The sequence below is a fragment of the Rhizobium sp. CF142 genome, from assembly GCF_000281145.1.
Taxonomy (GTDB): Bacteria; Pseudomonadota; Alphaproteobacteria; order Rhizobiales; family Rhizobiaceae; genus Rhizobium.
This window is the reverse complement of the sequence record NZ_AJWE01000047.1, coordinates 1-49483: the sequence shown is the minus strand read 5'-3', so window position 1 is coordinate 49483 and position 49483 is coordinate 1. Positions and strand designations below refer to the sequence as shown.

Genomic DNA, 49483 nt, shown 5'->3' with positions numbered 1-49483 from the left:
GGCAGCCGCCACATCGTGGGGCTCGCCATAGCGGCCGAGCGGTATCAGGGCGCGCTGGAAGTCGGCAAATTCCCCGTCGGCCGGGTTCATGTCCGTGTTGGTTGATCCCGGCTGGATCAGGTTGACGGTCACATCCCGAGGTCCGAGTTCGCGGGCGAGACCGCGCGTGAAGGACTGCAGCGCGGATTTCGTCATGAAATACACCGTGCCGGTGTCTCCAACGATGCGTTCGGCGCCGGCCGAGCCGATATTGATGACGCGGCCTCCCGCTTGCAGATGCGGAATGGCGGCCTGCGCGGCAAGCACCGGCGAGCGCACGTTGACGTCAAGCAGCGCATCGATCTGCGCGACGCTGAAGCCGGCGATCGTATCGTAAAGCGCGATGGCAGCATTGTTGACGAGAATGTCGAGACCGCCAAGCGCGCGAGCCGCCTCCTCCACCGAGCGCTTCACGGCCGCCGGATCGGCACTGTCGGCCTGGATTGCAAATCCCCGCCTGCCCTTGCCCTCGATAGCGCGAACGACCTCGGCGGCGCGATCGGCCGAACGCTCATAGGTGATGGCAACGTCGGCGCCCTTTTCGGCAAGCGCCACCGCAATGGCGGCGCCGATACCGCGCGATGCGCCCGTTACGAGAGCACGTTTTCCAGCAAGTTCAGTCATCAATCGTCCCTTTCTGTATTGATCGACACAGAATTAGCTAGGGGCGCCGAACGCGCACGTCAAGAATATTGTATCGATCGACACAAAATATCCAGAACCGTTGTCGAGACGCACCGGCGGGTTTATATAGTGACCGATGCAGAAATCGGACCAGACGCCGCAAGCCCAGGATACGACGGCTAACGAGACGACAGCCACCCGCACCCGCGGGCGGCCGCGCGCCTTCGATCGGGAAGCTGCGCTCGCCAAGGCGACCCGCCTGTTCTGGGAAAAGGGTTTCGAGGCGACGTCGATCAGCGACCTTACCGAGGCGATGGGCATCGGATCGCCGAGCCTCTACGCGGCCTTCGGCTCGAAGGAGGCGCTTTATGCCGAGGCATTGAACTACTACCACGAGACCAACGAGGCGCTTATCTGGGCAGGCTTTCGTGCCGCCCGCACGGCGCGCGAAGCCGTCAAGGCGCTTCTCATGGACTCGGCGGCGGTCCTGACCGGCTCCGTCGTCGATATTCCCCTCGGCTGCATGGTGTCCCTCTCCTCGGTCGGCAGCGAAGGCCATGCCGAACTCGGCGAACTGGTGCGAACCGCCCGCGCCGTCACGCTCGACCTTCTGAAACGGCGCCTGAGCCAGGCGGTATCGGCAGGCGAAATTCCAGCCTCGACCGACATCCACGGCCTCGCCCGTTTCGTGCAGACCGTCCAGAACGGCATGTCGATCCTCGCCCGCGATGGAGCAAGCCGCAGCGAACTGGAATCCGTGGCCGAGGTCTCGATGCTCGGATGGGACGCCCGCACGGGAGGACGATCATAGCGCGACGACCGGCATGAGCCGGAAGTGATCATGAGTCGGCAGACATGGCGATCTCTGCGCTCGCACGCGTGTGGTGGGAATTCCGATCTGGCTTTTCCCGACAATGGCCGGGCGCCAACGCACCGTAAGCCGGCGCCGGATGACCGCCCTTCCCGGCCTAATCCGCCTCGCCGATATCGAAGCGAACGATACTGTCGCCTTCCATGCGGAAGACATGCGTCACGGTCTTGTCCTTCAGCCCATGACTTTGCCCCTCCAGCGGCCGCCCGTCGAGATCAAAAACCCTCTGGATCACCTCGACCTCGATGCCCCCATCGTCCGCCTGCCGAAATATGACCGGCTCCACATGCGGGCTGACGATCGCCCATTGGCGTGTCCAGTAATCCCGAACCGCCTCACGCCCATGAACATGGCCGCCCTCCATGCCGTTCGCCCAGGCGACATCATCGGCCAGCACGGCAAGCACCGCGTCGATATCGCGCGCATTGAAGCGCTCATAGATGTGTTTGATAAGCTGCGTCTGTTTTTCCGACATGCTGTTTCCTCTCTATCGCTTAGCGGGGGTCGGGCCGACATTGACCAGCACGGCCCGCGCAGTTACATATGTACATATATAGTTTATGATCAACGGCCGACAAGGAGCAAATGAAATGAGTGAAGACGTGCTTTCCACGCCGGGGCATCTCATCAGCCTCGCGGCGCGCGGCTTCGCACGCCTTAGCGAGTCACGTCTGAAACCGCTCGGCTTCGGCGTCGGGCAATTGCCGGTTCTGGTGGCACTGAAAAGCGGCAAGGCAAGCACGCAACGCGACCTCGCCCGTTTCGCCAAAGTGGAACAGCCGCCGATGGCGCAAATGCTCGCGCGCATGGAGCGGGATGGCCTGATCGAACGCACACGCGACCCGACGGACGGCCGAAGCAGCCGCATCATGTTGACGGAGGCCGCACAGGAACGCATGCCCGATGCAATCGCAACCTTGTTTCAGGGGAATCGTGAGGCGCTGGATGGCTTCACACGCGCGGAGACGGAACAACTCGTCGCCTTGCTGACGCGATTGATCGCAAATCTGGATAAAATTGCGAGCGCTGACTTGCCATGACACGACCGGTGATTTTTCACCCCATCACCCCGCCGTCGCCGCCACCTTCCTCGCAAACGGCACCCACAACAGCGCACAAGCCGTCAGCACCGCAACCACCATCCATGCCTCGTTGAGCGCCTGAACGGTCGCAGCCGTCTGCACCAGTGGATCGAGCATGGATGTCGTATCGGCATCGAACTCTCCCTGATGCCCCGCAATCGCCTGCAGCGGTGCACCCACGAATGCCGCGACATCCATATCCCCCACCTTCAGCCGGTCCCACAGGCCGTCGCCGAGCGGTTCCGAGCGGGTGTAGACAACGGTATCGATCAGCGCGATACCGATTGCGCCGCCGAGATTGCGCATCAGGTTGAACAAGCCGCTGGCATCGGGAATGCGCTCCGGCGGCAGGGTGCCGAGCGCCAGCCGCGTCGGCGGCAGCAGGCAGAACATGATGGCGATGCCGCGGATGATCTGCGGCCAGAACATCGCGTCATAATCGGTCTGCGGGTCCTGAAAGGCGCTCATGCCGATGCCGATGGCAAAGAGCGTAAAGCCGGCCGCAGACAGCAACCGGGCATCCATCCGCTTTTCCAGGGCCACCGCGATCGGCGCGGTGACGAGTTGGGCAATGCCCGTCACCAGCATCGTCATGCCGATCTCAAGAGCATTGTGGCCGCGCACGAAGGCAAGAAACACAGGCATGAGGTAGACCGAGCCGAAGAGGCCGATGCCGAGAATGAAGCTCATTGCCGAGCCCGCCAGAAAGTTCCGATCACCGAAATTCCGGAGTTCGACCAGGGGTATGCGTCGGCGCAGCGACCGCCATGCGAACACGAATCCCGAGACCGCCGACAGGCCGATGAGGCCGGCGACGTAAAGCGAGGTCCAGCCGCTCGTCGGCGCTTCCTTGAGGCCGAGCTCCAGTGCGGCAAGGCTCGCCGCCATCAGCAGCAGTGACAGGGCATCGAGATGCCACAGCTCGGAGAGGTTGACATCCTCGCGCGGAAGCGAGCGCATGGCGACGAGCGCGGCAACAATGCCGGGGATGATATTGATGAGGAACAGCCAGTGCCATGAATAGGTCTCCGTCAGCCAGCCGCCGACGATGGGGCCGACGGTCGGCGCGAGCACGGCGAGAACACCGGCGATCGTCGTAGCAAGCGCCTGCCGCTCATCCGGAAACAGAATGAACACAGCTGAAAACACCGAGGGGATCAGCGTGCCGCCGGAAAATCCCTGAACGACCCGCCAGGCGACGAGCCCGCCAAAACTGTCGCTCGCCGCACAGCCCGCCGAGGCGATCACAAACAGTGACAGCGACACCACGAAGAGCCAGCGCATCGTCAGCAGGCGGGTCAGAAACCCCGTCAGCGGTATCGCCACCACCTCGGCGATGAGATAGGCGGTCTGCACCCAGCTCATCTGATCCGGATGGATATCAAGCGCGGACTGGATGGTCGGAAGCGATGTGGCGACGACCTGAACGTCGAGGATCGCCATGAACATGCCCAAGCACATGGCCAGAAAACCGATCCATCGGTGCAGTGGCGGAGCGGCGGACAAAACGAGTTCAGACCGGTCGGGCATGGAATGGTCCTGGAAGCAGTTCCGGCAAATGCGTGTGGCGGCGGACAATAGCAGTGCACAGAACGGCATGCCAAAAACATAATGGGAAAAGTGCGAAAGTGCCGATCACAAAGAGGTGGTGCCCGGCTGATGCCACTACCGGATGGCGCAATGCCGAAGGCAAGAACGAAGAGAGCGAGTGCGGAAAGTTGCTGACGCGCCGAAGGCGTTTCTCAAACTGCGTTCGGATATGGGGCTATGTCTCGGCACGACCGAGAGCGTGATGCGATCGGCCAAGCAATTGCGCCAGCCGGCCAATCGCGATGAACGCGAGGACGGCAACGGCACCAACGATGGCCGCAACCGTGAGCGACCACGAGACCCCGATGTTCTCCATCAGGAACGCCAGGATAAACGGAGCAGTCGACGAGATGACCAACCGGATCGCCAACACCTGTCCCTGTCGTCTGCCGTAACCCTCACTGCCGAAGAGCGCCAGCGGAAGCGTTCCCTGCACGATGCTGCTCAGGCCGGAGCCGAGACCAAAGACCACCGCGAACACCAGTGCACCAGGCACGGACGGGGCCGTGACGATTAGTACTGCCAGCGCCGCCGGCAGTAGCACCGCGGAGATGAGCGCCAGCGTCAACTGCGAGAGGCCGCCCCCAAAGAGCATGTTCGTGAAGCGGCTCAACACCTGCGAGGGGCCAAACAGCGTGCCGACCATCACCGCCATGGCTCCAAGACCAAGTCCTGACAGGACGGGAACCATATGGACGAGAAGTGCAGCGTTGACGAAGCTTTCCAGCGCAAAGCCCGTCACCATCAGCACGAAGGCCTGTGTGCGGATCGATGGCGCAAGACTGGGCTCGACATGCTTTGCCGGCCCACCGGAAGCTTCCTTGCGGCTCTTGCTGACGCTGAACGACAGCCAGGCATGGATCGGCAGGCAGACCGCGATGTTGAGAGCCGCAAAGACCAGATAGACCGCCTGCCACGACAGATGCGCGTGCAGCGCCGTCGTGATCGGCCAGAAGATCGTCGAAGCAAAGCCGGCGATCAGCGTTAGATAGGTAATGCTGCGCTGCGCAACTTTCGGCCTGATCTGCACCAGCAGTGCGAAGGCCGCGCCATATTGCACCAGATTGGATGCCGCCTCGATTGCGATCAGCGCGGCGACGAAGGCGACCTTGCCGGAAGAGAGGGCGCAACCCACAAGGGCCGCGGCGGCGATGGCCGAGCCACCTGTCATGACCCGGCCGGCGCCGAAGCGGTCGATCCATTTTCCCATCGTCGGTGCGGCAAGACCGCCAATCAAGAGCGCGGCCGACAGCGCGCCAAATATCCATTCCGAAGACCAGTTCAAATCCCGCGCCATGCTCGGCGCCAAGATGCTGAAGCTGTAATAGAGCGACCCGTAACCGATGATCTGTGTCAGACCGAGGGCGAGGATTGCGGCGACCGGCGGTCGTTCGGCAATGGTCGTCGTCATATTGATTTGAGGCTCACGCGCTTTTCGAGTTTGTCGGCTTCTTCCTTCCGCTCGCTGTAGCGGTCGGTGAGGTAATGAGAAGCATCGCGCGTCAGCCAGGTGAACTTCACCAGCTCCTCGCAGACATCGACGACGCGGTCGTAATAGGATGAGGGCCTCATACGGCCATCGGCATCGAATTCCTGGAAGGCCTTCGCCACCGACGACTGGTTGGGAATGGTGATCATTCGCATCCAGCGTCCGAGGATACGTAATTGACCGATGGCGTTGAAGGATTGCGAACCGCCTGAGACCTGCATGACGGCGAGCGTCTTGCCCTGCGTCGGCCGAACCGATCCCACCGACAGCGGAATCCAGTCGATCTGCGCCTTCATGATGCCGGTCATCGCGCCGTGGCGCTCAGGGCTGACCCATAGCTGGCCTTCGGACCATTGCGACAGTTCCCGCAGCTCCTGCACCTTGGGATGCGTCACCGGCGCGTCGTCCGGCAGCGGCAAGCCCTCAGGATTGTATATACGCACCTCGCAGCCGAAATGTTCGAGCAGTCGCGCCGCCTCATGTGCAAGGAAACGGCTGTAGGAAACTGTTCTCAGCGAGCCATAGAGAATGAGGATACGCGGCTTATGCGTCGAGAATGGCGGACGCAGCAGCGCCAGATCAAGCTGGCGCAGATGCTCCGGCGAAGCGGCTGGCAAATCAGACAATGCGCTTGCCCTCGGCATCGAGCACCTTCTCGCCGTCTTCCTTGGTGAAGGCACCCTTATGCGTATCCGGCAGGATATCGAGCACGACTTCCGAGGGACGGGCGAGGCGCGTGCCTACAGGCGTGATGACGAAGGGGCGATTGATCAGGATCGGGTCTTTCAGCATCGCATCGAGCAACTGCTCGTCGGTCAGATCAGGATTGTCGAGGCCAAGCTCGGCATAGGGTGTGCCCTTTTCGCGGATAGCCTCGCGAACGCTCAAACCCGCATCCGCAATCATCTTGATCAGCTGTTCGCGCGACGGCGGGTTTTTCAGATATTCGATAACGTCGGGCTCAATGCCGGCGTTCTGGATCATCGCCAGCGTGTTGCGCGAGGTGCCGCATTCCGGGTTGTGATAGATCGTAACGTCCATGGTCATGAGGCGGATTCCGTCTTGGTGAGGGGTTCAGGATTGCGGGCTTCCATCAGCAGCCATCCGGCGAGCATCAGCGCCAGCAATGCGCCGAGGACTTCAGCAACGATAAAGCCCGGCAGATCGATCGGGCGGATGCCGGAAAACGTGTGGGTCAGCGATCGGGCGATTGCGACTGCCGGATTGGCAAAGGAGGTGGAAGCGGTGAACCAATAAGCAGCGGTGATATAGAGGCCGACCAGCCACGCCACCGCATCGGCGCGAAACCTGATGCCCGCAAGGATGGTGAAGACGAGGCCGAAGGTCGCCGTCGCTTCGGAGAGCCATTGCGCTTCGCCTGATCGTACGGTTTCCGAGGCCTGCAGCAAGGGCAGTGCGAACATGCCATGCGCAAGCATCGTGCCGGCAATGCCGCCGACGATCTGCGCGATGATGTAGGCCGGAAGCGACGAGGCTCGCAGTTCACGCCGGAGCGCGAAGACCATCGAAACAACCGGGTTGAAATGCGCGCCGGAGATCGGGCCGAGGATGGTGATCAGCACGACAAGCATGGCCCCCGTTGCCAGCGTATTGCCGAGCAGCGCAAGCGCCGTATCGTCCGTCAGGTTATCGGCCATGATGCCGGAACCGACGACGGCTGCCACGAGCAACAGCGTGCCGAGCGCTTCGGCGACCAACCGCCGCGACAGAGGAAATACCGCACTCATGCCGGCAGGCTCCGGACCATCAGGGCGGCGGAGGCCGGACACAGGCTTGCGGCCTGGCGCGTCGTCAGGATGGCGGCGGGCGCTTCATCGCGAGCAATCGGACGAAAGCCGAGCGATTGAAAGAAAGCGGCGGCCGATTCCGTCAGCAGATAGGCAGCATCTGCGCCCTTCCTGTGGGCCTCATTGAGCAGGCCGAGCGCAATGGCATGGCCGAAGCCGAAACCCCGCCGATCGGGCAGCACGACAATGGAGCGCAGGAGTGCCGCCTCACCATAGAGTTCCAGCCCGCCGAAGCCGATCGTCTCACCATCACGCGAAAACCGATAGAAGCTGCGGCCGGCATCTGTGAGATCATCGACCGGAAGCCCGGCGCCGGAAAGTGCGGCACGCAGGCTTTCGTCATGGCCTTCCAAGGGCTGCTGATTAAGATCAAGACCCATCAGCTTGCCCTGGGCTGCTTGATGCTGGCGCCTTCCATGGAACCGATCTGGCGCAGGTGCGATTCCAGCGCGAGCTTGTCGATCGAGGCAAGCGGCAGGCTGATGAAGGACATGATGCGGTTCTTGAGGAAACGGGCTGCCTGGGCGAAGGCGCGGCCTATTTCCACCTCGCTGCCATCGACCGCGGCGGGGTCTTCGACGCCCCAATGGGCGGTCATCGGATGGCCGATCCACACCGGGCAGGCCTCGCCGGCGGCACTGTCGCAAACCGTGAAAATGAAATCCATCTCCGGCGCACCCGCTTCGGCGAATTCGTCCCAGCTTTTCGAGCGGAAGCCGGTTGCGGGATAACCCAGCGCTTCAAGCTCCTTCAGCGCATGCGGATTGACCTCGCCCCTCGGCTGACTGCCGGCCGAATAAGCCCTGAAGTGGCCTTTGCCTTCCGTATTCAGGATGGATTCCGCCAGGATCGAACGGGCCGAATTGCCCGTACAGAGAAAGAGCACATTGTAAACGCGGTCTGTGGTCATTGCAGTTTCTCTTCCATTTTAGGGGTGCAGCAGGCCGCAACCTCAGCGGCAGGCGCACAGATTTCCGGATGACCTGAGCAGCAATCTTCCATCAGGAAGCGGACAAGGCCGCCGAGCGCATCGTAATTCGCCGTGTAGATGATCGAGCGGGATTCGCGCTGCTGCGCAATCAGGCCGGAGCGTTCCAGTTCCTTCAGATGGAAGGATACATTCGACGGCGACACTTCGAGCTTCTCCGCAATCGCGCCGGCCGCCATGCCATCGGGGCCAGCGACGACAAGCATGCGGATGATGTGCAGTCGCGTTTCCTGCGACAATGCGCCGAACGCGATGAGGGCTTGACGTTGGTCCATATTTCAACAATCCTTGAATAATTGAAACGAGGAATAACGCAGATGAACGCGATCGACAACAGCAAAATGCAGAAGGACGATATCTCGCTGGGCGAACTCATGAGCATCCTCTCAGGCGCCAAGGATTCACCGCTGATTTTCTATTACGACGGGCGTCCGGTGAAGCCCGGCTATCATGTCACCGAAGTCAAGGCCGGCCAGTTCTCGGCGCTCGACTGCGGGGCCAATCCGGAAGCCTGGAGCGAGATCTTCATTCAGCTTTGGGACATCGAGGAAGGCGACCGCACCCATATGCCATCAGGCAAATTCCATGCGATCATTCGCAAGGTCACCGAGCATGTGAAGCTTGATGATTCGGCCAAGCTGACATTCGAAGTCAGCGACGGCGTGCAGCCGATGCAGCTTTATTGCGCGGCAATGCCGACCCTTCGTGCCGGCGCCGTCCATGTCGAGCTTGCACCGCGGCCGGCCAGCTGCAAACCGCGCGACCGGTGGCTGGCCGAACAAAGCCAATCGACCTCCTGCTGCGCCCCGAGCAGCGCCGCCAAGTGCTGCGGCTGAACGAAATCAATGTGCATTTTCTGAACATTGAGTGTTCGATCATATCGGTTTCCATGCTGCCCCTGATCGTGTTTCATCCACCTCACAGAAACGACGATTTCCATCAGGGAACAACAGCGCGGTGACGCGGCCGGCTCGGCAGGAGCCGCGTCCGCCGGCCGGGTCGTTCCCGCAAGAACCCCGAGAGGTGATGCCATGAAGGATGATTTGCGCGCGCTGGTCTCACTCGCCGGCCCCTACCCGCCATTCGATGCGGATGCCACACCAGACGATCCGCGCGATCTCTTCTCGTCATGGCTGCGCGATGCCATCGTATCAGGTGTCCGCGAGCCGCATGCCATGGTGCTCTCGACAACAGACGAAAATGGCGCACCCGACGCCCGCGTTCTCATCCTCAAGAACCTCGATGCCAGGGGCTGGCATTTCGCCACATCAGACAATGGCCCCAAGGGCCGGCAGATCGCCGTCAACCCTTATGTTGCGCTGACCTTCTACTGGCCGGCGCTCGGCCGGCAGGTGCGGCTGCGCGGTATCGCCTTTCCAGCGGGCGAACAGGAACGATCCGCCGATTTCCGCGCCCGCTCGCTCAGCGCCAGGGCCGCGGCCCTTGCCGGCCGACAGAGCCAGCCGCTGTCATCGCGCAGCGAACTCGACGCCGCTATCGACGCGCAGGCCAAACGCGTCCACGCCGATCCCGATATCGTCGCCCCGAACTGGCAGCTCTTCATCACCATGCCGCATGAGGTGGAGTTCTGGCAGGGCGCCGAAGACCGGCTGCATCACCGGCTCTTATATCGGCGGGAAAAGCCCGGCTGGCTGCGCGAGCGGCTCTGGCCATGAGCCCGAGACCTGCGCGGGTGCGATCAGACGCAAAATATCGAAGAATCTGAATCTCGCCCCTTGCAATCCGCCTCGCCGCGTATCATATCCCGGCTTCACCTGAAAACGGACTTGCGCTTGGTATCGACGTTGGTCGAGCCGCGTTCGAGTTCACAGGACAAGGGCGCTCCCCGAAAGGGTCGAGCGCCCTTTTGATTCCCGGCGATGGTCTGGCAGAATCAGGCGTAAGCCGTGCCCGCCACGGCCGCCTTCACACCTACACTCCCCTGATCGACGAGCGCGAGAAAGACGGCCTTTGCCTTGTCCGTATCCCGCCCCTGCCGAAGAGTCCGGTGCGCCTCGATGAAGGCGACGCTCCAGCTCGCAAGCAGCATGGCTGCCGCGAGCTTGGCGGCCGTATCAGCAGGGTCTTGGCCCACGGATTCGGCGAGCGCCACCGCCAATTCCCGAGCGATCTCGTCGCGGATCGCCCGCGCCCTCGCCTTCAGCGTTTCGCTGTTCTCCACTGTCTCGATGAAGCCCTGGCTCGCCGTGGAAAATAACAGATAAGGCGTCTGCTGCCTGACGAGTTGATGCGCGAGCAGGCGCAAGGTCTCGATGGGAGAAACACTGCCATCGCGTTGCCGCAGCGCTTCGCGCAATGTCTCGCGCGCCTCCTCGTCGCGATCGAAGAACATGTCTTCCTTGCGCGGGAAGTGGTTGAAAACCGTCATCCGCCCGACATCGGCAGCGGCAGCGATTTCATCGACCGTCACATTCTCGAAACCGCGCTCGAAAAACAGCCGGTCGGCGGCAAGCGAGATGGCGCGGCGCGTGGCGCGGCGCTTGCGGGAGCGCCGGTCCAGCGGCCCAGAATCCGAGGCTTCCACATCTGAAGGGTCTGAGGGTGTTTTATCTGATGGCTTCGGCATGATGCTCTCAATAGCAGGATTTATGTACTGAGTACATCAATCTTGACAGCGAGCGTTCAAGATCCTATCACTGTACTCAGTACACATTTGGATGAAGTACAGCATAAATCCGTTAAACCTGTCCCGTGGAAGCGCACTGCCGTGCTCGTGACCACGAACGGCATGGCTGTGCCCTGCATCCGCCGCCCTGAAAGGACAAACACTTGAAAGCTGTTCAATTCAGCCGCTATGGCGGCCCCGAAGTCCTCGAAATCGTCGAGATCGAGGCACCGCATCCCGGTCCCGGCGAAGTGCGGATCGCTGTGCGCGCCGCCGGCGTCAACCCGTCCGACTGGAAGCGCCGCGAAGGGCAATATCGCGCCTTCGAAGAGGTGCGCTTTCCCTCAGGCGTCGGCGTCGAAGCCTCCGGCATCGTCGATGAGGTCGGCCCCGGTGTCTCCAGCACCTATGTCGGCGATGCCGTCTTCGGTTATGGCAACGGCACGATGGCCGAACATGCCGTCCTCACGCACTGGGTCCACAAGCCGGATGACCTGCCCTTCGAGATCGCCGGCGCCCTCCCCGTCATATCGGAGACCGCATGGCGCAGCCTCGACGAACTCTTCGTCAAAGCCGGAGAGACGTTGCTGGTCAGCGGTGCCGCAGGCGGCATCGGCTCCGCCATGATCCAGCTTGCCCGCATCAGGGGCATCACCGTCATCGGCACCGCGAGCCTGCAGAAACACGATTACCTAAGGGAACTCGGCGCCATCCCGACGACCTACGGACCTGGCCTCGCTGAACGGCTGCGGCAGCTTGCACCCGATGGCATCGATGCGGCAGTCGACGTCGCCGGCTCCGGTATCATCCCCGAACTGATCGCGATCACAGGCGATCCTGCCAACGTCCTCTCCGTCGCCGATTTCTCGGCCGAGGAGTACGGCGCGAAATTCTCCCACGGCCCGCCGAAAGAGCCGGAACGGGTGCTGGCCGATGTGGCCCGGCTCTATTCCAAGGGCCTTTTCCGCCTGCGCATCGAGCAGGCCTTTCCGCTGGAGAAGACGGCCGAAGCGCAGATCGCCAGCGCCGCCGGCCGCGTCACCGGCAAACTCGTCATTTCCCCATGAGTTCCCCAATGAACAAATCTGGCATGAACAAACCGCTCGTCGTCATCTTCACCGCCATCTGCCTCGATGCCGTCGGCATCGGGCTGATCTTCCCCATCCTGCCGCGCCTTCTTGAGGACGTGACGCAGACGCAGGACATCGCCTTCTATGTCGGCCTCATGACGGCGCTCTATGCCGCCATGCAGTTCGTCTTCGCCCCCGTGCTCGGCGCGCTCAGCGACACGATCGGCCGGCGCCCCGTGCTGCTGATCTCGCTTGCCGGTGCTGCGATCAATTACGCCATCATGGCCTTTGCGCCATCCCTCACTCTGCTGCTGATCGGCCGCGCCATCGCCGGCCTCACCAGCGCCAATATGTCGGTCGCCTCCGCCTATATCACCGATATTTCACCGGAGGATCAGCGCGCGCGCCGCTTCGGCCTGTTCAACGCCATGTTCGGCGCCGGCTTCATCATCGGCCCGGTCCTTGGCGGGTTGCTCGGCGATTACTGGCTGCGCCTGCCCTTCATCGCCGCCGCCGTACTCAACGCCTGCAATCTGCTGCTTGCCCTGTTCGTCCTGCCAGAATCCCGCACACTTGAATCCCGCACACCATCTCGCCAGAAGATCGATCTCGCCACGCTGAACCCGCTGCGGCCGCTGAAATGGATCGTCTCTATGAAAGGGCTGCTGCCCATCGTGTTGGTCTATTTCGTCTTCAGCGCCGCCGGCGAATCCTACGGCACCTGCTGGGCGCTCTGGGGCTTCGATACTTTCGGCTGGAACGGCTTCTCAATCGGCCTGTCGCTCGGCGCCTTCGGCATCTGCCAGACACTCTGCCAAGCCTTCTTGCCGGGGCCGGCAACCCGCCTGCTCGGCGAGCGCTGGTCGGTCATGACGGGCATCGCCGCCGCCGCGATCGCCCTTCTCGTCATGGCCTTCGCAAACCGGGGCTGGATGATCTTCGCCATCATGCCGGTTTTCACCCTCGTCGGCATCGGCAATCCCGCCTTCCAGGCGCTCGCCACCCGCACGGTCGAGCCCGATCGCCAAGGTGAACTGCAGGGCGTGCTCGCCTCCACCGTCTCCCTCGCCTCCATCATCGCGCCGCTCGGCTTCTCATCTCTCTATTTCGTGACGCGACAGAACTGGCCGGGCGGCATCTGGTTCTCGGTGATCGCCCTCTACGCGATCGCGGTGCCGCTGGTGCTGATGAGCACGAGAACCCGTGGTGAATGTCTCGATCATCAGCGGTGAAACTCCCTGAAGAAGTTCCACACCTCAACCGCTGTCTCGATATCGCCGCTGCATCCCCCGAACCGGGGTCCGTCTACCGGATCATTATCAGCGGAGTTGGTATCGGACTCGGCGAGACGGGGCCAGCAATGGCCGCCGTTTTCGACGCGATACAATTGAACACCCGTCCCGGCCTGACATCCGGACCATTGGACCAGGCTGGCGCGGGTCAGATCATGCGGGTTGAGATGTGGCAGCGGCGTGGCATTTTCCCCGGTGCAGCCGTCGATCCGGCGCCAGTATTCGGTTGTCTCCGGAACGGAAAGCAGCCTTCCGAAGGAGCGGATATAACCATCGTAGCGCTGCACGTCATCGCTCGTGCCGTTCACCATCATGACCGGCATGGGGTGGCCGGGCTTGCAGTCTTCGACCTGCGCTTCGTTTATCGCGCTGGCGACAGGAGCAATCGCGGCAATCCTGTCAGGAAGCGCACAGGCCAGAGTATAAGTCATCAGCGCGCCGAACGAGAAGCCCGTGGCATAGACCCTTGTACCCTCAGCAATCTTGCGGCTCACCAGATCGTCGATCATGGTGCGGAAAAAGCCGATGTCATCGACCGGCTCGCCATTGATGACGGGTCTCCTGGATTTGATATTCCAGGCACCGTCGGTCGCTTCCGGATAAAGGGTGACAAAGTTCTCGCTGTCAGCGACAGCATCAAATCCGCTGTTTTTCTGGAAATTGGCGGCCTTGTCGTCTGACCCATACATCACGATGACAAGCGGTGCGGGGTGTCCTTCCGCTCCCTTGGGAATATGCAGGATTGCGGTGCGGTCCACGCCCTGCCACTTGTAAGTCAGGACTTCATCGGCATGAGCGGCCGCCCAGCCGAGAAGAAAAAGGAAGGCGGCAAATGGCAGGCGGAGCAATGCGCGGCACATGAAACATTCCCGCTTCCTGACGAAAATACAGCGACGAACATAAGTCATTCCGTACCACTGGCAATGATCGAAAGAAGCAACGCCTAGGGACACGATGTCGCTTCTGGCGCGTCGCGGACGCGTGCGAAGTCCGTTTCCGGCTCAACAGGCCCCGCACCCAAAACCACCCTCAGCGCTCAGGCAAGCCTGCCTGCCGCAGACCTTCGGCGGTCTGGGCCGCCCATTGCGGCACCCCCTGAAACACAGGCCTCGACAAGTAGCGCACGATCGTAAAATGCGGCTCGATCTCCATGAGCTTGCCCGCAGCCCACCGGGCCGTCTTCATGTCGCCGCTCATCGCCGCCCAGGCCGCCATCATCCGGTAGCACCAGGTCACATCGGGATGTTTGTTGACGACCTCCCGGGCAATAGCGACGGCCTCGAAAAGGGAACCTGCCATGGCGAGCGATAAGGCCATCCCCATCCGCATGTTGAAGGCGAGCGGGTCTGCGGGGCTCAGCGTCAGCGCCCGTTCGAACCGCTCCGTGGCACCGGCCTCGCCCTTGTAGCTGGCAACCCAGCCATAGCGTGCCCATGCCCAGGCATTGTTTGGATCGAGCGCCAGAGCCCTTTCAAGATAGGCCGCCGCCCGCTCCTGATCGCCGCAATGGCTGAGTGCCCCGCCGACGGCGGTCAAGGCGGTCGGATCATCATCGATGGAGCCCACCGCGGCTTCGACAGACTTCAAAGCCCGCTCCAGATCCCGCTCCGGTTCCTCGGTCCAGATGTAGCCGAGATGCTGGGCGTAGCACCATGCCAGAAACGCGTGGGCCCGGCCGTAGGCAGGGTCGATCGCGATGGCATCCAGAAGCAGCGGTATTGCCCTCTCGTTCGTCGCCTTGCTCTGGCCCCAGAGATACGGGTAGGCGCGCATGACAAGATCATAGGCGCGCAGGCTGCTGGGTGGCTTGCGCTTCGACAACTCGGTTTCGGCGCTCTGGATGGCCGGATGGATGGCGCCGGTCACCTGAGCCGCGATCCTGTCCTGAAGCTCGAATATGTCCTCGGCCGCGCCCTCATAACGCTCGGACCAGAACTGCGTGCGCGTCTCGGTATCGACCAGTTGCACGGATATCCGCAGCCGCTCTCCGCCGCGTCGAACCGTACCCTGGACCACGTAATTGACGCCGAGTTCCCGGCCGAGGTCACGCACGTCGACGAAGCGTCCCTTGTAGGTGAAGGCGGACTGGCGCGCGATGACGAAGAACTCCCGAACGCGCGAGAGCGCCGCGGTGATTTCCTCCACGACCCCATCCACGAAATACTCATCGCCCTGACCGCTGAGATTGTCGAAGGGCATGACGACGATCGACGGCTGGTCTCTGCCGAAGCGCGGCGCAGGTGATGGTGATTTTGTTGACCCTGGCTCTTGCCCGGCCTCCCCGCTTTCAGCCGCCTCCTGCAGCCAGTCGACCCGAAAGACGGAAATCGGCCTCGGGATATTCTTCATAGAGCGTTCGCCAAGGCTCGTCAGCGTGAACGGCACCTTGCCATAGAGATGCTCGCGTACCGACCCGGAAATGCATATGCCTGCCGGCGGCGCCATCTCCTGCAGGCGCGCGGCGATATTGACGCCGTCGCCCAGCAGATCGTCACCCGACACAATGACGTCACCCAGATTGACGCCGATGCGGAACTCCAGGCGGCGATCCCCAGGCATGTCTTTTGGATTGATCGAGAGGCGTCGCTGGATTTCGACCGAGCACCGGATAGCCTGAACAGCGCTTGCGAACTCGGCGACAAACCCGTCACCCGCAGTGCCGAAGATGCGGCCATCATGCTCGCCCACTATTTCGGCGATCTGGCTTAGGCACGCGTTGAGAGCACGAACCGTGCCCTCCTCGTCCAGCGCCGTAAGGCGGCTGAAACCGGCAACATCGGCGGAAAGGATGGCTGCGAGCTTTCGATCCACAGCAGTGATTGCTCCGGCGGCGTATCATACCGTTGGATGAATATGCGCGGATTTTGCCAAATTCATAGAGTTTTGTCGCAAAGGGGACCGATGAACAACCACCTTTGGCATGGCGTATCGCGACGCTCCAACACCTGTGGGCCCGAAGCAGACTGAGCTTTGAGGCGCACTACCAAACCTGCCCCGATCATCGGGGCGCTCTTGCGTCACATATCCTTCACCGTTCCCGATTAGGCAGACCAAAATCCGGAGACTGCCCATGGACTCGACCGCACAGCCGAACCGCCCCAAGATCGCCGAGACCGTCATCCACCCGACGGTAAGCCTGAGGGATTCCAGCATCGGCAAATGCTGCGAAATCCTGGAGAATACTTCCCTGCACACGGTCGAACTCGGGGATTATTCCTATCTGGGGCAGCGCTGCATCGTCGGCGATGCAACAATCGGGAAATTCTGCGCCATCGCCGCGGAAGTCAGGATCGGCGCACCCAATCACCCGATGGACCGCCCGTCGATGCACCGCTTCACCTATTGCCCGGAATATTACTCCGCCGATGCCGTGCGCGATCACTCCTTCTTCGCCGAGCGAAAGGCGGACCGCGCCATCATCGGCAACGACGTCTGGATCGGCCACGGCGTCATCGTGCTTCCGGGAGTGACGGTTGGAGACGGCGCCGTGCTCGCGGCAGGCGCGGTGGTGACCAAGGACGTTGCGCCCTATACGATCGTCGGCGGTGTTCCCGCCAGGTTCCTGCGCGAGCGCTTCTCGCGAAACGTTGCGGAGAAACTTGCCGCGATCGCCTGGTGGGACTGGCCGTTCGAGACCATCATGGCACGGCTCGCCGATTTTCAGTCCAGCGATATCGAAGCCTTCTGCGAGCGCTGGGCCTAGTTTGGGAATTCATTGAGAGAGACAGGCGAATCATGAGCGACGAGAGACATGAGCATAATGCGGCCTGCCACTGCGGCCGTGTCAAATTCCGGCTCCGGCTGGCGGACGAATTCAACACGATCCGCCGCTGCACCTGCTCCTACTGCCGCATGCGCGGCGCCATCGCCGTCTCGGCCGAGCTCAAGGATATCGAATTTATCCAGGGCGAAGACAACCTGACGCTCTATCAATTCAATACCCGTACGGCGAAGCATTACTTCTGCAGGACCTGCGGCATTTATACCCATCACCAGCGCCGCTCGAATCCGAACCAGTTCGGCATCAATGTCGCCTGCATCGAGGGCATCAGCCCCTTCGACTTTCCGGAAGTGCAGGTCATGGACGGCGTCTCCCACCCCTCCGATTCCGGCACCAAAGCGAGGGTCGCCGGCATACTTCGCTTCGAGCCGACAAAGTGAGATCATGCCGGGCGAGCGCTCTTTGGTGGTGGCACCTAACAACTACAGCCGCCCTCGGGCGCCCGTAATCCAAACTTACGTTTAAGACGTGGCGGCTGACCGTATGTCGCCTTTCGATCATGTTTCCAAAAGAGCCGGAACGCCGTTCAAACAAGAAACGAAATCAGGCTCTTACCATCGAAGCCAAGCTCGCACGCCTGCTTTCAGGAGGATCCACGCAGCAGGGAGAGAAGACTGGATTCAGGACCTAAGCTGCCATTCGCTCAGTGAGAGCCCTTCGTCAAAACCGGCTCCAGGGCATCGAGCAGAGCGCTCGGTGAGACTGGCGGGCCACCAGCTTCCCACGCGTTCTGGAACTCGGCAATTTCTATCCCGACGAAGTCGTGTTCTGCGATAACCTTGCAGCAGGCTCGTACATCATCCAGCGACAAGCCGCCTTCGCATTCGTAATCTGTCGGCACGATGCCGGGCTCCAAGACATCGCAGTCGAAATGCACATAGACGGAGCGGCCGGCGATCGCGGTCCTAAGCGCAGTCGCGAGATCGGCTCCTGGTTTGATATGCGGGATGTCGTGTTTCGCGATCAGATCCAGTTCGTACGGATCGAGGTCACGTTGACCGACGAGAACGACCTGATCAAAGCTTAAACCCGCACCGAGACCGGAATCCCAAAGGCCAAGTGGCCCCGCAAGCGCCAGCCCGCCGAGATATCCGGTGGGGCTGGCCTCCGGCGGATTGAGATCGCCATGTGCATCGAACCACACGATGCAGGCCGCGGGACGGTGCTTCGCAACGGTTGGAAGGGTTGCCAGCGAGACCGCGCACCGGCTGGTGGCGGCGATCGACGCCGCGCCTGCGGCCAACACGTTGTCAAATCGGGACTGCAACTCCTTGAGCGACGGCAGTGCCGCGTCGAGCTCTTCGCGCCAACCGGCATTCAAGGCGGGCTCCGGGGTGCCGATCACGGCAGGAGAAATGCCGGTTCGGCGTTCCAATTCCTCGCCGATCGCCTTCGCACCCGGCATCGCCAGGTCGTTGTGATCTCCTGCGCGTCCCTGGAACACGGTATATTCTGCTTTTCCAGCCATCGCTTACAACCTCGCAACGTGTTGTTCCCACCCGTTTAACTGGTTTGCGTGCGGAAAGCGAGAAGGTCAGCAAGGACCGCGTTGCAACCCCATGTCGTCCCGGGTTTCAGCAGTCTGCCCTACCCCGGAAACGGCTCCAGCGTCCCGAACCAGGCAACAAGCGCGACAACACAGGCGGCGATGACGAGCTCCCCCACGGTCCCCGCCGCCAGCGCTTTCCCGGCAGCGTGAGACCGCCCCATGCGCGGCACCAGCCCATAGCGGTTGAAGACGGCAATCAGCATCATCAGCAAGGCAAGCGCGATCTTCAGGAAAAGCAGCCGCTGATACGGCACGCTCCAGTCAAGCGGCAAGCCGCCGATGATCAGCAGACTATTGGCAACCCCGGATAAAATGACCAGCGCCACCGCCACATGCCCCGCCGTCGAGAAACGGATCAGCGCTGTCAGCGCATCGGCCCCTATCGTGCTGTCGCCAAGCCGGGAAAGCACGAGCGCCACGGGGATCAGCGCCCCGACCCAGGCGCCGCCCGAGAGCAGATGCACCATGTCGTTCGCCCGGTGCAGCACCCGCAGCCACCCGTCATTCATGGCCGCATGGCCGGTCAGCGACAGGCCGCAGAGAAGAAGCGCGGAGACGACAGCCGTAGCGGCAACCTTCTGCCGTAACGGCAGCAATGTCACCACGAGGAGAAATGCGGCGAACACCGCCTGCCAGGCCCAGGCAGTGCCGACAGAGGTCCCCGTCAGCACTGAAGTCATCACATCCCCGTCCAGCCCATCCGCCCAGCCATTGCCGAGCATGGCGCAGCGCACCGGCAGCACCACCACTGTTGCAATGACAGCCAGCGCCACCGCGGCAACACGCACGGCCCGGAGCTTCGCCCAGATGCAGTCGCTCAAGCCCTCGGGCACGAGCAGCCACAGATAGGCGCCGCTGCCCCAGAGAAATAGGACAGCCCCGTCGAAGACGAAACGGCAGGCGATGTTGGCGGTATCAGGTGTCATCAGGGCTTTACGGTGAAGCTGAAGTTGCCCTCTGTCTTGTGCCCATCGGTCGAAAGCACATGCCAGTCGACCGTATAGCTGCCGGGAGCGAGCTTATCAGACACCGGCACCATCAGCACCTTGTCGCCATCCTCGAGCATGGCGTCGCCGAGTTTGATCTCTGCCTTGTCCGGCCCGGTGACGGTAACGCCGCTGAACTTGAGGTTCAGTTCCTCGGTGAAGGTGAGATCGAGTTCGCCGGGGGACGCGACGGCTGCCTTGTCGGCGGGTGCGGAGCTTTTCAGATGCGCATGCGCAAAAGCCTGGCCGGCAAGGGCGATGCTCGCGATGGCGGCGACGGAGAGAATGCGGGTCAGTTGAGACATCAGATCATGCCTTTCGGTTTCATTGGGACAGGCGATGGCGTTTGGCCCTTGCCTGGTTAGACAGTTGGAGAGCGGATTTATTCCGGGCGATGCTGCAATTTGCTGCTGGGGTTTGCGCTTTGTTCGAAGGGCCGTCATCTCACACCCCTCCGCCGAGCAACACATCACGGATCTTCGCCAGCGCCTCATCCCGATCCGTGCCGTACGGAATCAACCCCTTCAGCCGCCCATCGGCGCCGATCATCAGCAGTGAAACCGTGTGGCTCATGTGATAATTGCCGTCTTCGCTCGGCAGCTTCGACGCATGGATGAACCAGCCGTCGGAGACCTTCCTCATCTCCGCCGGCTCACCGGTAATGCCCGTGATGCGGCTGGAAAAGGCGGTGACGTAATCATGCATCACCTCTCGCGTGTCCCGCTCCGGATCGATCGAGAAGAAATAGGCCTTCAGCGCCCTGCCCTGATCGCCGAGCGTCACCAGCCAGTCGGCCACCTCGTAGAGCGTCGTCGGGCAGGCCTCCGGGCAATGGGTATAGCCGAAATAGACGAGCGCCGGATGCCCCTGGAAGATCGACTGGTTGACCGCATTGCCTCTGTCGTCGACGAGAGAAAAACGCGTGTTGAAAGGCCCCGTGCGCGGCTCCGAAAGATAGAGCGACACCATCAGCGCGACGAGCGCGCCGACGAAGACCGCACTTGCGGCAAAACCTGAAATGGCAAGGGTGCGCGCGCTCATTGGCCATGCCCCTGATGGCCGCCCTGACCGGCGTCACCGGCCTCGCCCGCCATCATGACGGTGCCTTCGAAGCTCGCAAACAGCGCCAGCACTTTGGGGTCGAGCCTGGCTTCAGCCTCCGCGAGATCCCCCGCCAGCGCCTTGGCATCGTCAGCCGAAAGCCCGGCCTTCTCCAGCGCCGCCGCGTCCCTGATCCCATCACCGCTGCAGAGAAAGACGCTCCAGCCATGATGCCCCTTCTTCAACAGCGCGCGCCCGCCCCGCTCATCCTGCTGCCAGCCGGCAATCGCCCAGTCATTTTGCACGACCACGGGCAGAATGGTCAGCGGCTTGTCCGGCCGCTCGAACATCGTCTTCAGCGTCGCGGGAATGGCCTTCTCAGGCGGCGGCCCGGACATGTCCATGCCTTCCATGCCCGGCATATCCATCGCCCCATGGTCCATGCTGCCATGATCCATGCCGCCACTGGCCCCACCGACATCGTCCAGCGGCCCGGCGATTTTTCCGACGGCGAAATCGACCGTGATCTCACCAGCCTTCTCGAAGCTCAGCACCGCCCGGATCGTCTCGCCCTGCTTGAAGGGCTTTTCGACGTTCTGGAACATCAGATGATAATTCGGCTCCAGCGTCACCGTCTGCCCGGCCGGAATGGCAAGCCCGCCCTTCAACTCACGCATGGTCATGATGCCGTTTGCCATGGTCATCTGGTGCAATTGCACGGTCTTCGCCCGATCCGAGCTTGCGGCAACAAGTCGGTCCGGCTCGCTTCCCGTATTGGTGATAACAAGATAACCGTCGCCGACCTTGGCGCCCGGCACCATGGAATGCGAGGCCGCATGGTCGATCCTGATCGTCGGCTCCTGCGCCACCGCAGCCGTCGCGATCATCAGGGCCACGAAGAGAGAAACAATCGTCTTCATCATCCCCTCCTCAGGCAAAGGCGCGCTTCAGCGGCGGCACGAAGCGGATCACCATCTGGTCGAAGGCGATCATCACCAGGATCACCAATCCGCTCATCGGAAAGGCGATGGCGAAGGCGAGCACAATGGTCCAGAGCCCGAGATAGACCGAGCGTCGCGGCGGCATGGGCGGCACTCCGAGCCTTCCCGCCGGTCGCCGCTTCCACCACATGACGATGCCGGTTACGCAGGAGAGGATGATGACGAGGCAGGTCGCCAGCATCAGCAACTGGTTGAAGAGCCCGAATTCCTGGCCCTGATGCACGTTGATGCCCCATTCGATCGCCCGGCCGAAAAAGGGATACTGCCCGAAGGATAGATCGATGAGCGGTTTGCCGGAATATTGGTCGATATGAAGCGTGCGCTCGTTGGTGAGATCGTCAGGATAGACCGCCGCCGTATAAACGCCCGTCTCGCTGCCGGGAATGGCAAGATCGAAACCCGGCGCCATGCCAAGACCCCGCGCAATCTCCACCGCCTTGTCAAGCCCGATCGGCTTCATCGACTGCGCCGCCGCAATCTCCGACAGCGGCACCGGCGCCTTCTCGACGATCCAGCCGGCCTTGGGAAGAATATCCTCCGTCACCTTCTGCGATTTCGGCACGGCATCCCACAGCTGCACCGGATAGCCGAGATCGTGGCTCGTCAGCCAGGCGTTGACATTGGCGCCCCAATAGCCGGACCAGGGCATTCCCGTCATCGCCATGAAGAAGATCAAGATACCGGCGAAGGCGCCTGTCACCGCATGGAGATCGCGCCAGAAGACCCGCCGTGAAGGCGTGCCGCGCACGGTTACTACACCACCCGTCTGCCGCCGCGGCCACCAGAGATAGATGCCGGTCACGACCAGCACCATGGCAAAACCGCCCGTGATCTCGATCAGCTTGTTGGGCAAGCTGCCGAACAGCGCAAGGCTGTGGATGCGCTTGACGACATAGTTGAACTCCTCGGTGGAGCCAACCGTATCAAGCACCTTGCCGTCATAGGGATTGACGAAGACCAACGTCTGGCCGGCATCCGAAGACACCGTGACGATCGCCGACCGGTCGAGCCCGGCCGGGTCCTTGTAGGAGCTCGCAACCGAGCCCGGGACGGCAGCCGCTGCGATATCGGCAATCTTCTGCGGCGACAGCGCCTCGCCCGAGGGCACGACGACATAGCGATAGGCAAAGACCGTATCGTTGATCTCGTCCTTGAAGAGATAAAGCGAGCCGGTAATGGCGAGATTGAGCAGGAAGGGAATGACGAGCAGGCCGGCAAAGAAGTGCCAGCGCCAGATGGCGCGATAGAGCGAAACGCCTGGTACGGCACTCTCTGCCCCCTCGGTGGCAGTGATGATAGACATGGAAGTGGATCCGAATCCTCGGCCGGCGGCGTCAACGCGGCCAGGCCATGATTGCAAGACGCATCACGGCCTTTGCCGCAATGCGGGTTCAGGCAAGGATCGGATTGGCAGGCGGGGCGCGCGGCCCGGTATTCGGCGGGAAAAGCTGGCGATGGAAAGCCTCGACGCGGCGCGGCAGCTCCACCTTGAACGTAAAGCCGATGCGCGCACCGGTGATATCGGCAGGCTGCGGCAGCACGACGGAAGCGCTGATGCGGCAGGCCTCGCACGGATTGAGATGCGCAATCTTGCCATGCTCCTTGCCGTGATCGTCGACAACGGTAACGCAGAGCGTCGGCAGCGTGCCGTCAGGCAGCACATATTGAGCAAGTGCCGCAGGGCTTAGAGCATCTTCGGCGACGGCTGGAACCTGATGCGCAAGACCGACGAAGACGAGCGCAATGGTGCACAGAATGCGCACCAGCCATTGCTCGATCCTGTCCAGACGACGTTGCATCGTTCCCCTGCGCCGCGAGGCCCCTACCTCGGTATTGAATCCGTGATAGCGGTATCCGCACGAAAGCTCAATGCGACATTCATGTCCGGACGAAGGATCATAGCGGCTCAAGGCGGTCGGATTGAATGGTGACGGATGGGACGGAAGCAAGGCCGCCCCATCCGTCGAAATCCCGCTTCACGCATCCACGTCGGTCGAATGCGCCAGTTCCGTCTGGGCATTGAAGCCAGCCGGTTGCCCGACTTAAGCGCGATCGAAGGCGGCGCGATTTTGCTCGACGAAAGCCTCCACCGTCATTGGCGGCGTTCCCGTGAACTGCTCGATGACGTTGTTGGTCCCCGCAAAGACGCCGTTGCGGCAGTCCTCGGCAATGCACAGGAAGTGCTGGATGATGAAATCGTCAAGGCCGAAACTCTTCAGGCGCGCCGTATAGGCTTCGGCAGTCGCTGGCCGGTAGCCGATCTTGCGGCCGAGCGCTTCGCTCATCCTTGCTGCGATCTCCGCCTCGCTGAGCTCCACCGGACCGAACAGCGGATAGATCTTGCCAGCATGTTCGGCCGGGTTTTCCAGCATGGCCGCAATCAGCCGCGCCTGGTCCTCGCCAGCAACAGGCGCATGCCTTCCCTCGCCATAGGGCAGCTCGATCATGCCCTCATTGGCAATGACATTGCTCACCCAGGGGAATGTCAGCCATTCGGAGAAGAAGGTCGGGCGGATATGGGCGGTCGGCACACCCGACCAGTCCAGCACGCGCTCGGCGACCCAATGGTTGCGGGCAGCATGGCTTTTTGCCACCTCGCGCGCCGAGATTTGCGACATATTGACGATGAGCTCGAGCTTTGCCCGCCGTGCGGCATCGGCAAAATAGGCCGTCACATCGATGAGATCCGGGCGGATTGGATAGCAGAGATAGGCGGCGTTCACGCCCGCGACCGCGCTGATGACGGCATCATGATCGGTCAGATCGCCGACCACGATCTCCGCCCCCGCCTCGGCGAGTGCTTGAGAACGCGCATCTTCCTTATGCACGAGCGCGCGCACCTTATGGCCCTTTTCCAGGAGGATGCGGGTCGTATGCTTGCCGGTTTTGCCTGTGGCTCCGGTCACGAGATAGGTCTTGGACATAGTCTTCTCCAGTGGTGAAAAGGGTGCAGGATTGCGCCGGAGCGAACCACAAGGCTCGCCCGTTACAAATCGCCCGCCCTTGAAATTTAGATTACGAGTGACATCTAATTAGATGTTAGATACAATCTAAATTGTCAAGGTGCTGGAGACCGGAAATGCGAAAATCAAACGAGGAAGCGGCAAGGACGCGCCAGACCATCGTCGCCACCGCAGCCGACGAGATAAGGCGTTCGGGCATTGCTGAAGCAAGCGTCGCCGACATCATGGCCGCTGCCGGCCTGACGCCAGGCGGCTTCTACCGCCACTTCGAAAGCAAGGATCATCTGGTCGCCGAAGCGCTGGAAAAGGCCGGAGACCAGGTCGCCGGAAGCATGCGCAAAGTGCGCGACGAGGCCAGCTTCGACGATGTCGTTAACGCCTATATCGAAGCCACCCGGGCCGGCGGCAAAGCCGTGCCCTCCTGCCCCATCTCCTCCCTCGGCAGCGAGCTCGCCCGGTCCGGCCCGGAGGCGCGAGAAACGGCCACCAAAGTCATCGAGGACATGTTCTCCGTCTTCAGCTCTGGCCCTGCCGGCACCAAGGCCGGCCGCCGCAAGGGAATGGCCGCCTTCGCCATGCTGGTGGGCTCACTGACTTTGGCGCGTATTGTGACCGATGAAGAGACGGCGGATGAGATTCTGGATGTAGCCCGGCAGAAGCTGCATCGGGCGGAGTGACGCGCCCATACGACACACTTGCGAATCGCATAAGTGTGTGCTTATGTGTTGTCATGATGGAACACGACATTTTTCGAGCGCTCGCCGACCCGACCCGCCGCACGATCTTCGAGAAGCTGGCGAATGGCAGCATGAATGCCAGCGCGCTGCGCCAGGGCATGGATATCAGCCAGCCGGCAATGTCCCAGCATCTCGCCGTGTTGCGGTCGGCGCGGCTGGTGCGCGAACAGAGGGAGGGCCGTTTCGTGAACTACGAGGTCGATCCGGATGGGCTAGCCCTTATCGCCCAATGGCTGGCGAAATACCGCGCCTACTGGCCGGCGCGCGTCGACGCTCTCAAGCTCCTGCTGAAGGATATGGATCAATGAACGAGGTGAAGGCCCAAGCACAGGCCGAGCAACAGCAAACCGGCTTCGAACAGAGATACGAGCTGGATGCGCCGCCGGAAAAGGTCTGGCGTGCGATCAGCATCGCCGAATTTCGCGAGAGATGGCTGCCGAAGGAAGCGCTTGCCGATCCGCAATCGCTCTCCGAGACACCGGGCAAGGAGGTTCGCTACAGATTGCGCGACGATGCCCCGCCCTTCCTGGAAAGCATCGTCACCTTCGCGATCGCGCCCAATGCGTCGGGCGGAACCAGCCTGCGGATCATCCACGAACTGACTGGCGCGACCTTCGAACGTCTCACGAGATCGGTCGCCAACAGCAACAGCCCGACCCTGATGCTCGCCGCCTGACGCGGCAAGCCTTACCCGTCACAGTCCCAAACGATTGGAGTTCGCCGATGCGCGAAGCGATGCAACTCGTCCCTATGGTCGTCGAACAATCCTCAAGAGGAGAGCGGTCCTTCGACATCTATTCCCGTCTCCTGCGCGAGCGGATCATCTTTCTGAACGGCGAGATCAACGATACCGTTTCGGCCCTCGTCTGCGCCCAGCTTCTGTTCCTCGAAGCCGAAAATCCCAAGAAACCGATCAATCTCTACATCAACTCGCCGGGCGGCGTCGTGACCAGCGGTTTTGCCATGTACGACACGATGCGCTTCATCCGCGCGCCGGTGCACACGCTTTGCATGGGAACGGCCCGCTCGATGGGCTCCTTCCTGCTGATGGCGGGCCAGCCGGGAGAGCGGTATGCCCTTCCGAATGCCAGCATCCTCATTCACCAGCCCCTCGGCGGCTTCCAGGGCCAGGCGTCCGATATGCTGATCCATGCCGAGGAAATCAGGAAGACCAAGCAGCTCATGACGCGCCTTTACGCCGAGCATTGCGGCCGATCCTATGACGAATTCGAGCAGGCGATGGATCGCGATCGCTTCATGACCGCGCAGGAAGCCCTGGAATGGGGCCTGATCGACCGCATCCTGCAGGATCGCGAAGAAATGGCGGAGGCGGCGCCGCGTTAGTCATCGGCCGCCACCCGCCAGCCTGCGTCTCAGCCACCGGCCTTCAGCGCCGTGTTGCACAGGCTCCAGTAGCCGCCGCCCTTCTGTATCCATTTCAGATCGTTGAGCGTGCCGGCATCCTTGTTGGCATGATAGCTGTCGACGCAGGTATGCAGCCGGCCCTTGGCGGGCGTCTCGCTGGCATATTTCTTGTCGATCGCCTTCGGCATGGTCACACCCTTGGGGGCCTTGACCGTCGGCTTTGCGGGCTCTTTGTCCGTCGTTGCGGCCACTGCCTTGTCATCGGCGGCATCTTCGGCGGCCGCATCCGCGCCGCAGAACTTCGCCCGGAAATCGTTCCACTTCATGTCCTTGGCCGAACCATCGGCCTTGGCAGTCTGATATTTGGCGCTGCATTCCTTCATGGTCAGCGCGGAGGCCGGAGAAACGGAGAAGGGCGAAACGAAGAAGGCGGCGGCAATCAACGCTCCGGCGGAAGCGGGCACAAGCAATCTCGCAATCATGGGATATCCTCGTGTTGGGGGCAGTTCACGGCATGCACGTCTTTGAGGCCCCAGGGTCTTGAGGCCCCAAGTCTTCGAGACCCAAAGTCTTTGAAGCCTATGAAACGGTTCCATTGGGCGTTGCCGCATCGACGGCCTTCGGCAGATGCTCGGCAAGCAGCTTGGACACATCGTCGGCATTGACGCCGAACTTGGCGGCGAGATCGCGCAGCTGATCCGACGATAGGGCCGCCTGGATCTGTTCTGCCGATACGGGAAGATTGTGGCCGGTGCCGATCCAGGATGAGACCTGCTCGCCGAGACCCGCCGAATTGAGCTGGGAGACGATACCCTGCAGCCCTCCGGCATTGTCGAATATTCTGGTTGCAACCGCGGCATAATCGACCTGCCTGCCGGCAAGCACATCAGAGAGAACACCGCCTAAGCCGTCGAAAATACTCATGGTTGCTCCTCCACCAATCAGTGGATTCTACATTAGCATGAGGTAAAATCTCTGTCATTCCGGATTTGCGAAACCGACGGCCTTCCCGCCCAAGCAGCACGCATCTTGCGGGCCTCCTCACCCCTGCCCTAGATATGTGAGCAACACCCAGCAGTCTGTATCCATTCCTGAAAGCAGATCAGAAATGAAACGCCACGATTTCGATGATCTCGCCGCCTTCGTCATCGTCGCCGAAGAGCGCAGCTTCACCAAAGCAGCTGCCCGCCTTGGCATGTCCTCCTCAGGCCTCAGCCACATGATGCGGCAGCTGGAGGAGCGGCTCGGCATGCGCCTTCTCGCCCGCACCACCCGCAGCGTCGCCACCACGGAGGCCGGCGAACGCCTGCTTCTCACCCTCCAGCCCGCCTTCGCCGAAATCAGCCGCGGCCTGCAGGAGCTCGGCCATTTCAGGGAGAAACCCTCCGGCACGGTGCGCATCACATCAGGCAAACATGCCGCCGCGTCGCTCGTCATGCCGATCCTGCCGGAGTTCCACCGCACCTACCCGGATATCCGCGTAGAGCTCATCGTCGGCGACCGTTTCGAGGATATCGTCGCCTCGCGCTTCGATGCCGGCATTCGCTTCGGCGAGCGCGTCGACAAGGATATGATCGGGCTCCGTATCGGACCGGATATCCGCGCGGCGGTCGTCGGCTCGCCCGATTATTTCGCCCGCTATCCGGCACCGAAGACCCCGCGCGATCTCGCCGACCACGATTGCGTCACCTACTACATGGCCTCGTTGGCGGGGCCTTATGCCTGGGAATTCGAGGAGGATGGCCGCGATATCGAGGTGAAGGTGTCGGGCAGCTTCATGGTCAATGATGCCGACATGATGATCGAGGCCGCCCTTTCTGGCTCCGGCCTCGTCTATATCTTCGAGGATTTCGCCGAGCAGCATATCGCAAGCGGCCGGCTGGTCCGCGTGCTCGAGGATTACTGCAAACCCTTCTCTGGCTATTCCCTCTATTATCCGAGCCGGCGACAGATGCCGCCGGCCCTTTCGGTGTTCATCGAGGCCCTACGCGCCATTCCGAAACGATCAGGATCTCAAGCTGCCTGAGCGGCCGGCATCGTCGCCATGTCGATGACGAAACGGTAGCGCACGTCGCCCCTCTCCAGCCGCTCGAAGGCCTTGGCGATGTCCCCCATTGCGATCATCTCGCATTCCGGCAGGATGTTCTTGCGGCCGCAGAAATCCAGCATCTCCTGCGTCTGCTTTATACCGCCGCTCGGCGTACCGGCAATGCGCCGGCGCCCCATGATCAGCGGCAGGTTGCTGAATTTGGGCGTATCGACCAGCGACCCGGCAATCACCAGCGTGCCGTCGGAATCGAGCGTGTTGAGATAGGGGCTGAGATCATGCTCATAGGGAACGGTATCGATGATCACGTCGAAGGCGAAGGCGGCTGTCTCCATCTGCGCCGCATCGGTCGACAGCAGCACCTTGTCGGCGCCAAGTTCCCGCGCCGTGCCGATCTTGCCCTCCGAACGCGTCAGCACCGTCACTTCAGCGCCGAGTGCCGAGGCAAACTTCACGGCCAGATGCCCGAGCCCGCCAAGCCCGATCACGCCCACCCGGCTGCCGGGACCGACATTCCAGGTGCGCAGCGGCGAATAGGCGGTGATGCCGGCACACAGCAACGGCCCGACGCGTGAAAGATCGAGCCCGTCAGGCACGCTGAGAACGAACTCCTCGCGCACGACGATATGATCGGAATAGCCACCATAGGTCGTCTCGCCGGTCACCCGGTCCTGGCCGTTATAGGTGACGGTGACGCCCTTGTAGCACATCTGCTCTTCGTTGCCCCGGCAATTGGGGCACTCCATGCAGCTGTCGACGATCGTGCCAACGGCAACATTGTCGCCCACCTTGAAGCGCGAAACGCTGCTGCCGACGGCCGACACCCGCCCGACGATCTCATGCCCCGGCACGACGGGATAGGCCGAAAAGCCCCAGTCGTTGCGGGCCATGTGCAGGTCCGTGTGGCAGACCCCGCAATAGAAAATATCGATCGCCACGTCCTCGGGACGCAATTCCCGGCGATCGAAGGAGAAAGGTTGCAACGGCGTGTTCGCATCGGTTGCGGCAAATCCGGATGTTCTCAATGGCTTATCCCTCGCAATGCTGTTGGAAATTTGATGGACGCGATCAGGCGCCTGAGGGGATATAGCGTCCGCAGATTATCCGGATTAGCGGCAGGATGCCGGAAAGGCTTGTGAGCTGCGTTCAGCAATCTGACGCGGTGGATGATCCGAGGCTATCCTTCGCAAGGCGGTGTCGTTGATCGCACGGTCGCGCAGAGACGGAAGCAACTATCGCGCGTTGAGCTTCCCCAGCTCGCCCTGCGCGCCGCTATATTCCATGTAGGTCTTCGGGCAGGTCGACAAGGCAGTCTCAAAATGCTGGCGCGCCTCCTGAACGATCCCGCCGAAGAGATACCATTCGCCATTGTAGAATGCGGCTTCGCAGCGCTGATTATCATCGCCGGCTTTGGCCATTAGCTCATCCGGATTCAGCTCGCCCAGAAAAAGACTATAGACGGGGTAAGGCCACGTCGATTGGTCCATTTGATGGGCAGCAACCACAAGATCCTCGGTCGCCTTGATATCATTACCTCTGCTCTGAGCCAGAAAACGCCAAATATTATAGTAGGGAGCGACTTTGGTATCCTCGGCAGCGGAGGCTGCGAAGCCCGTCGCTGCCCGCTGATAATTGCCTGCGAAATAGTTCGCCATCGGGTCATCGACCATAAACTGCCGCAGGTTGCTGATAGGCCAGAGCGAAAGAACTGCAACGATGACGAACAGCGCGCTGAAGGCAACCGCAGCCGCACCAAAACGAGGATTCGGGCGCTCACGCGGCCAGAAAACGACGAGGAGTAGCGCTAGCGCTGCTCCTGCCAACGCACCGCCAAGATGCCCGGCATAATCGATATGCTCACCGTTCTTGGCCCCGAAAATAATGGGCAGGAGCGAGGGAACCAGGATTTGGATAGCCCCCATCTGGAGAGGCTGTGCAAGCGGAGTGGATCGAAAGCGAATGCTGACAGCGATAACTGCCGCAAATAGCCCCACGATGCCACCCGATGCGCCGACACCAACGATATCTGGCGGATTGATCCAGACAGATACAATCGATCCGCCAAGAGCACTGATGAAAAATATCGCTGCAAACCAGCGCCAGCCAACCAGCCTTTCAAAAATCCCTCCTGCAAACCATAGGGAAATGCAGTTGACCGCCAGATGGAGAGGGCTTCCATGCAGGAGCGGTGCGGTAAACAGCCGCCACCACTCGCTGTCAGCTATAATGCTTGGCCGAAATGTCCCGCCGAGAACGAGAAGCGTTCGCGTGCTTGGAGAACCGGCCTTCGGCATATCGACACCGAAAACGAGTTCGCAGACGTAAACGGCTACCAATATCCCGATGAGAGCATAGGTAAAGAGCGGACGCCCGGGACTGTTGACAGCCGGTTCCGGCGCGGCGACCTCATCCTCGGGTTCAATCGGCTCCTCCTCCAGCCGTGCCCGACGCTCGGCCTCGTGGGCTTCGGATGCCAACTCAATCAATTCATCGAGGATTTCATCAGGATCCCCTTTGAGAAGTTTCAAAGGGATGCCAACCTGATTGCGTGAGCCAATCGACCCAGGAGACAATCTTCTCCTCGTGAAGCTCTTGGCAACTATTGGATCAAGGTGAAGAACTATGTTGTCGAAGCCTTTACCCCGCAGCCTGTCAAAGCTTCGGACAGCCGACCACGGCACTACTTGATTGGGAAAAATCTGCAGACGGAGCCCAGCCGTCGACATGACGAGGCCCGCCTTTGTCGAGAAGAGCATTGACAGCAAAAACAAAACCACGATGCCACAGAACGGCACGACCAGGGCCGCAAAGCAATAAACGGCCAGAAGGTTTGCGCCTCGCGGCGGGTTAAAGCACAGCAATATGCATCCCACGGCCACAGCAAAGAAAATCAGGAGTATGATAAACAACTTACCTTTTTTGTATGCGTATTCCGATCTGCGCAATTCTTCCGGCTGCATTTAAAGTTCTCATTCGAAATGTACTCACTGCATCGGCGCTCGCACAGAAAAAAGACGCAAGCGACTCTGTTCAGAGAGTAGATCTATCTACTTAAGATAGCATTTCACAAGAATTTCAGGGCTACAAGAGGCGCGAAATTGCCTTCAGAGGACGAACTCAGTTCGAAGGTCATGTAACCTGCGCAGTGTGCTGGGCCTGCTGGCAGGTTCCTCACCTCGCCGACCGTAAATCGACGTTGCATTTACCGTTGCGTACTTGTCGGATGCCTGCAGTCGTTGAGGATAAACCGGTCGTCGCTGCAGCCGATCGCCGCATTCGGGCTTGCCTTCGGCATGGCCGCCCATACCTCTGGCGGCCAACAGGTCCTCGGACGGAGCAATCAGAAGCGGGAGAAGGTGCATGACAGCGACCATCACTTCCTCGCCCGGCATCGGCAGATATCGGAACCTGTGGGTCTGCACGTTGCTGTTTCTCTCCTGCCTCGGCATATCCCTGCCGCACGAGGCCCTCGCCGCCCCGCCCGAATTTCCAAATCGCGAACTGGTGGTCGGCACCAAGGAGGCCCCACCCTTTGCCATGAAAGGATCGGATGGCAGCTGGACCGGCCTGTCGATCGAACTCTGGCGGCAGGTCGCGGAGAAACTCGGGCTCAAATATCGGCTGGTCGAGGAACCCTCGGTGCAGAGCCTGCTCGAGGCAACAAAGCGCGGCGACTACGATCTCTCCGTCGCCGCCATCACCATCACGGCCGACCGGGAGCGCAATGTCGATTTCTCCCAGCCATTCTACAATACCGGCCTCGGCATCGCCGTCTCCGTCCACAGCGCTTCCGTCTGGTACGAGATCACCCAGACGATGACTTCCCTCGGTTTCCTGCAAGCGGTCGGCGCCCTCATCGGCATCTCGCTGGCGGTCGGCGCCTTGATCTGGCTCTTCGAGCACCGCCATAACGAGGATTTCGGCGGCGGCGCAGCCAGGGGGCTCGGCGCCAGCATCTGGTGGTCGGCCGAAGCGATGACGCAGGCGAGTACCGGTCATCGCGGCCCGAAGACGCTCGGCGGGCGAACGCTCGCAATCCTCTGGATGGTCATGTCGATCATCACCATCGCCGTCTTCACCGCAAGCGTTACCTCCGCACTCACGACGCGCCAGATCAGAGGACTGGTCAATGGTTCAGAAGACCTGCCGCGGGTGCGCGTCGGCGCCGTGTCGGGATCGGCGACGACAGGATTTCTCGATGAAGAACGCATCAGGCACCGGGATTTCGCCAATGTGCAGGATGGCTTCAGGGCGCTGACATCAGGCTCCATCGATGCCTTCGTCTACGATAAGCCGCTGCTGGCCTGGACGGCCGAACAGCAGTTTGCCACCAGCGTGCAGGTGCTGGACACGGTCTTCGAACCCCAGAATTACGGCATGGCGATGCCGGCCGGCAGCCGCTATCGCAAACCCATCGATGTCGCCATTCTCGAAGCGATTCATGACGAGGCATGGAAAGAGACACTGTTCCGGTATCTCGGCGAGAAGAAATGATCGACCCGGCCAGCTGGTTCAGTCTGGTGTCCGGCGCGGTTCAGCCCCTCCCATCACGCCTACCAGTTACCCGGATCGGCAGTATGATCGACAGCGGCGAATTCATCCGCCTTTGCCCGATCCAGCGTCACAGTCCTCGTCCTCTTCGTCTCGTCCGCGACCAGATAACGAAGCGGCGCCGCATCCCTGGCGAGTTCCTGATAGAGGAGAAGCGCGGCCTCCTCGGCGCTATCGGCCTCGATCTCGCGCGTGATGGTTACTGTGAATTTGTTCATGGCATCTGGCCTTCTCGATCGTCGCGGGCATGGGCGCAATGTCCACCGCCTGACAATAGGCTGAGAGCCGAATAGTTCAAGCTACCCTGCCCTCGACGACCAGCCGCCCGCCATCGAGCGTAAGCAGCACGCCCTCAAACCGAGCGCATCAACCCGCCATCCACCTTCAGGCTCTGGCCGGTAATATAGCCCGCCCCATCCGACACAAGAAACGCGATGGTCGCCGCCACTTCCGCACTCGTGCCGTAGCGCTGCATCGGCACGGTTTCGCGACGCTCCTCGGTCGCCGGCAGGCTGTCGATCCAGCCGGGCAATACGTTGTTCATGCGGATATTTTCGGCCGCATAGGTATCGGCAAAGAGCTTGGTATAGGCGGCAAGGCCGGCGCGGAAGACGGCCGAAGTCGGGAACATCGTCGACGGCTCGAAGACCCAGGCCGTCGAGATATTGACGATCGCGCCCTTCTTCTGCGCCTGCATGATCGGCGTCACCAGCCGCACCGGGCGGATGACGTTCATCAGATAGACGTCCATGCCCGTATGCCACTGCTCGTCAGTGATCTCGTTGAGCGCTGCGCGCGGCCCATGGCCGGCGCTGTTGACGAGAACGTCGATGCGGCCCCATTCCTTCATGGCGGAATCCACCAGCCGCTTCAGATCGTCGTTCGACTGGTTGGAGCCGGTCACGCCGACACCGCCGAGCTCCTTGGCAAGCGCCTCGCCCTTGCCCGACGAGGACAGGATCGCGACCTTGTATCCGTCACCCGCGAGCCGTCTTGCGCTCTCGGCCCCCATGCCGCTGCCGCCTGCCGTGATAACAGCCACTTTTTCTACTGACATGCCCAGTGCCTCCTGAAGTGATATCGCCGATTGATGGATGTTCCTGCAGACGATACCATGTCCATCGCGCGAGAGCGAAACAGTTCTCCTCTTTTATGGCAGTAGAAAAACTACTCGATGAGCGATATCCCGGGAAAGCTTCCCTCCCTCAATGGCCTCAGAGCCTTCGAAGTCGCGGCGCGCCACCTGAACTTCAGGCTCGCCGCCGAAGAGCTCGGCGTCACGCAGGGCGCCGTCGCCCAGCAGGTTCGCGGGCTCGAAGCGCAGCTCGGCTTGCCCCTGTTCGAGCGGCTTCCCCGCACGCTGGCGCTGACGGCCGAGGGCCGACGTTATATCGCCGATATCAGGCGCGCCTTCGAGATCATCGCGCGGGCAACGGACGAGCTGAAGCCGCAGGCGATCAAGCTCACCATCAGCACGACGCCGACCTTTGCATCCAAATGGCTGATCCCGCGCCTGCCTGACTTCACGGCTCTGCACCCCGATCTCGATCTGCATATTCTGGCGACCGAGCGCATCTCGAATTTCGTGGTCGATGGCGTCGATCTCGCCGTCCGCTATGGCCGCCCGCCCTTCGGGCCGGGCCTGAATGCCGAGTTGCTATTCGAACAGGAAGTCATTGCCGTCTGCAGCCCGCTGCTGCTTGCCGGCAGGAATGCACCGCGCACGGCCGAGGACCTCTCTGCCTATCCGCTGCTGCACGATGCCCATAATCTCTGGCCTGAGTTCGTCGAGCGTCATCTCACCAACAGCAGGAGCGCCTCCTTCAAGGGCATCAGCTTTTCGCAGACCGCGCATGCCATCGAGGCGGCGATTGCCGGTCAGGGCATCGTTCTCGCCAATGGCGGCTTCGTCGCGGAGGATCTGGCGAGGGGCCGGCTGGTGCGTGTCTTCGAAGCCAGGCTGCGCGGCCCTTCGGATATCTATCTCGTCTGGCCTCGCTACCGGAAATCTCCTGCGCGGGAAACCGTGATCGGCTGGTTATTTGCCGAAGCACAGAAGGCAGGCTGAGCGCTCACACATGGGCTGGCGGACGTGAAGAACAACGAGCCCCTTGCGCAGGACGCCGGAGACACCAGATTCAATCTCTTCATTCCCTCCGATAAGCATTGATAATCACAGGCCTATTTAATGTTCCATTTCATTCTCGGGCTTCCCTGGCTGGTCGTCCTCCTCCGCTTCATCCTGCCCCTGCCGTGGATATGGCCTGCCAAGGCGCTGCTTGCCGGCGTGCTTCTCATCGCCTCCCAGCAGGTACTGCTGAACCGTCTCTCGTCAGGTTCCGTCTTCGCGCCCGAATATCCACGCCCGCTGATTATCGTGCTGAATTTCCTCTTCGGCGCGACGCTCCTGCTGGCCGTCTTCCAGATCGCGCTGGATGCCGTCTCGCTCGTCCTTGCTCTTGTCGAGGGACAATTTCCGGTCGTGCCCCCTGAGATCCGCTATATCATCGGGCTCGCGGCCTTCGGCCTGGCCGCTTTTGGCGTGGCCGGAGCCGTGCGCATTCCGCCCGTGAAGAATGTCGAGATATCAATCCGGGACCTTCCCGAAGCCTTCGACGGGTATCGCCTGCTGCAATTGACCGACCTGCATCTCAGCCGCCTCTTTCCGGCGTCCTGGGCCGAAGCGCTCGTGAAGAAGGCCAATGATCTGAAAACCGATCTGATCGTCGTGACGGGCGATTTCATCGACGGCCGTCTCGAAAAGCGCCGTGCGGATGTCGCCCCCCTGGCAAAGCTTGAGGCGCCCGATGGCATCTTCGCCATCCCCGGCAATCACGAATATTATTTCGGCTACGACGATTGGATGCGGCACGACGCCAGTCTTGGCATGCGCATGCTGATGAATGAACACGCCGTCATCGAGCGTGAGGCGGACCGCATCGTCATTGCCGGCGTGACAGATCTTGCGGCCTTCGGCAGGTCGATGCCCAATCCCGATCTTGCCGCGGCGCTGAAAGACGCTCCGGCCGAAGCGCCGGTCATTCTCCTCGATCATCAGCCGAGAATGGCAGCCGAGACCGCCAAGAGAGGCATTGCGCTGCAGCTGTCCGGCCATACCCATGGCGGCATGGTGTTCGGCCTCGATCGCCTGGTCGCCCGCGCCAATGGCGGTTTCGTCTCCGGCCACTACCACGTCGGCGGCATGCAGCTCTACGTCAACAACGGCACCGCGCTCTGGCCGGGCTTTGCGCTCAGGCTCGGCCGCCCCTCGGAACTGACGGTATTCACGCTGCGTAGACGCGCCTAATCCCGCTCGGCTTTTGCATCTCTCACCATCAGGCGAATACGCTCGGCGAGATCGGGATCGACGGGATTATAGACGACCATGTTGAGATCCGGCCTGCCGTCGATTGCAAAGCCGGAATATTCAAGCTCAATATCGCCGAGAACAGGATGTCTCAGCCGCTTGGTTCCCTCGCCATGGGCGATCACCTCGTTCTCCTCCCAGATCCGCTTGAACTCGGCGCTTGTGCGGCAAAGCTCCTCCACCAGATCTGATATTTCCGAAGTCGCCCCCGCCCGCGCCGCATCCGCCCGGAAGGCCCCGACGACGAAACGCGCCATCGCCTCCCAATCGTGCTGGACGTTGCGGACACCAGGGTTGGAGAACAGCAGGCGCAAGACGTTCCTGTCTTCAGGCGCCAGCTTGCCGTAATCGGTCATGACGATGGTGGCCGCGCGGTTCCACGCCACGATATCCCAGGCAGCCGTGCGCACCAGCGCCGGGCTCACCTCAAGCGTGTCGATGAGACGCTGCAGGCGCGGACTGATGCCCTCGATGGCGCGGTAGCGCACTTCCGGCGGCCGGCCGAGACCGAGAATGAACAGATGCTCGCGCTCGGGCTCGGTCAGCATCAGCCCGCCTGCGATCCGGTTCAGCACATCGGCTGACGGTGCGCCGCCGCGCCCCTGTTCCAGCCATGTGTACCAGGTCGGGCTGATATTGGCGCGCTGCGCCACCTCTTCGCGCCTGAGCCCCGGCGTGCGTCGACGCCCCGAAAAACCGAACACCGCCGGATCGAGGCGCGAGCGGCGGTCGCGAAGGAAGATGCCAAGCGCGTTGCTGTCGGTGCCCATGCTGTTCCTGTTAGCCATTATAATAGGATAATGTCACTACTTTAACAGCATAAACTATAGCGCAATAGTGGGGTCTGTAAAGCATGTCGCGCAAAAGTGTGAAGCGGTTTTGCGATAACGACATGCGAAAAAACAAGGACTTAAAGCGTGCAACGGCACGCTTTGAAACAAGGAGATACCCATGCGCATTTTCCTCACCGGCGCCACCGGCTTCATCGGCTCGGCCATCCTGCCCGAACTCCAGAAGGCCGGCCATCATGTCATCGGTATGACCCGCTCGGATGCCGGCGCCAAAGCGCTGGATGCGGCGGGCGCCGAAGTCCACCGGGGAGTGCTGGAAGAGCCTGAAAGTGTCCGGAGCGGCGTCGAGAAGGCAGACGCCGTCATCCATACCGCTTTCGACCATGACTTTTCCCGGTTCGTCGCGAATTGCGAGAAGGACAGCCGCATCATCCACGCCATGGGCGAGGCACTCAAGGGCTCGAACCGCCCTCTCCTCATCACGTCAGGCACCGGCATCGGCAACGCCCATCTCGGCGAGCCCGCGAGCGAGGATGTCTTCAACATCGAGCATCCCAACCCGCGCATCGCCTCCGAGCTTGCCGGCAACGCCCTGCTCGACCAGGGCGTCAACGTCTCCGTCATGCGCCTTCCGCAGGTCCACGACACATTCAAGCAGGGTCTGATCTCGCCGCTCATCGAGATCGCCCGCGAAAAGGGCGTCTCCGCCTATGTCGGCGAAGGCCGCAACCGCTTCCCCGCCGGCCACCTGCTCGATGTCGCCCTGCTCTACCGGCTCGCGATCGAAAGAGCCGAGCCTGGCGCCCGCTACAACGCCGTTGCCGAGGAAGGCATCACGACCCGCGAGATTGCCGAAGCCCTCGGCCGCGGCCTAAAGCTGCCGGTCGTCTCGGTCGCGCCGGAAAAGGCGGCCGAGCATTTCGGCTGGATGGCGATGTTTGCCGGCCTGGACTTCCCGGCCTCCAGCGAAAAGACCCGCCGGGTCCTTGGATGGAATCCGACAGGTCCCGGCCTTATCGCCGATCTCGACGCGATGGATTACGGCAGCGTGGCGGCCTGATCCTTAAGAGGCAGCGCCTATCAACTCCTCGCTTCTCGCCCAGAGTTGTTTGGCCTTGCCAGCATCGAGCGCATACGACCTGACCCCGTCGGCAAAAGGACTGGGCGTATCGTTGAACGGCGCGACCGCACAATCCTCGAGATAACGGCCGCCGATCGCATCCTTGTCAGAAACGACCGCGGCCCAGACCGAGGTTGCCGCCGCCTGCGTAATCTCCTTCAGTTCCGCAGGCGCAAGACCCGCTTCGGCGCGCGCCTTGCCGACGGTTTCCAAAAGACCCTGCAACTCCTCCGGCGAAAAATTCCGGGGAAGATCGGTGATGCTGTTGCCGGGCATTACCGAAGTAGCCCGGATGCCGCGATCACGATGCCGCCGATCAAATTCCACTGCGAAGAGAGCGTTCGCCGTCTTCGACCGGCCATAAGCGACAAACGGCTGATACTCCTGGTGCTCGAAATTCGGATCGTCGAGATCGACATCGGCGACGCGATGCGCCTGCGAAGACAGCACCACCAACCGCCCATTATCGGCAATGAGCGGCGCAATCCGGTCAATCAAAACAAAATGCCCGAGATGGTTGGTCCCGAACTGGATTTCGAAGCCGTCGACCGTCCGCCCGAACGGCGTTGCCATCACCCCGGCATTGGCGATGACGGCATCGAACCGCCTGATGTCAGCCAGCAGCCTGTCCGCGCCGACCCGAACGCTCTGCAGCGATGCCAGATCGAGCGCGATCAATTCCAGACTGCCGCCGCCTTGCAAAGCCGCGTCTCGAACCGGCGCAGTGGCCGGCTCGCCCTTGGCGAGATCCCTGACCGTTCCGACGACGCTGGCACCGTGAGAGACGAGTGAGCGGGCTGTTTCGAGCCCGATGCCCGACGATACGCCCGTGACGAGAAATCGCTTTCCCTTGAGATCGACACCGGAAAGCACTTCGTCGGCGGTCGATTTTGCACCAAAGCTCTTGGTCATCTTCTTTTCCTTCAACTGCGTGAGTGAGAATTCCATCCTGATCCGGCAGTCAGATCGCGAGGCCACCGGCCACGTCGATCACGCTGCCGGTCATGTAGCCTCCATGAGGTCCGGCCAGATGGCAGATGAGCGCCGAGACTTCCTCAAGCGTCGCGATGCGGCGAATGGTGTGCAGGTTCATGAGGGCGTCGGGCACGCCATCACCCAGCACTTCGGCAGACATGTCGGTCGGCATCACACCGGGCTGGATGACGTTGACGGTGATGTTGCGTCCGCCGAGATCACGGGCGACGCCCTTCGCATAGCCGACGATAGCCGCCTTCGTTCCCGCGTAGTCGGCAGCACCGCCGAACGGCACATGGGTACCAAGGAGAGAGCCGATGAAGATGATCCGGCCGCCATCCGACAGCACGGGTGCAGCCGCGCGCGTGGTCGCCACTGCGCCCATCACGTTGATCTGCCACTGGCGATCGAGATTGACCGTGTCCAGATCGGGATCATCGACCGTCTTGCCCTGCACCGCGATCGCCGCATTGTTGACGAGAATGTCGAGCTTGCCGAAATAGGCGATCGCCTTATCGACCAGCGGCTTGGCCGCCGCCATATCGGCCTGGTCGCTCTTGATCGCCAGAGCCCGCACACCCTTCGCCCGCAGCTTCTCGACCACAGCCTCCGCCTTTTCTGCGGAAGCGACATAGCTGATCGCAACGTCTGCGCCTTGATCGGCAAGCGCCTCCGCCGCAGCAGCACCAAGCCCGCGCGAGCCGCCGGTCACGAGCGCAACCTTGCCCTTCAGAATATTCGACATGGGAATCCTTTCTACACACCATCGGGGCACTGCCCGCCCTCAGCGAGCGGAAGCGCCACTTTTTCGTAACGACCGTTACCGTAATGACTGGTATGAAATGTAGACAAAGCCTGTCAAGTGGTTTAATAACGATCATTATGAAATTGGCCGAGCTGATCTGATGGGACGCCATCGCGAATTTGACGTGGAAAAAGTACTCGATGCGGCGCTATGCGTTTTCTGGCGCAAGGGCTACGAGGGCACGTCCTATGCTGACCTGACAGAGGCTGCCGGCGTCGAGAGGCCCGCCCTCTATTCCGCCTTCGGCAACAAGGAAGCGCTCTTCCGGCGGGCACTGGATCGCTATTCCGAGCGATATCTGGATTATCTTCCGGAAGCGCTAAAGCTCCCCACATCGCGCCAGGTCGCAGCCCACATCCTCTACAATGCGGTCGACCTCAACACGCGTTTTCCCAATCATACGGGCTGTCTCGGCATCAATGGCGCCGTGGCGGGATCGGATGAAACCGAACCCGTGCGACAGGCGCTGATCGATTTTCGCGCCGCTGGCCAGGCACAGCTTCATGAGCGCTTCGAGCAGGCAAAGGCAGAAGGCGATTTGCCGGAAACGGCCAACACGGAGGCGCTGGCGGCATTCGTCATGGCAATGACCCACGGCATGGCGGTGCAGGCCAAAGCCGGATTCAGCCGCGATATGCTGAACGCCGTTGCCGATCAGGCGCTTTCCACTTGGCCGGCAAAATCAGCCTGAACCTCGGCGGTCAAAAACCTATCCCCGCGCCACATCCATCCGGGCGCGCACTTCCAGAAACGCCGCCGTCAGCCGCGCCAGAACCGGCGATTTGACTGATCCATTCGCCCCGCCGATCGGATCGTCGATATGGATCCTCCTGAGATCCTCCATGAACTCGTCCCAGAGCGGCTGCCCGCCCTCCTCCAGCAACTCCGCGCGGATGCTGAGATCCTCACTGACCGGCAGATGCTTGCGCCCCCAAGCGCCGATCATCGCAAACATCGGCACGAGTTGGATCGAGGCTTCCGTCAGGCTGTAGATCGACTTCTGGCTGTGGGAGGGATCATCGAGCTTGGTAATCAGCCCGTAGGACATCAGCCGCTTGAGACGTGCCGCCAGAATATTGGAAGCGATACCCTCCTCCGACTGCGTCAGGAGCTCGCGAAAGTGACGGCGATTGCCGAACATGATATCCCTGATGATGACGAGGCTCCATCGATCGCCCAGCACCTCCATCGTCAGGTTGATCGGGCAGCCCGACCGTATTTCGATATTCATATCCGACTCCGTGGGAAAAACCAGTTGCATCATAGGATCGGTTATGCAACAACTCAACCGATTTCAAAATGCAATCAGATGGAGGCTGACATGGCACGTGTACGTGTTGCTGCATTTTCCCTTTCTATCGATGGCTTCGGCGCCGGCCCCGACCAGAGCCTTGAAAATCCCCTCGGCAAGGGCGGCATGGCGGTGCACCAATGGTTCTTCCCCACCCGCACCTTCCGCACCATGATCGGCAAGGACGACGGCACGACAGGCGTCGATGACCAGTATGGCGCGGCAGGCATGGCCGGCTTCGGCGCCTTCATCCTCGGGCGCAACATGTTCGGCCCTGTCAGGGGCGAATGGCCGGACGAAGAGTGGAAAGGCTGGTGGGGGCCGAACCCGCCCTATCACGCGCCGACCTTCATCCTCACCCACTATGCCCGCGAGCCCATCGTCATGGAAGGCGGCACCACCTTCCATTTCATCACCGGCGGCATCGAGGAAGCGCTTGAAAAAGCCAAGGCCGCGGCCGGCGAAAAGGACGTCAAGATCGGCGGCGGAGTCAGCACTGTCAGGCAATATCTCAAGGCCGGCCTGATCGACGAGATGCATTTCGCCATCTCCCCGGTCGTCCTCGGCAAGGGTGAAGCCATGTTCGAGGGTATCGATCTGCCGGCGCTCGGCTTCTCCGTCAAATCCCACGAGATGACGGAACTCGCCACACACGTCGTGCTGTCGAAATAGGGCGCGAGAGACCACCCCCGGAGCACCTGCCGGCCGCGATCGAGCGTCCGGTTTTTACAAGACGGCGGCAGGCATCACAGGCACGAAGCCGCCATTGCCGGGCATTTACCGTAACGTACTTCCGCAGCCCGCTGTTTTTCCCTACCGATCGATCCGCGCAGTCAACACGGCACACGATCAACCCGGCCGGGAGAGCAGCAATGACATTTGCGGACTTTGTCACGCTCGCTCTGAAGGCCAGCCTGTTCCTGATCGTTTTTGCGCTTGGGCTGCGGGCAACATTCAGCGACGTCACGTATTTGCTCGCCCGCCCAGTGCTGCTGTTCAAATCCATCCTGTCGATGAATATCGCGATGCTGGGTTTCGCCCTCGCGGCAGCGTCCTTCTTTCCGCTGCCCCTGCCGCTCAAGATTGCTCTCATCGGCCTTGCAATGGCCCCGGTTCCACCGATCCTGACGATAAGGCAGAGGAAAGCGGCCGGGACATCTTCCTACGCGATCAGCCTGTGCGTCACGGCGTCTTTTCTGGCCGTCGTCCTCGTTCCGCTCGCCATCGCACTGGCGGACGTCGTCCTTGGCGAACGCTACCAGATGCCCGCCATCCGTGTCGCGCCGATCGTCCTCGTCTCTGTCATCCTGCCGCTCGTGCTCGGGATGCTGGTCGAGCGCTTTTCCCCCGCCGTTGCGCGGCAGTTCGTACAACCGATCGCAAGACTCGGAACCGGCCTGCTCATCCTGGCGGCTGTGCCGGTCCTCATCGTGACGCTGCCTGCGACCTGGGTACTTATCGGCAACGGGCTCATCCTGTCTCTTGCGCTTTTTACCGCTTTCGGTCTGCTGGTCGGACACATCATGGGCGGGCCGCATGCCCATGATCGCGTGGTTCTGGCGCTGGCGACGGGCGCGCGCCATCCCGGCGTCGCAATGGCAATCGCCGCCTACAATTTTCCTGACGAGAAGGCGGCGGTGGCCGTGGTGCTGCTGCATGTTTTCATCGGCGCGCTGGTCGCGATACCCTATCTGAAATTCGCCCGCGTCAACGCCGCACAGACAGAAAGCCTCGACACGTAATATCCTCCGTCAGGCGCATCGGCCGATGCTCTCAACACCGGCCGATGCAGCGGAACGGCTCAAACCAGCCCTTGGCTGAAGCCGAATTCGCCCTCCGCTTCCGCCGCGCGCACATCCTCGCCAAACAGCATGTCATTGTGCGGCTGGCCGCTGCGGACCATCGGATAGACGTTTTCGAGCGCCGCGACCCGGCAGTCGAACAGAACAGGCCGGTTGATGGCGATCATCTCCCTGATCTTCGCATCCAGCTCATCCGGCCTCTCGCAGCGCAAGCCCACTGCGCCATAGGCTTCCGCGAGCATGACGAAATCCGGCAGCGAAGCGGAGTAGGATCGATCCCGTCGGTTGCCATGCAGGATCTGCTGCCATTGCCGGATCATGCCGAGCTGCGCATTGTTCAAGATGAAGATCTTGACCGGCGCCTGATGCTGCATCGCTGCCGAAAGCTCCTTCAGCGTCATCTGCACCGAGCCATCGCCGACAATGCCGAGAACCAGCCGCCCGGGATGGGCAATCTGCGCCCCGATGGCCGCGGGCAACCCGTATCCCATCGTGCCGAGCCCGCCCGAGGTGAGCCATCGGTTCGGCGCCTCGATTCCGAAGAGTTGTGCTGCCCACATCTGATGCTGGCCGACATCAGTCGTCACGATCGGGTCGAGATCGGTGGTCAGCGCATGCAGCCGCTCCAGTGCATATTGCGGCATGATCTCGTCCCGGCGCCTTTCATAGGCAAAGGAGTTTCGCGCCCGCCACTCTTCGATCTCGGCCCACCAGCCCGCGAGCCGCCGTCGCTCAGGCGCTTCGGGAAGCGCCCGCCAGGCTTCGATCATCTCCGAAAGTATCGCGGCCGCATCGCCCGCGATCCCGATATCAACTGATACATTCTTGTTGATCGAGGATGGATCGATATCGATATGGATCTTCTTCGAACCGGGCGAGAACTTGTCGACGCGCGAGGTGACGCGATCGTCGAAGCGCGCTCCGACAGCAATCATCAGATCGCAATCATGCATCGCCATATTGGCTTCGTAGGAGCCATGCATGCCCGGCATTTTCAGCCAGTTCGGTCCTGACGCGGGATAGGCGCCAAGCCCCATCAGCGTCGAGGTAATGGGAAAGCCCGTCAGCTCCACCAGTTCACGTAGCAGGCGCGAGGCCTCCGGCCCGGAATTGATGATGCCGCCGCCGGTATAGAGGACTGGCCGCCTCGCCTGCGCCATCATCGCAACCGCCGCCGCAATCGCCTCGCGATTATCGCCCGCCTGCGCCTGATAACGCGCCGGCACCGAAATCTCCTCCGGCCCGACATAAAGCCCGCTCGCAAACAGAACGTCCTTCGGCATATCGACCAGAACCGGCCCCGGCCGGCCCGATGTCGCGATCCTGAAGGCGAGATGGATCGTCTTCGCGAGATCATCGATGTGATCGACGAGGAAATTATGCTTGGTGCAGGGCCGCGTGATACCAACCGTATCGCATTCCTGGAAGGCATCCGTGCCGATCAGCGTCGTCGGCACCTGCCCGGTCAGGCAGACGAGCGGAATGGAATCCATCAGCGCGTCCTGCAGCGCCGTCACCGCATTGGTGACACCAGGTCCTGAGGTCACCAGCATGACGCCGACCTTGCCGGTCGAGCGGGCGTAACCTTCGGCCGCATGGCCCGCACCCTGCTCATGGCGCACGAGCAGATGCTTGATCTCATCCTGCTGAAAGATCTCGTCATAGATCGGCAGCACCGCAGCGCCGGGATAGCCGAAGATGTGCTCGACGCCATTGTCGCGCAGCGCCTGCAGAACGATTTCGCCGCCGTTCATCAGGCGGCCAGAGGGAATATTCGCGGAAGTCTCGGAAGAATTTTGGGTAAAGCTAGCCTTATCGCCGGTCATAGCAATTGTTCCGTCGTTGATGGGGTGATTGGGGTGCGACGGGGCATAAAAAAAGGCCCCGTCAGGGACCTTGTGTTCGGCGCATGGGTGGCTAATGCCGGACGGTTACACCGTCCTGCCCATGCGCGATATCACCACGACGAGAACCATTGCGATTTTCATGGGCGTAAGAGCTAACCGCAATTTTGCGCTCCGTCAATCGCATCTGTGCGTTCGGCCCGACCCGTTGTTCGTCCTGTCAGATGTTGATGGCTGATGGGTTATCGATCCGGCTTGGCTGCCGGGGCGTTCCCAGCCGGCAGGCGAAACATGCCGCGCGGGACCGTCAGATCGTCTCCCGTCCAGAGAGCACCTCGATCGAAAGGCTGAAGAAGATCGGGGCGTCCAGCGGCTCATCCGTATCGGCGCCAAAATTGAAAGATCCGGGCTCCCACCAGAAGGCACGCTTTTCCAGAAGCGACCATGCATGGATGCGTTCATCTCGGTGCGCGGGCGTATCCGTCAGCTCCTCGAAACGACCGTGAACGAGGACGCTTTTCCACTTTCTGTCCTGGCCGAACTCTTCGGCATGGAAACTGGCCAGGGGGTTTGCCCTGAGACGGTCGATCTTCAGGCCGGGCATGGAAAACATGAACAGCCGGCGTCCTTCATAGGCGTAGTGAATGGGAACGATATAGGGATATTGCTCACCGCTGCACCCGAGATGGCCAAACATGTGGCTCGCCAGAAACTCGATGCAGGCATTATCGGTCATTTCTCGCAGCTGCATGCTAGCCTCCGGTACTTTAAAGGTCCTGCCGTTGCTGACCCGGCGGGCCGAGCATCAATTTCGTCAGAAGCGCGATCTGCTCCTGCTGCTGGGCGACGAGCGATTTCAGATCGGTATTTCTGAGCTCGTCGAGCTTGTCATGCAGCGCCATGATTTCGATCTCAGCCTTCAGATTGACCTCGTAGTCGTGCGCAGCATCGACCCGGTCTTTGGCGGCATGCCTATTCTGGCTCATCATGATGACCGGCGCCTGCACGGCTGCCAGCATGGAAAGGATGAGATTGAGGAAGATGAAGGGATAGGGATCGAAGGCGCGGGTTGCGGCCAGCAGATTGCCGGCGACCCATACTGCAAGGACGATCCCGAAGAGGATGATGAAGGTCCACGAACCGCCGAATTCCGCCACCTTGTCGGCCAGCCGCTGCGACGGTGTCAGCTTTGCATCGAAGGACTGATTGGAATCATGGGCAATCGCGTGCCGGGAGATCAGTCGCCGGAAGACTGCCCGTTCGCGCTCGGTTAAGAGCTCGAAAGGCTTGCCGAGGTACCTGTTCGCGCCGGAACCGATTGCCTCGTCGGAGATTTCAGCAACAGTGCCGGCCGACATGATATTCTCCCGTCAAATGCACCGGCCGGCACCGGACCACGACATATGGCCGATCAGCCGCCGGCATTGATCCCAGATTACGGTGTCACTTCGGATTGCGATGTCACATCGAGGGAATCTTCGATACGCTTCAGGTGGTAGATAACGCGTCTCTTGCGATCGTAGAGCCTGCCCAACAGGGCATTTTCGACATCCAGCGGCCTCCCCGTCAGCCGCAGCCTTTTAACGACGATTTCCTGGCCGGTGATGCGCTGCTCCACCTTCACGGCGTGGAGCCTTGCGAACCTCAGATCTTTTTTTCCATATCGTGCCGATTGCATATCTATCTCCCAATCATTTTCGTTATCCGCGCCTGACCGAGGCGCTGTTCTTTGCGGCCATTGCCCCCTGGGAGGTCGACGGCACGAACGTTATGATCCGCGCTTCTGCAGCAGGTTCCCCGCCTGTTCGATGGGTGCCGGCCGAAAGTCAAATTCATAGATAGAAAAACAAATCATAGCACGTTCTTCGATTATTCTCATAAAATAAATATTATATATCGAAATTAGAGACTTTTCTAAAATCAGAAAATAAAATAGCGAAGAAAATCGCGTCACATTATACGAACAATCTTCCTTTTGTCTCTGCACGCTCCGGAGACTGCGCAACAATTCTACGTTACAGCGCCTGTTATCTTCGACGAAAAACGCCATGAAGCCGTCACCTGGAATTGGGGTGACGTGTGTTGGACTCTCATAGCCGCTAGAGCTATCGCAGACAGGCAGGCCGCCAATCGCGTCTCTGCATCCCCTATTGCTTATGGCATCGGCTGAGCAATATCCGTTGCTGTCGCTACCGGCATGCCGTGCAAACGTTGGCGACAAGATCATCCGATGCCTGCATTCGTCTCATGCATATCGCACGGCGCGTCTATCCATTCCCCAGACTGAACCAGAAGACTGAACCGGAACATTGCCCCCAGAAACTCACAGGCCAGAAACTCACAGGAAGGAAGAATGTCATGACCATAAAGACAGTCGTTCTCGTGCATGGTGCTTTCGCCGACGGCTCTTGCTGGGTGAAGGTCATCCCTTTGCTTGCAGCGCGCGGGCTGAAGGCGATCGCAGTTCAAAATCCGCTCAGCTCGCTTGCGGATGACGTGAAGGCAGCCCATCGCGTAATTGAAATGCAGGAGGGTCCCGTTCTGCTCGTCGGCCACTCCTGGGGCGGCGCCGTCATTACCGAGGCGGGCAATCATCAGCAGGTCAAGGGCCTCGTCTATATCGCAGCCGGGGCACCCGATACCGGCCAGTCCTTCAATGACTGGTGGAAGGACTATGAACCCGCTCCCGGCGCCGCCGAGATCAAGCCTTACGGCGAAGGCTATGTGGCGCTGACGCATGATGGTGTTCGCAAGCACTTCGTTCAGGACCTGCCGGCAGCCGAAGCCGATATCGTTTATGCCACCCAGGGGCCGCTCGCCGTCGCCTGCTTTGGCGCCAAAATCAGCCGGGCCGCATGGCGTTCCAAGCCCTCTTGGTACCTCGTTGCGGCCAAAGACGAAACCATCCCGCCGGCCGTGGAACGCGATTCCGCCGCGCACATGAAGGGCGAGACGCTTGTCCTGCAAAGCGGCCACGTCCCCATGCTGTCGCAGCCCGAAGCGGTCGCAGACTTTATCGCCAGTGCCGCGGCCGCGATCGACGCCTGATATTTCCCGAGGGCGCGGCTTTGGTCGCGCCCTCGCAGGGAAACTTTCTCAATCGAATGTCGCCTGCACGATCCATGCCTCTTCTTCGCTCGGAATATCGAAGCCTTGCACATATTTCGCGAGCAGCTCGTCCGTTATCGGAAACGCGGCATTTGCATCACGTCGTGCCGAGCGTTCTCTCAAACGGCCGCGCAAAGTCGCTTCCTCCACCAGAAGATAAATGATGCGGCAGCGGTGATCACGGGCTTCGACAAGCCCACGGTAGCGGGTGCGAGCCGCCGCATTCCAGAAGGCAAAATCGATCACTGCCTTCGTGCCGCGCATGAGCTGGTCTTCAAGGCGGAGCCGCAGCCGCGTCTCCGCGGCGGCCTGCAGATCGGCATAGGCGGCCTCCGGATAATCGACGCCAAAACGCCCGTCATGCCGCCAGACCTCTTCGTCGATCGAGAAACGCTCACATCCGAGCGCCTCCAGCCGTTGTGCAAAGGTCGTCTTGCCGGAACCTGCCAAACCGCACATCATGAACACGATCCGCGGCTCGGTTCGTACCAGATCTTCGGCGGCAGCCACTGCCTGCCGATAAGACATCACCATCCGAAACTCGCCTCCTGCGATCCTGATCGGCGACGGAACCTCCGCGTTTGACCCTGTGCCTCACGCCTCGACTGACGAGAGCCGGCCGCCACCTATGTGCGTATTTCTATCCCTCTGAACTTGCTCACACAATGCGTCAGCAGCGGACACACTTTCCGTCAATTGCCCATGAGAAGGCCATCACCAGGGGATAGCGCCCTGCTCGCTCTGGCAAATGCCTTTCAGGTCGTGCCCTTGAAGCAAAGCCATTCGCACCGGAAAAGCCGCAGCCTCCGAGGGCGTGCGGTCGCCGCGGTGGCCGCTGAGGTCGGTAGCCACAAGGCCGGGGCAAGCCGATACGGCGGGG

At 61.3% G+C, this 49483-nt stretch carries 57 protein-coding genes; 21 read left to right on the top strand and 36 right to left on the bottom strand.

All coding sequences use genetic code 11. The annotated features are described in order from the left end of the window. Window positions 1–663: SDR family NAD(P)-dependent oxidoreductase (locus tag PMI11_RS12505; protein ID WP_007817355.1), on the bottom strand; the 663-nt coding region annotated here is incomplete at its 3' end. 136 nt (window positions 664–799) lie between these two features. Between PMI11_RS12505 and PMI11_RS12500 the strand changes: the two genes are divergently transcribed. Next, window positions 800–1474, top strand: a complete 675-nt coding sequence (locus PMI11_RS12500) for a TetR/AcrR family transcriptional regulator (protein ID WP_007817354.1) — start codon at window positions 800–802, stop codon at window positions 1472–1474. A gap of 157 nt (window positions 1475–1631) precedes the next feature. Here PMI11_RS12500 and PMI11_RS12495 read toward each other — a convergent pair whose 3' ends face one another. Then, the gene (locus PMI11_RS12495) at window positions 1632–2009 is read right to left on the bottom strand and encodes a nuclear transport factor 2 family protein (protein ID WP_007817353.1); all 378 of its coding nucleotides are present in this window, start codon (window positions 2007–2009) and stop codon (window positions 1632–1634) included. Between the two features lie 115 nt (window positions 2010–2124). Between PMI11_RS12495 and PMI11_RS12490 the strand changes: the two genes are divergently transcribed. Further along, complete coding sequence (locus tag PMI11_RS12490; protein ID WP_007817351.1) at window positions 2125–2574, top strand: MarR family winged helix-turn-helix transcriptional regulator; 450 nt, start codon at window positions 2125–2127, stop codon at window positions 2572–2574. Between the two features lie 24 nt (window positions 2575–2598). Here PMI11_RS12490 and PMI11_RS12485 read toward each other — a convergent pair whose 3' ends face one another. The 8 genes from PMI11_RS12485 to PMI11_RS12450 all read right to left on the bottom strand — a co-directional run bounded on the left by PMI11_RS12485 (window position 2599) and on the right by PMI11_RS12450 (window position 8766). Beyond that, window positions 2599–4146, bottom strand: a complete 1548-nt coding sequence (locus PMI11_RS12485) for an MDR family MFS transporter (RefSeq protein WP_007817350.1) — start codon at window positions 4144–4146, stop codon at window positions 2599–2601. Between the two features lie 235 nt (window positions 4147–4381). Beyond that, entirely contained in the window at window positions 4382–5617 is a 1236-nt protein-coding gene (arsK, locus tag PMI11_RS12480) for an arsenite efflux MFS transporter ArsK (protein ID WP_007817347.1), read from the bottom strand. Beyond that, window positions 5614–6339, bottom strand: a complete 726-nt coding sequence (arsH, locus tag PMI11_RS12475) for an arsenical resistance protein ArsH (RefSeq protein ID WP_007817345.1) — start codon at window positions 6337–6339, stop codon at window positions 5614–5616. Before arsH ends, arsK begins: the two co-directional genes overlap by 4 nt. Further along, window positions 6314–6742, bottom strand: a complete 429-nt coding sequence (arsC, locus tag PMI11_RS12470; protein ID WP_007817343.1) for an arsenate reductase (glutaredoxin) — start codon at window positions 6740–6742, stop codon at window positions 6314–6316. The genes arsH and arsC overlap by 26 nt, the downstream gene beginning before the upstream one ends. Beyond that, complete coding sequence (locus PMI11_RS12465) at window positions 6739–7443, bottom strand: aquaporin (protein WP_007817342.1); 705 nt, start codon at window positions 7441–7443, stop codon at window positions 6739–6741. Before PMI11_RS12465 ends, arsC begins: the two co-directional genes overlap by 4 nt. Then, complete coding sequence (gene arsN2 / locus PMI11_RS12460; RefSeq protein WP_007817340.1) at window positions 7440–7883, bottom strand: arsenic resistance N-acetyltransferase ArsN2; 444 nt, start codon at window positions 7881–7883, stop codon at window positions 7440–7442. Before arsN2 ends, PMI11_RS12465 begins: the two co-directional genes overlap by 4 nt. Further along, on the bottom strand, window positions 7883–8413 hold the full coding sequence (locus PMI11_RS12455; RefSeq protein ID WP_007817338.1) for an arsenate reductase ArsC: 531 nt from the start codon (window positions 8411–8413) through the stop codon (window positions 7883–7885). Before PMI11_RS12455 ends, arsN2 begins: the two co-directional genes overlap by 1 nt. Next, a complete protein-coding gene (locus PMI11_RS12450; protein WP_007817336.1) occupies window positions 8410–8766 on the bottom strand; it encodes an ArsR/SmtB family transcription factor in 357 nt (118 codons plus the stop codon). The genes PMI11_RS12455 and PMI11_RS12450 overlap by 4 nt, the downstream gene beginning before the upstream one ends. Before the next feature lie 42 nt (window positions 8767–8808). On the opposite strand from PMI11_RS12450, the gene PMI11_RS12445 reads away from it, so the two are divergent. Beyond that, complete coding sequence (locus PMI11_RS12445; protein ID WP_007817335.1) at window positions 8809–9327, top strand: DUF6428 family protein; 519 nt, start codon at window positions 8809–8811, stop codon at window positions 9325–9327. Between the two features lie 195 nt (window positions 9328–9522). Continuing rightward, entirely contained in the window at window positions 9523–10167 is a 645-nt protein-coding gene (locus PMI11_RS12440) for a pyridoxine/pyridoxamine 5'-phosphate oxidase (protein WP_007817333.1), read from the top strand. Between the two features lie 218 nt (window positions 10168–10385). Here the strand turns inward: PMI11_RS12440 and PMI11_RS12435 are convergent, their stop codons facing one another. Beyond that, complete coding sequence (locus PMI11_RS12435; protein WP_007817331.1) at window positions 10386–11078, bottom strand: TetR/AcrR family transcriptional regulator; 693 nt, start codon at window positions 11076–11078, stop codon at window positions 10386–10388. A 203-nt stretch (window positions 11079–11281) separates the two neighbouring features. Here PMI11_RS12435 and PMI11_RS12430 point away from each other — a divergent pair, with 203 nt between their 5' ends. Together PMI11_RS12430 and PMI11_RS12425 are read left to right on the top strand one after the other, a co-directional pair. Further along, the gene (locus PMI11_RS12430) at window positions 11282–12184 is read left to right on the top strand and encodes an NADP-dependent oxidoreductase (protein WP_007817329.1); all 903 of its coding nucleotides are present in this window, start codon (window positions 11282–11284) and stop codon (window positions 12182–12184) included. Between the two features lie 23 nt (window positions 12185–12207). Then, on the top strand, window positions 12208–13419 hold the full coding sequence (locus tag PMI11_RS12425; RefSeq protein ID WP_037071232.1) for a TCR/Tet family MFS transporter: 1212 nt from the start codon (window positions 12208–12210) through the stop codon (window positions 13417–13419). On the opposite strand, the gene PMI11_RS35975 is transcribed toward PMI11_RS12425, so the two are convergent. Together PMI11_RS35975 and PMI11_RS12415 are read right to left on the bottom strand one after the other, a co-directional pair. Next, a complete protein-coding gene (locus PMI11_RS35975) occupies window positions 13410–14339 on the bottom strand; it encodes an alpha/beta hydrolase family esterase (protein ID WP_007817324.1) in 930 nt (309 codons plus the stop codon). The two genes, PMI11_RS12425 and PMI11_RS35975, sit on opposite strands and share 10 nt — an antisense overlap. Before the next feature lie 169 nt (window positions 14340–14508). After that, window positions 14509–16290, bottom strand: a complete 1782-nt coding sequence (locus PMI11_RS12415; protein ID WP_007817322.1) for an adenylate/guanylate cyclase domain-containing protein — start codon at window positions 16288–16290, stop codon at window positions 14509–14511. Window positions 16291–16549: 259 nt separating this feature from the next. Between PMI11_RS12415 and PMI11_RS12410 the strand changes: the two genes are divergently transcribed. Further along, window positions 16550–17182, top strand: coding sequence for a DapH/DapD/GlmU-related protein (locus PMI11_RS12410; RefSeq protein ID WP_007817321.1), 633 nt, complete (start codon window positions 16550–16552; stop codon window positions 17180–17182). Window positions 17183–17214: 32 nt separating this feature from the next. Further along, window positions 17215–17640, top strand: coding sequence for a GFA family protein (locus PMI11_RS12405; RefSeq protein ID WP_007817318.1), 426 nt, complete (start codon window positions 17215–17217; stop codon window positions 17638–17640). Between the two features lie 263 nt (window positions 17641–17903). Here the strand turns inward: PMI11_RS12405 and PMI11_RS12400 are convergent, their stop codons facing one another. The 8 genes from PMI11_RS12400 to PMI11_RS12365 form a co-directional block, all read right to left on the bottom strand. Continuing rightward, window positions 17904–18665: an arginase family protein gene (locus PMI11_RS12400; RefSeq protein WP_244430563.1), complete on the bottom strand. Its 762-nt coding sequence runs from the start codon at window positions 18663–18665 to the stop codon at window positions 17904–17906. 182 nt (window positions 18666–18847) lie between these two features. Next, window positions 18848–19735: a copper homeostasis membrane protein CopD gene (copD, locus tag PMI11_RS12395; RefSeq protein ID WP_007817315.1), complete on the bottom strand. Its 888-nt coding sequence runs from the start codon at window positions 19733–19735 to the stop codon at window positions 18848–18850. After that, window positions 19735–20100: a copper homeostasis periplasmic binding protein CopC gene (gene copC / locus PMI11_RS12390; protein ID WP_037071217.1), complete on the bottom strand. Its 366-nt coding sequence runs from the start codon at window positions 20098–20100 to the stop codon at window positions 19735–19737. Before copC ends, copD begins: the two co-directional genes overlap by 1 nt. A 139-nt stretch (window positions 20101–20239) precedes the next feature. Continuing rightward, window positions 20240–20836, bottom strand: coding sequence for an SCO family protein (locus PMI11_RS12385; RefSeq protein WP_007817311.1), 597 nt, complete (start codon window positions 20834–20836; stop codon window positions 20240–20242). Beyond that, window positions 20833–21759, bottom strand: coding sequence for a copper uptake system-associated protein (locus tag PMI11_RS12380; RefSeq protein ID WP_244430562.1), 927 nt, complete (start codon window positions 21757–21759; stop codon window positions 20833–20835). Before PMI11_RS12380 ends, PMI11_RS12385 begins: the two co-directional genes overlap by 4 nt. A 7-nt stretch (window positions 21760–21766) precedes the next feature. Further along, entirely contained in the window at window positions 21767–23140 is a 1374-nt protein-coding gene (locus PMI11_RS12375) for a PepSY-associated TM helix domain-containing protein (protein WP_007817307.1), read from the bottom strand. 88 nt (window positions 23141–23228) lie between these two features. Beyond that, entirely contained in the window at window positions 23229–23636 is a 408-nt protein-coding gene (locus PMI11_RS12370) for a hypothetical protein (protein WP_007817306.1), read from the bottom strand. A 243-nt stretch (window positions 23637–23879) separates the two neighbouring features. Beyond that, complete coding sequence (locus tag PMI11_RS12365) at window positions 23880–24761, bottom strand: NmrA family NAD(P)-binding protein (protein ID WP_007817304.1); 882 nt, start codon at window positions 24759–24761, stop codon at window positions 23880–23882. A gap of 155 nt (window positions 24762–24916) precedes the next feature. Between PMI11_RS12365 and PMI11_RS12360 the strand changes: the two genes are divergently transcribed. From PMI11_RS12360 to PMI11_RS12345, 4 genes are read left to right on the top strand one after another with little or no spacing between them, the layout of a single operon-like run. Continuing rightward, window positions 24917–25477 carry a TetR/AcrR family transcriptional regulator gene (locus PMI11_RS12360; RefSeq protein WP_007817303.1) on the top strand — a complete coding sequence of 187 codons (561 nt, stop codon included), beginning with the start codon at window positions 24917–24919 and terminating at the stop codon, window positions 25475–25477. A gap of 53 nt (window positions 25478–25530) precedes the next feature. Beyond that, window positions 25531–25845 (top strand): ArsR/SmtB family transcription factor, encoded by a 315-nt coding sequence (locus PMI11_RS12355; RefSeq protein ID WP_007817301.1) that lies wholly within the window; start codon window positions 25531–25533, stop codon window positions 25843–25845. Beyond that, window positions 25842–26213 (top strand): SRPBCC family protein, encoded by a 372-nt coding sequence (locus tag PMI11_RS12350; RefSeq protein WP_007817299.1) that lies wholly within the window; start codon window positions 25842–25844, stop codon window positions 26211–26213. The genes PMI11_RS12355 and PMI11_RS12350 overlap by 4 nt, the downstream gene beginning before the upstream one ends. Before the next feature lie 47 nt (window positions 26214–26260). Further along, window positions 26261–26881 carry an ATP-dependent Clp protease proteolytic subunit gene (locus PMI11_RS12345; protein WP_007817297.1) on the top strand — a complete coding sequence of 207 codons (621 nt, stop codon included), beginning with the start codon at window positions 26261–26263 and terminating at the stop codon, window positions 26879–26881. Between the two features lie 29 nt (window positions 26882–26910). On the opposite strand, the gene PMI11_RS12340 is transcribed toward PMI11_RS12345, so the two are convergent. Beyond that, window positions 26911–27384 (bottom strand): hypothetical protein, encoded by a 474-nt coding sequence (locus PMI11_RS12340; RefSeq protein ID WP_007817294.1) that lies wholly within the window; start codon window positions 27382–27384, stop codon window positions 26911–26913. A 97-nt stretch (window positions 27385–27481) separates the two neighbouring features. Next, the gene (locus tag PMI11_RS12335) at window positions 27482–27826 is read right to left on the bottom strand and encodes a YidB family protein (protein ID WP_007817292.1); all 345 of its coding nucleotides are present in this window, start codon (window positions 27824–27826) and stop codon (window positions 27482–27484) included. A 184-nt stretch (window positions 27827–28010) separates the two neighbouring features. On the opposite strand from PMI11_RS12335, the gene PMI11_RS12330 reads away from it, so the two are divergent. Further along, a complete protein-coding gene (locus tag PMI11_RS12330) occupies window positions 28011–28928 on the top strand; it encodes a LysR family transcriptional regulator (protein WP_007817290.1) in 918 nt (305 codons plus the stop codon). Here the strand turns inward: PMI11_RS12330 and PMI11_RS12325 are convergent. Together PMI11_RS12325 and PMI11_RS12320 are read right to left on the bottom strand one after the other, a co-directional pair. Next, complete coding sequence (locus tag PMI11_RS12325) at window positions 28916–29974, bottom strand: NAD(P)-dependent alcohol dehydrogenase (protein WP_007817289.1); 1059 nt, start codon at window positions 29972–29974, stop codon at window positions 28916–28918. The two genes, PMI11_RS12330 and PMI11_RS12325, sit on opposite strands and share 13 nt — an antisense overlap. A 207-nt stretch (window positions 29975–30181) precedes the next feature. Then, window positions 30182–31909, bottom strand: a complete 1728-nt coding sequence (locus PMI11_RS12320; protein WP_007817287.1) for a rhomboid family intramembrane serine protease — start codon at window positions 31907–31909, stop codon at window positions 30182–30184. Between the two features lie 400 nt (window positions 31910–32309). On the opposite strand from PMI11_RS12320, the gene PMI11_RS12310 reads away from it, so the two are divergent. Then, window positions 32310–33443, top strand: a complete 1134-nt coding sequence (locus PMI11_RS12310; protein ID WP_007817285.1) for a transporter substrate-binding domain-containing protein — start codon at window positions 32310–32312, stop codon at window positions 33441–33443. A 59-nt stretch (window positions 33444–33502) separates the two neighbouring features. Here the strand turns inward: PMI11_RS12310 and PMI11_RS12305 are convergent, their stop codons facing one another. Further along, entirely contained in the window at window positions 33503–33718 is a 216-nt protein-coding gene (locus PMI11_RS12305) for a hypothetical protein (RefSeq protein WP_007817282.1), read from the bottom strand. A gap of 134 nt (window positions 33719–33852) precedes the next feature. Next, window positions 33853–34557 carry an SDR family oxidoreductase gene (locus tag PMI11_RS12300; protein WP_007817280.1) on the bottom strand — a complete coding sequence of 235 codons (705 nt, stop codon included), beginning with the start codon at window positions 34555–34557 and terminating at the stop codon, window positions 33853–33855. A 117-nt stretch (window positions 34558–34674) separates the two neighbouring features. Between PMI11_RS12300 and gcvA the strand changes: the two genes are divergently transcribed. After that, the gene (gcvA, locus tag PMI11_RS12295) at window positions 34675–35568 is read left to right on the top strand and encodes a transcriptional regulator GcvA (protein ID WP_007817278.1); all 894 of its coding nucleotides are present in this window, start codon (window positions 34675–34677) and stop codon (window positions 35566–35568) included. Between the two features lie 120 nt (window positions 35569–35688). Further along, window positions 35689–36807, top strand: coding sequence for a metallophosphoesterase (locus PMI11_RS12290; RefSeq protein ID WP_007817276.1), 1119 nt, complete (start codon window positions 35689–35691; stop codon window positions 36805–36807). Here the strand turns inward: PMI11_RS12290 and PMI11_RS12285 are convergent. Next, a complete protein-coding gene (locus PMI11_RS12285) occupies window positions 36804–37637 on the bottom strand; it encodes a helix-turn-helix transcriptional regulator (protein WP_007817274.1) in 834 nt (277 codons plus the stop codon). The genes PMI11_RS12290 and PMI11_RS12285 overlap by 4 nt on opposite strands. A gap of 181 nt (window positions 37638–37818) precedes the next feature. On the opposite strand from PMI11_RS12285, the gene PMI11_RS12280 reads away from it, so the two are divergent. Beyond that, window positions 37819–38718, top strand: a complete 900-nt coding sequence (locus tag PMI11_RS12280) for an SDR family oxidoreductase (protein WP_007817272.1) — start codon at window positions 37819–37821, stop codon at window positions 38716–38718. Between the two features lie 3 nt (window positions 38719–38721). On the opposite strand, the gene PMI11_RS12275 is transcribed toward PMI11_RS12280, so the two are convergent. Further along, the gene (locus tag PMI11_RS12275; protein ID WP_037071228.1) at window positions 38722–39690 is read right to left on the bottom strand and encodes an SDR family NAD(P)-dependent oxidoreductase; all 969 of its coding nucleotides are present in this window, start codon (window positions 39688–39690) and stop codon (window positions 38722–38724) included. A gap of 49 nt (window positions 39691–39739) precedes the next feature. Next, window positions 39740–40498: an SDR family NAD(P)-dependent oxidoreductase gene (locus PMI11_RS12270; RefSeq protein ID WP_007817267.1), complete on the bottom strand. Its 759-nt coding sequence runs from the start codon at window positions 40496–40498 to the stop codon at window positions 39740–39742. Between the two features lie 160 nt (window positions 40499–40658). Here PMI11_RS12270 and PMI11_RS12265 point away from each other — a divergent pair, with 160 nt between their 5' ends. After that, window positions 40659–41249 carry a TetR/AcrR family transcriptional regulator gene (locus tag PMI11_RS12265; protein ID WP_007817263.1) on the top strand — a complete coding sequence of 197 codons (591 nt, stop codon included), beginning with the start codon at window positions 40659–40661 and terminating at the stop codon, window positions 41247–41249. Window positions 41250–41267: 18 nt separating this feature from the next. Here the strand turns inward: PMI11_RS12265 and PMI11_RS12260 are convergent, their stop codons facing one another. Next, a complete protein-coding gene (locus PMI11_RS12260) occupies window positions 41268–41789 on the bottom strand; it encodes a winged helix-turn-helix transcriptional regulator (protein ID WP_007817261.1) in 522 nt (173 codons plus the stop codon). 90 nt (window positions 41790–41879) lie between these two features. Here PMI11_RS12260 and PMI11_RS12255 point away from each other — a divergent pair, with 90 nt between their 5' ends. Continuing rightward, a complete protein-coding gene (locus PMI11_RS12255; RefSeq protein WP_007817259.1) occupies window positions 41880–42521 on the top strand; it encodes a dihydrofolate reductase family protein in 642 nt (213 codons plus the stop codon). A gap of 200 nt (window positions 42522–42721) precedes the next feature. Continuing rightward, window positions 42722–43591, top strand: a complete 870-nt coding sequence (locus PMI11_RS12250; RefSeq protein ID WP_007817257.1) for a bile acid:sodium symporter family protein — start codon at window positions 42722–42724, stop codon at window positions 43589–43591. 59 nt (window positions 43592–43650) lie between these two features. On the opposite strand, the gene PMI11_RS12245 is transcribed toward PMI11_RS12250, so the two are convergent. The 4 genes from PMI11_RS12245 to PMI11_RS12230 all read right to left on the bottom strand — a co-directional run bounded on the left by PMI11_RS12245 (window position 43651) and on the right by PMI11_RS12230 (window position 47173). After that, window positions 43651–45405, bottom strand: a complete 1755-nt coding sequence (locus tag PMI11_RS12245; protein WP_051034567.1) for an acetolactate synthase 3 large subunit — start codon at window positions 45403–45405, stop codon at window positions 43651–43653. Between the two features lie 397 nt (window positions 45406–45802). Then, on the bottom strand, window positions 45803–46246 hold the full coding sequence (locus PMI11_RS12240; protein ID WP_007817253.1) for a pyridoxamine 5'-phosphate oxidase family protein: 444 nt from the start codon (window positions 46244–46246) through the stop codon (window positions 45803–45805). A gap of 16 nt (window positions 46247–46262) precedes the next feature. Then, on the bottom strand, window positions 46263–46853 hold the full coding sequence (locus PMI11_RS12235) for a DUF1003 domain-containing protein (RefSeq protein ID WP_007817251.1): 591 nt from the start codon (window positions 46851–46853) through the stop codon (window positions 46263–46265). 77 nt (window positions 46854–46930) lie between these two features. Further along, on the bottom strand, window positions 46931–47173 hold the full coding sequence (locus tag PMI11_RS12230) for a hypothetical protein (protein WP_007817248.1): 243 nt from the start codon (window positions 47171–47173) through the stop codon (window positions 46931–46933). Between the two features lie 680 nt (window positions 47174–47853). On the opposite strand from PMI11_RS12230, the gene PMI11_RS12225 reads away from it, so the two are divergent. Further along, a complete protein-coding gene (locus PMI11_RS12225) occupies window positions 47854–48543 on the top strand; it encodes an alpha/beta fold hydrolase (protein ID WP_007817246.1) in 690 nt (229 codons plus the stop codon). Between the two features lie 48 nt (window positions 48544–48591). Here the strand turns inward: PMI11_RS12225 and PMI11_RS12220 are convergent, their stop codons facing one another. Next, complete coding sequence (locus tag PMI11_RS12220) at window positions 48592–49137, bottom strand: AAA family ATPase (RefSeq protein ID WP_007817243.1); 546 nt, start codon at window positions 49135–49137, stop codon at window positions 48592–48594. Window positions 49138–49483 lie beyond the last annotated feature (346 nt).

What these genes read in the sequence shown, in the direction of transcription:
- PMI11_RS12380 (WP_244430562.1), bottom strand. Translation starts at nt 21,759, where the DNA reads ATGATGAAGACGATTGTTTCTCTCTTCGTGGCCCTGATGATCGCGACG.
- PMI11_RS12400 (WP_244430563.1), bottom strand. Translation starts at nt 18,665, where the DNA reads ATGCCGGGTGCGAAGGCGATCGGCGAGGAATTGGAACGCCGAACCGGC.
- PMI11_RS12455 (WP_007817338.1), bottom strand. Translation starts at nt 8,413, where the DNA reads ATGACCACAGACCGCGTTTACAATGTGCTCTTTCTCTGTACGGGCAAT.
- PMI11_RS12425 (WP_037071232.1), top strand. Translation starts at nt 12,208, where the DNA reads ATGAACAAACCGCTCGTCGTCATCTTCACCGCCATCTGCCTCGATGCC.
- PMI11_RS12305 (WP_007817282.1), bottom strand. Translation starts at nt 33,718, where the DNA reads ATGAACAAATTCACAGTAACCATCACGCGCGAGATCGAGGCCGATAGC.
- PMI11_RS12405 (WP_007817318.1), top strand. Translation starts at nt 17,215, where the DNA reads ATGAGCGACGAGAGACATGAGCATAATGCGGCCTGCCACTGCGGCCGT.
- PMI11_RS12370 (WP_007817306.1), bottom strand. Translation starts at nt 23,636, where the DNA reads ATGCAACGTCGTCTGGACAGGATCGAGCAATGGCTGGTGCGCATTCTG.
- PMI11_RS12230 (WP_007817248.1), bottom strand. Translation starts at nt 47,173, where the DNA reads ATGCAATCGGCACGATATGGAAAAAAAGATCTGAGGTTCGCAAGGCTC.
- PMI11_RS12485 (WP_007817350.1), bottom strand. Translation starts at nt 4,146, where the DNA reads ATGCCCGACCGGTCTGAACTCGTTTTGTCCGCCGCTCCGCCACTGCAC.
- PMI11_RS12385 (WP_007817311.1), bottom strand. Translation starts at nt 20,836, where the DNA reads ATGAGCGCGCGCACCCTTGCCATTTCAGGTTTTGCCGCAAGTGCGGTC.
- PMI11_RS12290 (WP_007817276.1), top strand. Translation starts at nt 35,689, where the DNA reads ATGTTCCATTTCATTCTCGGGCTTCCCTGGCTGGTCGTCCTCCTCCGC.
- PMI11_RS12495 (WP_007817353.1), bottom strand. Translation starts at nt 2,009, where the DNA reads ATGTCGGAAAAACAGACGCAGCTTATCAAACACATCTATGAGCGCTTC.
- PMI11_RS12280 (WP_007817272.1), top strand. Translation starts at nt 37,819, where the DNA reads ATGCGCATTTTCCTCACCGGCGCCACCGGCTTCATCGGCTCGGCCATC.
- arsC (WP_007817343.1), bottom strand. Translation starts at nt 6,742, where the DNA reads ATGACCATGGACGTTACGATCTATCACAACCCGGAATGCGGCACCTCG.
- PMI11_RS12320 (WP_007817287.1), bottom strand. Translation starts at nt 31,909, where the DNA reads ATGCAGCCGGAAGAATTGCGCAGATCGGAATACGCATACAAAAAAGGT.
- PMI11_RS12440 (WP_007817333.1), top strand. Translation starts at nt 9,523, where the DNA reads ATGAAGGATGATTTGCGCGCGCTGGTCTCACTCGCCGGCCCCTACCCG.
- PMI11_RS12260 (WP_007817261.1), bottom strand. Translation starts at nt 41,789, where the DNA reads ATGAATATCGAAATACGGTCGGGCTGCCCGATCAACCTGACGATGGAG.
- gcvA (WP_007817278.1), top strand. Translation starts at nt 34,675, where the DNA reads ATGAGCGATATCCCGGGAAAGCTTCCCTCCCTCAATGGCCTCAGAGCC.
- arsH (WP_007817345.1), bottom strand. Translation starts at nt 6,339, where the DNA reads ATGCCGAGGGCAAGCGCATTGTCTGATTTGCCAGCCGCTTCGCCGGAG.
- PMI11_RS12240 (WP_007817253.1), bottom strand. Translation starts at nt 46,246, where the DNA reads ATGCAGCTGCGAGAAATGACCGATAATGCCTGCATCGAGTTTCTGGCG.
- PMI11_RS12350 (WP_007817299.1), top strand. Translation starts at nt 25,842, where the DNA reads ATGAACGAGGTGAAGGCCCAAGCACAGGCCGAGCAACAGCAAACCGGC.
- arsK (WP_007817347.1), bottom strand. Translation starts at nt 5,617, where the DNA reads ATGACGACGACCATTGCCGAACGACCGCCGGTCGCCGCAATCCTCGCC.
- PMI11_RS12300 (WP_007817280.1), bottom strand. Translation starts at nt 34,557, where the DNA reads ATGTCAGTAGAAAAAGTGGCTGTTATCACGGCAGGCGGCAGCGGCATG.
- PMI11_RS12355 (WP_007817301.1), top strand. Translation starts at nt 25,531, where the DNA reads ATGATGGAACACGACATTTTTCGAGCGCTCGCCGACCCGACCCGCCGC.
- PMI11_RS12375 (WP_007817307.1), bottom strand. Translation starts at nt 23,140, where the DNA reads ATGTCTATCATCACTGCCACCGAGGGGGCAGAGAGTGCCGTACCAGGC.
- PMI11_RS12340 (WP_007817294.1), bottom strand. Translation starts at nt 27,384, where the DNA reads ATGATTGCGAGATTGCTTGTGCCCGCTTCCGCCGGAGCGTTGATTGCC.
- copC (WP_037071217.1), bottom strand. Translation starts at nt 20,100, where the DNA reads ATGTCTCAACTGACCCGCATTCTCTCCGTCGCCGCCATCGCGAGCATC.
- PMI11_RS12330 (WP_007817290.1), top strand. Translation starts at nt 28,011, where the DNA reads ATGAAACGCCACGATTTCGATGATCTCGCCGCCTTCGTCATCGTCGCC.
- PMI11_RS12365 (WP_007817304.1), bottom strand. Translation starts at nt 24,761, where the DNA reads ATGTCCAAGACCTATCTCGTGACCGGAGCCACAGGCAAAACCGGCAAG.
- PMI11_RS12245 (WP_051034567.1), bottom strand. Translation starts at nt 45,405, where the DNA reads ATGAACGGCGGCGAAATCGTTCTGCAGGCGCTGCGCGACAATGGCGTC.
- PMI11_RS12435 (WP_007817331.1), bottom strand. Translation starts at nt 11,078, where the DNA reads ATGCCGAAGCCATCAGATAAAACACCCTCAGACCCTTCAGATGTGGAA.
- PMI11_RS12250 (WP_007817257.1), top strand. Translation starts at nt 42,722, where the DNA reads ATGACATTTGCGGACTTTGTCACGCTCGCTCTGAAGGCCAGCCTGTTC.
- PMI11_RS12225 (WP_007817246.1), top strand. Translation starts at nt 47,854, where the DNA reads ATGACCATAAAGACAGTCGTTCTCGTGCATGGTGCTTTCGCCGACGGC.
- PMI11_RS12310 (WP_007817285.1), top strand. Translation starts at nt 32,310, where the DNA reads ATGACAGCGACCATCACTTCCTCGCCCGGCATCGGCAGATATCGGAAC.
- PMI11_RS12270 (WP_007817267.1), bottom strand. Translation starts at nt 40,498, where the DNA reads ATGTCGAATATTCTGAAGGGCAAGGTTGCGCTCGTGACCGGCGGCTCG.
- PMI11_RS12450 (WP_007817336.1), bottom strand. Translation starts at nt 8,766, where the DNA reads ATGGACCAACGTCAAGCCCTCATCGCGTTCGGCGCATTGTCGCAGGAA.
- PMI11_RS12500 (WP_007817354.1), top strand. Translation starts at nt 800, where the DNA reads ATGCAGAAATCGGACCAGACGCCGCAAGCCCAGGATACGACGGCTAAC.
- PMI11_RS12345 (WP_007817297.1), top strand. Translation starts at nt 26,261, where the DNA reads ATGCGCGAAGCGATGCAACTCGTCCCTATGGTCGTCGAACAATCCTCA.
- PMI11_RS12410 (WP_007817321.1), top strand. Translation starts at nt 16,550, where the DNA reads ATGGACTCGACCGCACAGCCGAACCGCCCCAAGATCGCCGAGACCGTC.
- PMI11_RS35975 (WP_007817324.1), bottom strand. Translation starts at nt 14,339, where the DNA reads ATGTGCCGCGCATTGCTCCGCCTGCCATTTGCCGCCTTCCTTTTTCTT.
- PMI11_RS12465 (WP_007817342.1), bottom strand. Translation starts at nt 7,443, where the DNA reads ATGAGTGCGGTATTTCCTCTGTCGCGGCGGTTGGTCGCCGAAGCGCTC.
- PMI11_RS12275 (WP_037071228.1), bottom strand. Translation starts at nt 39,690, where the DNA reads ATGACCAAGAGCTTTGGTGCAAAATCGACCGCCGACGAAGTGCTTTCC.
- PMI11_RS12335 (WP_007817292.1), bottom strand. Translation starts at nt 27,826, where the DNA reads ATGAGTATTTTCGACGGCTTAGGCGGTGTTCTCTCTGATGTGCTTGCC.
- PMI11_RS12490 (WP_007817351.1), top strand. Translation starts at nt 2,125, where the DNA reads ATGAGTGAAGACGTGCTTTCCACGCCGGGGCATCTCATCAGCCTCGCG.
- PMI11_RS12265 (WP_007817263.1), top strand. Translation starts at nt 40,659, where the DNA reads ATGGGACGCCATCGCGAATTTGACGTGGAAAAAGTACTCGATGCGGCG.
- arsN2 (WP_007817340.1), bottom strand. Translation starts at nt 7,883, where the DNA reads ATGGGTCTTGATCTTAATCAGCAGCCCTTGGAAGGCCATGACGAAAGC.
- PMI11_RS12255 (WP_007817259.1), top strand. Translation starts at nt 41,880, where the DNA reads ATGGCACGTGTACGTGTTGCTGCATTTTCCCTTTCTATCGATGGCTTC.
- copD (WP_007817315.1), bottom strand. Translation starts at nt 19,735, where the DNA reads ATGACACCTGATACCGCCAACATCGCCTGCCGTTTCGTCTTCGACGGG.
- PMI11_RS12220 (WP_007817243.1), bottom strand. Translation starts at nt 49,137, where the DNA reads ATGGTGATGTCTTATCGGCAGGCAGTGGCTGCCGCCGAAGATCTGGTA.
- PMI11_RS12235 (WP_007817251.1), bottom strand. Translation starts at nt 46,853, where the DNA reads ATGTCGGCCGGCACTGTTGCTGAAATCTCCGACGAGGCAATCGGTTCC.
- PMI11_RS12285 (WP_007817274.1), bottom strand. Translation starts at nt 37,637, where the DNA reads ATGGGCACCGACAGCAACGCGCTTGGCATCTTCCTTCGCGACCGCCGC.
- PMI11_RS12445 (WP_007817335.1), top strand. Translation starts at nt 8,809, where the DNA reads ATGAACGCGATCGACAACAGCAAAATGCAGAAGGACGATATCTCGCTG.
- PMI11_RS12360 (WP_007817303.1), top strand. Translation starts at nt 24,917, where the DNA reads ATGCGAAAATCAAACGAGGAAGCGGCAAGGACGCGCCAGACCATCGTC.